Below are 51,248 nucleotides of genomic sequence, written 5' to 3'. Positions count from 1 at the left end.
TGCTCGTCTCACCCACTTGACGACCCCACCCCACCGCAAACTTCACGGCCTTGGCGCTAGCACGGGGGAGCGGTTCGGGGGCCGCCCCGTCGCGGCCTTCGAGCTGTTCACCCGCTGGGACACGGATCGGCCCGTCTGCGCCGACGTGGTTGGCGTGCGCCCGGATCTTCGGTAAGTTAGGTGAGCCTTACCTTATGAGGAGGAGCGGGGATGGGTGACAGCCAAGCCCGGACGGCCGCGCCCGCCGCGGCGGAACAAGCCCGGTCGGTGCTCGTCACCGCGTGGTCGTGCGCGGTGACCGCGGAGGGCGTGCGCGAGGACCTGGTCGGCGCGCACACCGTGACGGAGGACGGCCGGGTCCTGCTGCACGTGCCGGACGACAGCGCCCTGCTCGCGGCCGCCCTCTGCGCCCCCCGCGGCGAACCCTCCGCCGTCCTGGAGTTCGCCGACGTCGCCCCCGTCCCGATGCGCGACCGCATCCGGGTCCGCCTCTGGCTGGCCGGCTGGTTCACCGTCGAGGAGGGCCACCTCGCCCTGCACGCCACCCGCGTCGTGCTGCGCCGCCCGTCCGGTGCCGTGGTGATCGACCCGGACCAGTTCGCCGCCGCCGCGCCCGACCCGCTGGCCACCGCCGAGGCACGGCTGCTGACCCACCTGGCCGAGGCCCATCCCGACGCGGTCGAGCGGCTCACCCGGCTCGTCGAACCGGGCAGCCTGTACGGCGTGGTCCGGGTCCGGCCGCTCGCCGTCGACCGCCACGGACTGACGCTGCGTGTCGAACGCCGCCGCGCCCACGGCGACGTACGACTGCCCTTCCACACGCCCGCCGACGGGGTCGCCCAGCTCACCGAACGCATGCACGCGCTGCTCGCGCAGGCGAACGCCGCCGCCTGCCCCCGAGCCCGGCAGCGGCAGCGCCCAGACCGCGACGGGTGAGGCGAACGCGCGGACCGCCCGCCGAGAGCAAGCGCGGCACCGGGCGGTGCGCCGGACGCGACCCTCGGCTCCGGGCTACCAGTCGCCGTCCGCCACCGGCTGCCCCGGCGCGTCGCCGAGCGGCTTCACCTGGTGCGGCGCGGGCTCCTGCCAGGGCTCGTGGTCGTCGCCGAGCCAGTCGCCGACAGGCTTGACCGCCGAGAGCGTGTCCGGGGCGGCGAGGTCCTCCGCGTCCTGGTCGTAGTAGTCGAACCAGGGCAGTCCCGCGCGGGTGTAGGCCGCGCGGTCCACCGGCGACGGCGGGGGCGCCTCGCCGGTGATCCGGCGCCACTCCGGCGGCGTCACCAGGTGGACGAAGACCCGCCCCGCGGGCCGCCGCGCCCAGTCGCCGAGCGGCCGGTCGTCCCGGTAGACCTCCTGGCGCATCGAGCCGCCGACGCCGAGCCCCATCGCGGCGGCCGCCCGGGGCGGACCCCCGGCCGTCGCCGCGGGCGCCGCCATCGGGGCGGGCGCGGCCGCGTAGCCGCCGGGGGCGGGAGGCACCGCCCGCGCCCGCTCCGCCCTGCGCCGCTGCTCCGCGCGCCAGGCGGCGAGCGCCGCGTCGTCCAGCGGGAACGACTGCAGCTGTACCCCGCCCCACACCTCCTCGCCCGTGACCTGCCCCTCCACGGTCGCGCCGAGGCCCAGCGGCACCGCCACGAACTGCCGGACGGTGCCCTCGCCGGAGTTGATCCCGTCCAGCCAGGGCTGGCGCGGCAGCACCACGTAGTTCTGCGGATCGCGGGCGAGCCGGTCGCTCCACGGCCGGCCGGAGACCGCGCACACCTTGCCCACGCCGACCTGGAGGGCCGCGGGCTCGCTCGACCCGGCGAAGCTGAGCCACATCGCCTCGCGCAGGTACACCGGCAGCATCACGCCGCCGCGCGCCCGCCACCGCGCGGGAACCGTGTCCGGGTAGTCGGCGACGCGGCGCACCGGGAACTCGCCGAGCCCCGGCGGCAGCGCGTGCGTGCCGGTCTCCGGCAGCCGCAGCGTCCGGACGAACCGCACCGCCACCCCGCCCGGCAGTCGCAGTGTGTTCCCGTCGACGCGCACCGTGGTGCCGCTCATCCGCCCGCCCCCTCGCCACCGGTGCCGGTCCGGTCCCGGCGCTCCGTCACCAAGAACGCTCGCCGGCCCCCGTCCGGTTCCGCCACAGCTGCTCCTGGACGCCCAGGCGTTCACGCAGCCGGGTCAGCCGCGGCCTGCGTTCGCGCTGCTCACGCGTGTGGCGGTCCAGCTCCTCCAGCAGCCGGCGGGTGCGGTGCTCGGTGTCCAGCTCGTCGAGGATGCGGTTGACCTCGGTGAGCACGGCGCCGTACAGCTGCCACTCGCGCGCGTTGCGCCGGACCTCGTCCAGCAGGAGCTGGGCCAGCTTGTCGCGGGTGGCCGCGGCCCCGTGCAGCTCGGCGGCCAGCCGGTCCTCGGCCGACTCGGCGCTGGCGCTGACGCTGGTGGTGACCAGCACCGCGAAACTGACCACCGCGTCGCCGATCTGGGACAGCAGCTGCTCCACGACCGATCCGGAATCGCCCGCGAAGAGCGGCTCCGGGTCCCGCTCCTTCGCCAGGTCCGTGAGGGTGCGCGCGAGGACGCGCAGCACCACCGTGCAGATCTCCAGCGTGTCGAGTCCCGTCCGCAGCACCACCCGGTTCAGCAGCCCTTCCCGGACCCGCGGGTTGAACCGCAGACTGTCCTCGGCCTGCCGCAGCGCCGCGTCCACCCGCACGATGTCGTGGTCGAGCCGGCGTGCCTCGTGCAGCCGCTCGGCCGCGTGCTCGACGGGGGTGCGGCCTCCGGCCTCCTCGCCGACCCGCAGCATCAACTGCCGCATCCGGCGGGCCAGCCCCTCGATCGACTCGCCGGCCTCGCCCACCCACACGGGCGGCGCCAGCAGCAGATTGCAGGAGAGCCCGACGACCGCGCCGATCAGCGTCTCCACGATCCGCGCCCAGGCGGTGTCCCCGACGGTGGTGACGCCGAGCACCAGCATCGCGCTGATCGCCACCTCGGGTACGTACTCGTCGACCCGCACCAGATGGCCGACGGCCAGCGCGGCCACGATCAGCAGGGCCAGGCTCCACCAGGTCAGGCCGACCAGCAGGCTGAAGGCGATGGCGACCAGGACGCCGGCCACCACGGAGTTCACCCGGCGGATGCCGTTGGTGAGCGTGGCGAACAGGGTGACCTGGACGACCAGGAGCGCGGTCAGGGGGGCGGTGAGCGGCGCGGCCTCGGGGCTCAGGCGCAGCGCGATGACGTACGCGACGGTTGCCGCGACCGTCGAGCGCAGCGTCTGGACGACCACCGGGTCACGGCGCCACTTCGTCAGCCGGGCACGGTCGGCCGACCAGTCTCGTTGACCTATCATCCCTTGGCCTGTTCCCCGTCACCTGGGCCATCGAACGTCTCGACATCGCCGGGGGGTATCGACCGTCTTGTGGCGGAACATCCCTGGAAGTCTGCCCGAAGGTCCGCGCCGGATCCGGCCAGTGATCGTCGCGGTCCCGCCTGACCTCCGGACCGTCGCCGCCGGCCCGGAGGTCAGGCGGCGTGCGCGAGGCGTTCCGTACCCTTTACCGGGAGCAGCATCCCGGGCGCGGGCGCCGGGCCGCCGCGTGGCTCGACGCGCCGGCCGCGGACGGGCGGCCCGTCGGGGACGCGTACGCCGCCGGCCGGGCGCCGGCGAGGGGCACCCCGAGCCCCGCCCCGCTTAGCTCAGGGCCTGAATTAAGGGTTGGAGTAATATCCCCCTCGGTGCTCCGGCCGACTACGTCGCCGGCCGGGCAGGGTTCGGAAGGAGCCACATGGCGGGGCGGAACGGGCGCACGGTGCGTGACCTCAGGCGGGCCAACCGGACGGCCGTGCTGCAACGGCTCTACTTCGACGGCCCGCTCAGCCGTTTCGAGCTGGGCCCGGCGACCGGCCTCAGCTCGGGGTCGGTCAGCAACGTGGTGGCCGACCTGGTCGCCGACGGGCTGGTGGAGGAGGCGGGCAGCGTCGACTCCGACGGCGGGCGCCCGCGCACGCTGCTGCGGGTGGCCCCCGGCAGCGGCCACATGATCGGCGTCGACGTCGGCGAGACGCGCGTGCGCATCGAGCTGTTCGACCTCGCCCTCACCGAACTCGCCCGCACCGAACGGCCGCTGGAGCAGCAGCGGTACGACGTCGAGGTGATCGTCGGCCACGTCCGCGACGGCGTCGCCGAGGTGCTCGCCGCCGCGGACGTGGCCCCCGGGCAGCTGCTCGGGGTCGGCATCGGTGTCCCCGGCATCGTCGAGCGCACCCCGGACCGGGGCGCCGTCGTGCACGGCCAGACGATCGGCTGGGACGCGGTCCCGCTGGAGGAGCTGCTCCGCTCCACCTCCCGGCTCCCCGAGAGCGCCCCGTACTTCATCGACAACGGCGCCAAGACGCTCGGCCAGGCCGAGATGTGGTTCGGCGGCGGCCGCGGGGCCCGCAACGCGGCGGTCGTCCTGTTCGGCTCCGGCGTCGGCGCCTGCCTGGTCACCCCCGAGGTGGACCACGGGCGCGCCGTCGAGTGGGGGCATCTGACGGTACGGGTCAGGGGCCGCCGCTGCCGGTGCGGGGCGCTCGGCTGCCTGGAGGCCTACGCGGGCGCCGAGTCGCTGCTGGAGCGCTGGCGCGAGGAGGGCGGGCACCTGCCCGAGGGCACCGACGAGGAGACCGCGCTCACCGCCCTGCTGGCCGCCGCCTATCCGTCCGGGGGCGCGGCCGACCCGGCGGCGCTGGCCGTGCTGGAGGAGACCGCGGAGTACCTGGGCGCGGGCCTGTCCGACCTGATCAACCTCTTCCAGCCGGAGCGCATCCTCATCGGCGGCTGGGCCGGACTCCAGCTCGGCGCCGGGTTCCTGCCCGCCGTGCGCCGGCACGCGGTGGCGTACGCCCTGCGGCATCCGGCCGAGAAGGTCACCATCGAGCTGGGCCGGCTCGGGCCCGACGCGGTCACCGTCGGCGCGGCGATCCTGCCGCTGGCCGACTTCTTCGCCCGCGGCGGCCGTCGTCCGGAGCCCGCGCCGCAGGGACCGCCGCCGGCCTGGCGCGCGGCCCTGCGGGAACGCGCGCCGCACTGACCGGGAACGCGCGCCGCACTGACCGGGAACGCGTGCCGTGCCGGCCGGGAACGCGTGCCGTGCCGGCCGGGCGGCTGGCGCGACGTGCGGTTTCGCCGCCGTCCGCGGCGGTACTCGCGTGAGTCCCGGACGCCAGAGAAGGAGTACGTCGTGACCGACCACCGCCATGAGGAACCGGGCCGCAACCCCGACCCCGTACCGCGCGACCTGCCGGACCAGCAGGCCGACCCGGGCGGGGAGGACCCCTGGGAGGTGTCGTCGGCCGGGCCGGACCGCGCCGCCGAGGACGCCGAGGACGCCGGAGACGGCGCGCGGGACGAGACCGCCGACGTCCCCGACGTGGACGAGGCGGGCACCGGCCGGCAGGGTGCCGGGCAGTCGGCCGCGGTCCACCCCGAGCAGCCCGCACCCGACGAATCACCCGACTGACGGACCCCCGGCCGACATACGACCCGGCCGGGGGGGAGGGCGCTCAGCCCACCTTCCGGCCCCGCATCGGCTCCGTCCGCGCCCCCGCACCCTGCTGCATCCCGTGCAGGAACTCCTCGATCACCTCGGGGGCCGTGCGCGTCGGCCGCCAGCCCAGCTCCGTGTGCGCGCGGGTACAGTCCATCAGCGGCAGCCGCAGCACGGCGTCGAAGAGGTGCGGGGAGGCGGGCAGCAGGTGCAGCCCCCACGCGGCGGCGATCGCCGAGCGGGCCGCGCCGCGGGGCAGCCGTACCGGACGGCTGCCGAGCAGTCCGGCCAGCAGCCGCGCGTCGACCGGGGGGTCGGCCGCGAGGTTGAAGGCCCCCCGCACGTCCGAGTCCACCGCCAGCTGGTACGCCCTGGCCGCGTCGTCGGTGTGCAGCGCCTGCACCCGCAGACCCGGGATGTCCGGCAGCACGGGCAGCAGATCGGGACGGGCCAGCGGCCCCGGCAGGAACTTGCCGCCGAAGATGCGCCGCTGCTCGCTCGCCGACTCCCGCTTGAACAGGAAAGCGGGCCGCATCCGCACCACCCGGACGCCGGGGTGGTCGCGCTCGAAGGTGTCGAGGGTGCGCTCCAGATAGGCCTTCTCCCGGCAGTACGCGGCGTCCGGCCAGCCGTGCGTCGGCCAGGACTCGTCGACGGTCCGGTCCTTGGGCCCCGGCGAGTACGCGCCCACCGAGGACGCGTGCACGAGGGTGGGCACGCCCGCGGAGGCGACCGCGTCGAACACCCGGATACCGCCCAGCACGTTGGTGCGCCAGGTCGTGGCCGGGTCGTGCGTCGGCTGGAAGGCCCAGGCCAGATGGATCACGGCGTCCGCGCCGAGGAACTCCTTGACCAGGTCGGACTGTTCGGACGCCACGTCGACCGCCGCCCACTCGGTCTTCGGCGGCGACCACTCGGGCAGCCGGCGCGCCAGGCCCCGGACCATCCCGACCCCCGGATCCTCGGACAGGAGGCGCACCACGCTGGTGCCCACGTTGCCGGTGGCGCCCGTGACCACGATCCTGCTGCCCACTGCGCTGTTCACGTTCGGCTCCTCTCGGGCGGACTCGTCCGGTGAAGGGCACCGAGTACCCGGCCGCGGCCGGGCGCACGCACGAGAAAGCCCCGACCGGACGGGGGAGGCCGGTCGGGGCTTGTACGAAGGCGGGCGCGGATGGCGGTCGCCTCGCGGCGAAAGGCTCCACAGGGCTTCAGCCGAACGATCGTCCCTGTGGGCGGGAAGTGAGGCCCGGGGACACTGTCCCATCCGCACCCGCGGCTGGTCCAACGGGCGACCGTCCTGGCGTGTTCCACCCGGTGCCGCCCCGCCGGCGTGACCTCCGTCACCTCGCGGCGCCGCCCAGTTCGGGCAGGGACGCCAGCAGATGAGCGGGGTCGTCGTAGACGGCGTCCGCCCCGGCGTCCTCCAGGTCGGCCCGCGGGATCCCGCCGCACAGCACGCCCACGCACCGCACCCCGGCCCGGCTTCCGGCCCGCATGTCCCACACGGTGTCGCCGACGAACACCGCCCGCTCGGCGGGCACCCCGGCGCGTTCCAGGGCGTGCTCGACGGGTTCCGGGGCGGGCTTGCCCTCCTCGACGTCGTCGGCGCCGGCCGTCGCCGTGATCACCTCGTCGGCGTCGAGCGCCCGGCGCAGCGCGGTCAGCTCGGCGCCGCCCGCCGAGGTCGCGAGCACCACGCTCCAGCCGTCCCGGTGCAGCCGGCGCAGCAGCCGGCCGGCCTCCGGCAGCGCGCGCAGCCGGTCGAAGTACTGCCCGTAGAGGACCTTGTGGGCGGTGCTCAGCTCGTCGTCCCGCTCCGGGTCCCGGTCGTCGCCGAGCAGGTGCGCGATCAGGTCCGACGACGCCAGGCCCACCGCCCGGTGCACGGCGTGCATCGGGACGTGGTGGCCCGCCTGCCGGAACGCCTCCCACCAGGTCACGACATGCAGGTGGTTGGTGTCGACCAGCGTTCCGTCGACGTCGAACACGGCGGCGCGATCCATGGTGGTCCTTCCACTCCCCTTCGGTCAGTCCCGGCAGTCCCCGGCAGTCCCGGTCCGTCCTGCCGGTTCCCGTCTGTTCTCGTCAGGCCTCGTCCGTTCTCGTCCGTTCTCGTCCGGCCTCGTCCGGCCTCGTCCGGCCTCGTCCGTCGCACGAGTACCACGCGAGCGGCCCGCCAAGCGGGGCCCGTGGCCTCATGCCGCCCCGGCCGGCACCCGCCCCTCCCGGGTCCAGGCCAGCAGTTCGTCGGCCGACCAGGTGGTCACGACCCGCTCCGCCGGTACCCCGCACTCCTCAGCGCGGGCACAGCCGTTGATCTGCCAGTCCAGCTGGCCCGGCGCGTGCGCGTCGGTGTCGATCGAGAACAGCACGCCCGCCGCCACCGCCCGGCGCAGCAGCCGGCGGGGCGGATCGAGCCGCTCGGGGCGGCTGTTGATCTCCACGGCCGTGCCCGACTCGGCGCAGGCGGCGAACACCTCGTCCGCGTCGAACTCCGACTCCGGCCGCCCCCGCCCGGTCACCAGCCGCCCGGTGCAGTGCCCAAGGACGTCGGCGTGCGGATCGCGGACGGCCCGCACCATGCGGCGGGTCATCGAGCGGGCGTCCATGCGCAGCTTGGAGTGCACGGACACCACCACCACGTCCAGCCGGCCGAGCAGTTTCGGGTCCTGGTCCAGCGAGCCGTCCTCCAGGATGTCGCACTCGATGCCGGTGAGCAGGCGGAACGGCGCCCAGGCCGCGTTGAGGGCGGCCACCACGTCCAGTTGCTCGCGCAGCCGCTCGGCCGACAGCCCGCGGGCCACCGTCAGCCTGGGGGAGTGGTCGGTGAGCGCCGTCCACTCGTGGCCGAGCGCCGCGGCGGCCCGGCCCATCTCGTCGATCGGGCTGCCGCCGTCCGACCAGTCGGAGTGCACGTGACAGTCCCCGCGCAGCCGCGCCCGCAGCCGCTCGCCGCCCTGGACCGGCCGCTGCGGCCCGGCCTCGTGCTCCAGCTGGGCGAGGTAGCCCGGCACCCGCCCGGCCAGTGCCTCCCGCACCACCTGCGCGGTCTTCGGGCCGATGCCCTTGAGGGACTCCAGCGACCCCGCGTCCGCCCGCGCCCGCAGCTCGTCGACGGGCAGCGCGGCCACCACGCGGGCGGCGGTGCGGAAGGCGCGGACGCGGTAGGCCGGAGCCAGCGACCGCTCCAGCAGGAACGCGATCCGGTCCAGCGCGTCGACGGGTTCCATCGCCACCTCCTGCGGGTCACCCTCCAGGGTTCCCCGGTCCCCGGGGAGCCGCACGGCCACGCAGGGCCGTTTGTCCGATACGCGCCGGGGTACTGCGATGCCTCGTTCCGTCCGTCGTCCCGCCGGAGGCCTTCATGACCGCCCCCACCGAACCCCACCCCAAGGTCGCCCTGATCACCGGCGCCGACTCGGGCATCGGACGCGCCACCGCCGTCCGGCTGGCCGAGGCCGGGCTCGACGTCGGCATCACCTGGCACAGCGACGAGAAGGGTGCCGAGGAGACCGCCGAGGAGGTGCGGGCCAAGGGGCGGCGGGCGGCCGTCGCCCGGATGGACCTCACCCGGCTGCCCGACGCCGCCGACACGGTCGACGAGCTGTGCGAGCGGCTCGGCCGGCTGGACGTGCTGGTCAACAACGCCGGGACGGGCACGGCCACCCCCTTCCTCGACCTGGAGCTCGCCACGGTGCGCGAGGTCCTCGACGTCGACCTCGTCGGCCCGTTCCTGTGCGGGCAGCGGGCGGCGCGGCGGATGATCCGCCAGGGAGACGGCGGCCGGATCGTCAACGTGACGTCCGTGCACGAGCACCAGCCCCGGGTGGGCGCCGCGCCGTACTGCGCCGCCAAGGGCGGACTCGGCCTGCTCACCCAGGTCATGGCGCTGGAACTGGCCGAGCACGGCATCACCGTCAACGCCGTCGCGCCCGGCGAGATCGCCACGCCCATGACCGGCCAGGAGGACACGGACGTGCGCACCGAGCGCCGCCCCGGCGTGCCGCTGGGGCGGCCGGGCGACGCGCGGGAGGTCGCCGCCGTGATCGCCTTCCTCGCCGGCCCCGACGCCTCGTACGTCACCGGCGCCTCCTGGACCGTCGACGGCGGCATGCTCCGGATGGGTCCGCAGGCCGGCTCCCACCTGACCGCGGACGACTGGCGGCGCCCCTGAGCCCCGGTGAGCTCCTGGGCGCCGCCCCGGCCGCCGCGGGGGCCGTGCCGGCCGGATCCGCTCTACGCTCTATGTCATGACCGAAATCGCGAGCCCCTACATCTCCCATCCGCGGATCATGGTGCTCGGCGTCCAGCCCGGCAGTCCGCCGTTCCGCATCATGGAGATCGACGGCGAGGTGGTCGGTGCGGCGCGGGCCGTGACCGACGTCCTGGAGACCGCCGCCGCCTTCGGCATCACGGTCCACGATCTGGACGACCCGGACGTGGTCCGCTGGGTCGGCGGCGACAAGTTCACCTGGACCCCGCGCCGGCGGTGATCAGCCGACGGTCCACTTCTGGTTGGCGCCGCCGGTGCAGGTCCAGATCTGCAGCCGGGTGCCGTTGGCCGAGGAGTTGCCGGTGACGTCCAGGCACTTGTCGGCCTGGGGGTTGACGATGTCCCGCGCCGACGTGACCACCCATCGCTGGGCGGCGGTGCCGTTGCAGTCCCACAGCTGGACGGCCGTGCCGTCGGCCGTGCCGCCGCCCGCGACGTCCAGGCACTTGCCGAGTGCCCGGATCGTGCCGTCCGCGCCCACGCTCCAGCGCTGGGCGGCGGTCCCGTTGCAGTCGTAGAGCTGGACGGGGGTGCCGTTGGCGGCGTTCGCCCCGGCGACGTCCACGCACTTGCCGGCCAGCCCTCGGATCGCCCCGCCGGTCCCCGTGTCGCTCGTGGTCACCGACACGTGGTCCACCACCAGCTGCTGCGGGAAGACGGTGGAGCCGTCCGGGTCGCCGGGCCAGTAGCCGCCGACCGCGAGGTTCAGGATCAGGAAGAACGGCTTGTTGAACACCCAGGCCCGCCCGCCCAGGTCGGCGGGGGTGCGGCGCTGGTACACGGTGCCGTCCACGGACCAGGTGATCGAGTCCGGTGCCCAGTCGACCGCGAAGGTGTGGAAGCCGTCCGCGAAGGCCTGCCCGTTGGGCAGGGTGTAGCCCGCGCCGATGCCGCCCGAGCCGGAGTAGCCCGGGCCGTGGATCGTGCCGTGCACGGTGGAGGGTTCGAAGCCGACGTTCTCCATGATGTCGATCTCGCCCGAGTTGGGCCAGCCGACCTGTCCCAGGTCGTGGCCGAGCATCCAGAACGCCGGCCACATGCCCTGTCCGCGCGGGATCCTCATCCGGGCCTCGACGTGCCCGTACTGCGCGGTGAACCTCCCGGCGGTGTTCAGCCGCGCCGAGGTGTACTCGCACCGGCCGTACCAGCACTGGTAGTTCGACGGGTTCTCGCGCCGGGCGGTGATCACCAGATGGCCCTGCCCGTCCAGGGCGGCGTTGCGATTGCCGGACGTGTAGTACTGCCGCTCGTGGTTGTTGACGTTGTCGCCGGTCTCGGTCTGCCACTTCGAGGAGTCGACCGCCGCGCCGGCGGGGCCGTCGAAGGTGTCGGAGAACGTCACCGCCTGGACGCCGGCCGGTTCCGCCTGGGCGGGCGCGGCCACGGCGGCCGAGGCGAGCAGCACGGCGGACAGCGCGCCGAGCAGACATCTGCGGAGCATGCGTGGGGAAGCCACGGCCTTCCCTTCCGTACGGCGTCCCGCGCGCACACGGGCGCCGACTGAGGTGGGGGGTGAAGGATTCCCCTTGATTTAAGAGATGAGGTAAGGGCGCGTCAATACCTTGGCCCGGACCAGCGGTTCGCGGTCCTCAGGACCGCGCGTGCACCGCCCGCCCGAGCCGGCGCCCCACCAGCAGGTACCCGGCCAGCGCGCCGGTCGTGTTCAGGATGACGTCGTCGATGTCGAAGGCGCGGCCCGTGACCATCGCCCCCTGCGCCAGCTCCACCGTCAGCATCACGACCGCGGTGAGCAGCAGCACCCTCAGGACCCCCCGGGCCCGGGGCGCGAGCACCGGCACCAGCACCCCGAAGGGCACCCCGAGCAGCAGGTTGCCGCCGATCTGCTTGACGGCGTCGCGCAGTTGCGGCTGGTCCAGATAGGCCCGCAGGGAGTCGCCCGGACGCAGGTTGCTGTGCGTCAGCGGCTCCGAGGCGGGGGAGGGCTCCAGGGTGAGCCGGGCCAGCACCACGGCGAACGCCACCATGACGGCGAAGGCGCACGCCATCGCCACCGCCCGCCCGAGCAGGGGCAGCAGCGGACGCCGCTTCCTCGGCGCGGCCTCGGCGGGCGGCCCGGCGGACCCCTTGGCGAGCCGCGGGCGGGACAGGACGCGGGACAGCAGGGCTGCGCGGGCCACTCGCTCCTCCAAACCTCAACTTGCCTGGACACCAACGCGGTTACCCGCGGGAGCGGCGGAGATGCGGCACCCGGCCCGCCGCACCCCGCCGGGCGTCCCCACCCTCGGATCACGGGCCGTAGGTGACGCGTACCTCCTTGAATCCGAGGGAGCCCAGCAGCCCTTCGAGCATGTCGGTGGTGTTGCCCTCGGCGCGCGCGGTGAGCTCGCTCTCCTTCGCCGCGTCCCGGATGTGCCGCACCGCGAGCTGCTGCACGGCCTGTTCGCCGTTGGGGTTGTCGGAGAACAGGTCGCCGAGCCGGTCGAGCAGGCCGCGCTGCTTGGAGACGGCGTAGGAGCGGTCGGGGTCGAGGGCCGGCTCGCCGAGTGCCGCGTGCGGCAGCCGCAGCGTGGCGGACGTGCGGTCCTCGTCGACCGTGACGTCGTCCTCACCGACCTTGCCGAGGTCGACGTAGGCGTCCACGGTGCCCGCCCCGACGTACAGGGTGCGGGTGCCGCGGACGGCGTCGGGCAGGTACCTGGCGTCCTTCTCCAGGTCCACGACCACCTGGAAGTTGCCGGAGGCGGCGTCGTAACGGCTGATGTCCTGGATCGACTTGAGCAGGGCCGGCCCGGAGCGGTCCTGGGTCTCCGTGCCGAACAGGTCCTTCAGACCCGGCAGCACGCTCAGCCGGATCCCGGCGAACAGCACGACGAGCACCAGCACGACGGCGCTCAGCGCCTTCGCCCAGCCCGGCACTCGCCCGGGGAGGCGCTTGGGGGAAGTCGTCATGGCGACGGTCCTCCTTTCTCCTCTCCCCATGCCCCCCGAATCCGTCGCCAGACCGCGCGGACGACGGATGTACGCCCGACGCCGGTGCGGCGGCGAGACGGAGCGGCGCGCCGGCGGCCGCGGATCAGGGCGCGGGCGTCCCGGACTGCCGCAGGGCCGCGTCCACCGTGGGCAGCGGCGGCAGCAGCCGGTGCAGCCCGGTGACCCGCAGGACGCGCAGGGTCATGGGGTGGGCGCACACCAGGTGCAGCCGCCCGTCGTGGGCGAGCACCCGGCTGCGCGCCCGGTACAGCAGCCGCAGCCCGGAGCAGTCGAAGAACTCGACCGGGCCGAGGTCGAGCACGATCCGGGCGCCGGGCCGCGCGGTCGCCTCGTCCAGGTGCGGCAGGATCTCCGCCGCCGCGGCGATGTCGATCTCGCCGCGGAACTCCAGGACGGTGTGCCCCTGTTCGCGGCGGATCCGCAGATGCCGGGTGAGCGGCGCGGCGTTCTGCTCCACGTCGCCTCATCTCCCATCGGGTACGGGTGGGCCCGCAACTGCGGCCCCTACCCTGCGAGTTACCTCGACGAGGAGCATTCCAGCATGTTCGGTTGACATATGTCTTCGAAATCCGACCGCGTTTCTTCGCGACGTGAGCGAAGTGTTACGGCGAGGACCGCGCGCGCCGGTGGTGTCCGGTCAGTCGTTCAGCAGCACCAGCTTCCCCGTGGTCCGGCCGGCGTCGCCGATCTCGTGCGCCTTGGCGGCCTCGGCCAGCGGGAACGTCCCCGCGATCGTCGCGCGCAGCCGGCCCTCCTCGACCAGCCCGGCGACGGCCCGCATGCCGTGGTGGTCGGCGTCGACCAGCATCCGGATCGCCCGTACCCCGAGCCGTTCGGCCTCCGCGAAGAAGTCGTCCGAGCCGACCGGCAGGATCGACACCACGATGCCGCCCGGACGCAGGACGCGCAGCGACCGCACGGAGTGGTCCCCGCCGAGGGTGTCGAGCACCACGTCCACGTCGCGCACGGCCTCGGTGAAGTCGGTCGTCCGGTAGTCGATCGGCTCGTCCACGCCGATCCCGCGCAGGAAGCCGTGCTTGCCCGCGCTCGCCGTGCCGATCACGTACGCGCCGCGGGCCTTGGCGATCTGCACCGCCACGTGACCGACGCCGCCGGCCGCGGCGTGGATCAGCACCCGCTGCCCCGGCCGCAGGCCGGCCCGCTCCACCAGCGCCTGCCACGCGGTCAGCGAGACCAGCGGCAGCGCGCCCGCCCGGGTGTGGTCGATCCCGGCGGGCTTGAGGACGAGGGCCCGGGCCGGGGCGGTGACGTACTCGGCGTGCGAGCCGTGGCCGAAGGGGTAGGGCAGCATGCCGAAGACCTCGTCGCCGGGCCGGAAGAGGGCCACGCCGATGCCGGTCCGCTCGACCACGCCGGACACGTCCCACCCCAGGGTGAAGGGCGGCTCACCGAGGAAGCCGCCGGTGGCGCGGTGCTTCCAGTCGGTGGGGTTGACGCCGGCGGCCCGGACCCGGACCAGCACCTCGTTCGGCCGCGGGGCCGGCCGCGGGACCCGCACTTCCTCAAGGACCTCGGGGCCGCCGAGGACGTTCTGCCGGATGGCTCGCATGGTGGTCACATCGCTCATGGTGACCCAGCCTGCCCGGGGCCGCCCGCTCGGGAAATGGCAAGATTGCCATGCTTCGATAAGATCGTGCCATGCAGCGTGCGGAACGGGTCGTGGTGCTCGCCCTCGACGGCGTCTACCCCTTCGAACTGGGCATCCCGCGCCGGATCCTCGGCGCGGCCGACGGCCGGTACGAGGTGGTGACGTGCAGCGTCGACGGCGGCCCGGTACGTACCGAGGCCGACTTCTCGATCACCGTCGAGCACGGCCCGCAGGTCCTGGCCACGGCCGGCACGGTGGTGGTCGCGCCGGTCGCGCCGGCCCACCTCACGGCCGGCGTGCCGGACGACGTGCGGGCCGCGCTCGCCCTGATCCGGCCCGGCACCCGGACCGTGTCCATCTGCACCGGCGCCTTCGTGCTGGCCGCCGCCGGACTCCTGGACGGCCGCCGGGCGACCACGCACTGGCAGGCCACCGACCGGTTCCGGCAGCTGTTCCCACAGGTCGACCTCGACCCGGACGTCCTCTTCGTCGACGACGACCCCGTCCTGACCTCCGCCGGAGCCGCCTCCGGCGTCGACGTCTGCCTGCACCTGATCCGCAAGGACCACGGCAGCCGGCTGGCCAACACCGTCGCGCGGCGCTGCGTGGTGCCGCCGTTCCGGGACGGCGGGCAGGCCCAGTACGTCGAGCGGCCCGTGCCGGAGACCGGGGCCGCCGCCACCGCCGCCACCCGCGTCTGGGCCCTCGAACGCCTCGGTGAACCGCTGACCCTGTCCGACCTCGCCGGGCACGCCCGGATGAGCCTGCGCACCTTCGCCCGCCGCTTCCACGACGAGGTGGGCGTCAGCCCCGGCCGCTGGCTGATCCAGCAGCGCGTCGCCCGCGCCCGGCTGCTGCTGGAGTCCAGCGACCTCTCCGTCGACCGCGTCGCCGGCCAGGTCGGCTTCGCCACCGGTGCCTCGCTGCGCCGGCACCTGCAGGCCGCGATCGGCGTCTCACCGCAGGCCTACCGCCGTACGTTCCGGCGGACGCGCTGACCGAACGCTCGGGGGGACCCGCCACCTTGTGGACCGGGGCAGATCCCGGGGGTACTCCCCGAACCCGGCCTCGCTGCGCACCAGCCCCTTCGCCCGCACCCGGCGCAGATGGCGCTCACGCGCGTACTCCAGAGGCCGGCTGACGGGAGTGTCGAGGAGGAGGCCGAAACGGACGTCGTGAGGCATGCGCCTCCCTTCGGGAGACGTGGCGCGGAGCCCCCGCCCTGCCGGCGGCCGGCCGGCCCGGCCGGCCGCGCACTCCCACCGGGCTTCCGCGCCCGGAAGCCGGACCGAGAAGCGGTACGAGGCCGCCCACGGCATAAATGATCTACACGACGGAGCATCCGTGATCCCCGTTACCGCGCACGGCACTTGAGCTGCATACACTCCCACCTCCCCCAGCGGACACCGCAGTTGACAGATTGCCCACGCCGGTGGGAGGCGCCTGAATCCGGCGGGCCGGGATATCCGCAAGGGCAGGGCGGCGGGACGACCGTCCCGTGCCCCTGGACCCTTCGGAGGAGACATGTCAGTGGTGACCGCGGGCGTCATCGTGCTCGACTGCGCCGAGCCCGAGAAGCTCGCCGTGTTCTACAAGGAGCTGATGGCGGCCGAGGAGACCGACGCGACCGCCAACCGCGTGGAGATCAGGAGCCCCGACGGCACCCGCATGGCCTTCCGGCGCGACGTCAACGCCACGCCGCCGAGCTGGCCGCGCCCCGAGAACTCCCTCCAGGCACACCTGGAGTTCGTGGTGCCCGACCTGGACGAGGCCGAACGCCGGATCGTCTCGCTGGGCGGCCGCCCGGTGGACACGAAGGACTCCGCCGGGCCGTTCGAGGAACGGGGCTACGCCGACCCGGCGGGTCACTCCTTCACCCTGCGCCGCGCCCTGCCCACGGCGCCGAAGCAGGGCTGAGCGGGGCCGGTCTCAGTCCCGGCCGCCCTTCTGCCCCGCCGGCCACACGCCGGTCGAGCGCTCGATGGCCTTCGCGCCACCGCGGTCCACCGCGCTGCGCACCGCGGCGAAGATGGCGCCCTGGACCGCGGCGGCCAGCAGGATCTCGCCCCAGCCGCGGTCCGGGTCCAGCGCGTCCGGCGCGTCCTCCTCGTGCCGGATCGCCATCCACGTCTTGCGGAAGGCGAGCCCGGCCAGCCAGCCGCCGGCCCACCCCAGCGCCCAGCCGACGGGCTGGTAGGCGAGGGGGAGCTTCTGCTTCTTCTTCTTGGCCACCTATTTCTCCTTTTCCGTGAGGTACCGGCGGTAGCGGTACCGAATCGTGGGCCCGGCGTCGGCGCCGGTCTCCGGCGGGATCAGGGCCGCCCGGCCGCGGGGACCTCCTCGCCCGGGCGCACCGGCCCCGGCGGAGTGCCCTCCCCGAACGGGCGCCCGCCGAGTTCCTGGCGGTGATGCGGCGTCAGCCACCCCCGCAGATCGGGACCGAGCGGCACGATGCCGGTCGGGTTGATGCCGGTGTGCACCTGGTAGTAGTGCCGCTTGATGTGGTCGAAGTCGACGGTGTCGCCGAACCCGGGGGTCTGGAACAGGTCGCGGGCGTACGCCCAGAGCACCGGGTTCTCCGTCAGCTTCCACCGGTTGCACTTGAAATGGCCGTGGTAGACCGCGTCGAACCGGACCAGCGTGGTGAACAGCCGGATGTCCGCCTCGGTGATCGTGTCGCCGACCAGGTAGCGCTGCCCGGCCAGCCGCGAGGCCAGCAGCTCCAGCCGCCGGAAGACGTCCGAGCAGGCGGCCTCGTACGTCTCCTGGCCGGTGGCGAAACCGGCCCGGTAGACACCGTTGTTGACGTCCGCGTAGATGCCCGCCATCACCTCGTCGATCTCGTCGCGCAGCGGCTCCGGATACAGGTCCGGCGCGCCCTCGCGGTGCAGGGCGGTCCACTCGGTGGCGAGGTCCAGGGTGATCCGCTGGTAGTCGTTGGTGACCAGCCGGCCGCTGGGCACGTCGACGACGGCCGGCACGCTGACCCCGCCCGGGTAGCCGGTCTCCCGCCGGTCGTACGCCTCGCTGAGGAAGCGGATGCCGAGGACGGGGTCGCGGCCGTCCGGTTCGAGGGTGAAGCGCCAGCTGCGGTCGTCCTGGACCGGGTCGGCGACGGCCATCGACACGGCCGCCTCCAGCCCCAGCAGCCGGCGCGAGATCACCGCCCGGCTCGCCCACGGACAGGCACGGCTGACCACCAGACGGTAACGGTGCGCCGCCACCGGCCAGCCGTCCCGGCCGTCCGCCGTGATCCGGTCCGCGAAGTGGCTCTGGGACCGCTGGAACGACTTCCTGCCGTACGCGCTGTTGCCGTCTCCCTTCGCGTGGTCCTGGCCGCTCATGACCTCTCTCCTCCCTGCGGTGGGCAGTGCCCCTGACCGGGTTCCCCGAGTTCCCCGGTTTGTGAACCCGGCACGGTGTGATCCGCTCCACCGGGGGCAACCGGCGGTGGTGAGCGGGACATCCACACCATCAGCGCAGGACGGAGCCGGGCGGCGGGCGCGGACCCGGAAGGCCCCGGACACCGGCACCGACCCCACGACCGGCCGCGGGACGGCCGGCGGGACGGCCGAGGGGACAGCCGGCGCGGCCGGCGGCGGGGCGGCCGACGACGCGGACCGCAAGACCCGCGTGACCGTGCTCGTCGCGCTCGCGGCCAACCTGGTCATCGCGGTCGCCAAGGCGATCGGCGGGGTGCTCGCCGGCTCGCCCGCCCTGCTGTCGGAGGCGGCGCACTCCGTGGCCGACAGCCTCAACGAGGTCTTCCTGCTGGCCGCCCTGCGCCGCAGCCGCCGCCCCGCCGACCGGCGGCATCCCTTCGGCTACGGCAAGGAACGCTTCTTCTGGTCACTGCTCGCGGCGGTCGGGATCTTCGTCATGGGCGGCTGCTTCTCCTTCTTCCAGGGCGTCGAGGCGCTGACCCGGGGCACCGAGGAGAGCTTCGGCGGCTATGCGGCCGGGATGGTCGTCCTCGGTATCGCCCTGCTCGCCGAGGGGGCGTCCCTGCTCCGCGCCCTGCACCAGCTGCGCGCCCAGGGCGTCGCCGAGGGCCTGCGCGACCCGGCCCTGCGCACCGTCGTCGCCGAGGACGGCACCGCGGTGCTCGGCGTGATGCTCGCCCTCGCCGGCATGGCGCTGCACATGGCCACCGGCGAGGTGGTGTGGGAGGCGTCGGCCTCGCTCGCCATCGGCGCGCTGCTGGTATACGTCGCCTACCGCCTGGGCAAGGACGCCCGCGCGCAGCTGATCGGCGAGGCCGCGGAACCGGAGACGACCGGCAGGATCCGTTCGCTGCTGCGGGCGCAGCCCGAGATCGACAGCGTGGAGGCGCTGTTCACCATGAAGACCGGCATCGACTCGGCGCTGGTGGCCGCCCGGGTCGACCTGGTTCCCGGCCTGGACAGCGAGCGGGTCGAGGAGGTCGCCGTACGCATCAAGCGGTCCATCGCGCGCACCGTGCCCCAGGCCGACCAGATCTTCCTCGACATCACCGACCGGCCCGCCCGGGAGGGCAGCTGAAAGCCCCGCCGCGACGGGGGAACGCGGCGGGGCCCGACACGCGGGTGCCCGGCATCCGCGCCCTCTTGCCTCACGAGCCGGAGCGATTCCCGTCGGCGCGCTCCGCGCGCCCCTGGGCGGTGTCGGCGGGCTCCAGCACGAACACCGGGATCTCGCGGTCGGTCTTCTTCTGGTAGTCGGCGTAGGGCGGGTACGCCGCCACGGCGCGCTCCCACCACTCGGCCTTCTCCGCGCCGTCGGCCTCCCGGGCCGTCATGTCCCGCTTGACGGGCCCGTCCTGGAGCTCCACGTGCGGATCGGCCTTGACGTTGTGGTACCAGACCGGGTGCCGGGGCGCCCCGCCCTGGGACGCCACGACGGCGTACCGCCCCTCGTGCTCGATCCGCATCAGCGGCGTTTTGCGGATCTTGCCGCTGCGCGCGCCGCGAGTGGTCAGCAGCACCACCGGCAACCCGGTGTCCAGCAGGGTCGTGCCCTGCGTACCGCCGGAACTCTCGTACAGCTCCACCTGTTCACGCACCCACTGCGTCGGACTGGGTTCGTACTCACCTTCGAGGGGCATGGCATCCGTCCTGTCGTCCTGAGCCGAAGCCGGCCGTCACGGTGTCCCCACACTGGCGCACCCGGGATGCATCCGCCCGGGCCGACACACCGCCGCCCGCCATTACCTGACGGGTCATCGCGGAAACCGCCCGCTCGCGGCAGAGTCGGCAGCGCACGCCGCACCAGCCCGTCAGCCGAAGGAGTGGGCCATGACCCCGACCGCGACCGCCCCCGCCACCCGCGCCGTGATCGAGGAACTGCTGCGCAGGATCGGCGAGGGCGACCCCGAGCGGATCGCCGAGCTGTACGCCGCGCACGCCGACTGGAAGCTGAGCTGGCCGCAGGACGAGCACGGCCGCGCCGACACGCCGTGGATCAGCCAGCGCGGCACCCGCGGCGACGTGGCCGCCCACTACCGGGAGTTGGCCGCCCACCACGTCCCCGGCGCCGCGGACACCCGGATCGAGCGCGTCCTCGTGGACGGTGCCGACGCCGTCGTGCTCGGCGAGATCCGCGGGACGGCCCGCCCCACCGGGCGCGCCTACCGGGCCCGGTTCGCCCTGCACCTCACCGTGGAGGACGGCCTGATCACCCGCCACCACGTGTACGAGGACAGCCTGGCGGTGGCCCGGGCCTTCGCCACCGGCTGAGCCGGTCCGGCCGCACCGCCACCGGCCCCCGCCCGACGACGTACGCTCGCTGCCGGCCCGGCGCCAACGGCAGCAGCAGCCACGACGCAGTACGTGCAGCTCGGTTCGACGGACCTGGACGTCTCCCGCATCTGTCCGGGCTGCATGACCTACGGCCTTCCCGACCGGGGCGTGCACGAGCGGACCCTGGACGAGGAGGCGGCGCGGCCGCTGATCCGCCGGCCGGTGGAGGCCGGGATCACCTTCTTCGACACCGCGAACGTCACCTCGGACGGCACCGGCGAGGAGATCGTCGGCAGGGCGCTGCGGGACTTCGCCTCGCCGGGACGGGAGCGTGCTCGCGACTAAGGCGCACGGCCGGACGCGGCCCGGGCACCGACGCACCCCGTGGCGGGGCCCCGACGCAGCCCGTGGCGGGGCACCGACGGTCAGTGCGGGCCCGGTGGGTCGAACTCCGTGCCGCACGGGCCCGCACCCTCGCTCTCCGGCAGCGGCACCCGGTCGCCGCTCATCGTCAGGGTGCGGTAGTGGCCGCCGATGCGCTCGGTGGAGCGGCCGACGTAGTGGCCGATGAAGGAGCGGCGGAAGCGGTCGGCCGCCCGGTTCGGCCCGGAGCCGTGCACCAGGCTGCCGTTGAAGAACAGGACGTCACCCGGCCGCATGTCGACCGGCACGGGCGTCAGACCGGGCGGCGGCGGGACGTACTCCCGCGCGAAGGACACCGACGCGTCGGCCTCCTCCGGGCAGAAGACGTCCATGCGGTGCGTGCCCGGCACGACCTCCAGACCGCCGTTCTCCCGGTCGATGACGTCGCAGGCCACCCACGCCGCCACGCAGGTGCCGGGCTCGACCCGCAGGTAGAAGTTGTCCTGGTGCAGCGCCTGCCCGCGCGCGCCCGGCGGCTTGAAGTAGAACATGCTCTGCGCGGCCAGCACCTCCTCGCCGAGCAGCACCTCCAGCACCTCGCGCAGCCGCGCGTCCAGCAGGAACCGCCGCGCCAGGTCGTCGATCTCGTGCGGGTGCATCACCCTCGGGTGGGCGGCGAGCGGGTCGCCGCCCTCCCGTGGCTCGAAGTGCCCCGGCACGGGCCCGGCCGCGTGCAGCGCGGTGAACCGCGCGCACAGACGGCCGATCTCGTCGTGCCCGAACAGCCCGCGGACGACCGTGAACCCGTCCCGGTGGAACCGGGCGAGCCCTTCCTGGGTCAGGATGGGACGACCGGTGGCGCCGATATCGGTGGCTGTCATGCGTCCACTCCTCGGTGAGGTGTCCTCCGTGCACCACGGTAGGGCCTGTCCGGCCGTTCCCGTCTGCCCGGCGACGCCCTGAGCGCACGTGGTGGGCGGCCACCCCGCCCGGCCTGCGGGCCCCCTCGCCGGTCGGTCACGCGGCGCGGACGGCCGCCCGTCCACCGGTGAGCCACGGCTGGGCCACTCGGGTGACGCGGGCTTCACTCTCGCGGTCCGCACCGTTGACGCCGCGTCACTCCACCCACAACCATGACGGCGTCCGCTGTGTGGGAGCGCTCCCATCGCCAGGATCCCTACGCGCAGAGCAGACTGCGCGGCTGCGTGGGCCAGCTCTGCTACGTCGACGACATCCAGTGCTGGTCGACCAACGAGACGACCGTCAACTGGAACGCGGCGCTGGCCCGCATGGCGTCCTTCGTGGCGGACCAGGGCCGGCCTCCGCCGACCGGCCCGGCCAACCCGGCCAACCCGGCCGGCCCGGCGGACCGAAGGTGACCCGGGGGCGCTCCACGCTACGGGCCGCTCGCGCATTCTGAGCACCTCCTGTCCGTTCCGGTACCGTCTCCCGGCACCTCTGAGCTGGTTGTATTTACCAGCGAGTACCCTGGCGGTACCGTGAGCGCATGCCAGCCCTCAACGTGGAGTTCAGTGAGCGCGAGCTGGAGGACCTGCGGCAGATCGCCAAGGAGCGCGGTACGTCGATGAAGGCCCTCGTGCGGGAGGCGGCCGCGGCCGACATCGCCCGGCACCGGGCGCTGCAGGAGGGTGCGGAGGCCTTCCGCCGGTTCTTCGCCACCCACGCGGACGAGTTCGCGGCCGCCTTCCCCGACGACGAGCCGCCCGCGGGCGGCGAGGGACGGGTCGCCTGAGTGATGTCCCCCGTCCTGCACATCGACGTGCCCTGGCTGCTCCAGCGGCACGAGGAGGTCCTCCCGGACCAGCCGACGATCAACGACTTCTCCGCCCTGGTCGCCGCCGTCGCCCGGCACCGCGTCGACCCGCCCCGCCTCGGCGTGAACTCCGATCCCGCCTGGCGGGCCGCCGCCCTGCTGCACACCCTCGCCCTGCTCCGGCCGCTGCCCTCGGCCAACGCCCGCTTCGCCTGCGCGACCGCCGTGGCGTACATGTTCGTCAGCGGGGTCGGCATCGATCCGCCCTACGGCGCTCTGGTGGACCTCACCCGCGACCTGATCGACGGCAGGACGGACGTCTACGGCGCGGCGGACCGGCTGCGGTCCTGGCAGATCTGACCGCACGGGCGGCCGGACGCGCGAGCCGACTGCCGGCCGGACTCCCGACCGGAGTCCGGCCGGAACAGTTTCCCGGGCGCCCGAATATCGAATGGCTCACCCGCGCGCGTGAGTTGCGACTGAATTCAACTATCTGTCAGTGGCGCGGTCCGGTGGCGCGGATGTTACTCAAGCGCCTTGTTTGTCCAGAGTGAGCTGTGCAAAGGTGAGCTCTCCGGCGGGGGGTGAATGGCCGGGCGCACGCGCACAATTCACACCCCTCGCGCCCCGTGGAAAAGGTACGCACCAACCGGGCCCGCCTTTTTGACGGCCAGCACTCTTGTGTCACCTTGCGTGGGAAGGAATCCGCTCAGTGCCCACCGCCCACCCCCCTCACCCTCCTTGCCCGCCGCCCGGCGGTGATCCGGGCGAGTCCGACGCCGCCCTCGCCGCCCGGCTGACCGGGGCCCCGGAGGCCGACGTCGCCCGGTCCACGGCGCTGCTGATCGCCCGCCACTGGCAGCCGGCGCACGACTACGCGGTGATCTGCCTCGCCTCCTCCGCGGGCACCGCCGCCATGGTCACCTCGGCGGCCGTCCACCAGGTCCTCGGCCGTCTCACCCTGGGCGAGCCGGGCGAGGCGCTGCGGCCGCGGCTGCTGGTGACCGTGCGCGACGTCGTCCGGCTGTGGTCCGCCGAGGAGCGAATAGCGGGGGCACTGCCGGAGTTGCAGAAACCGGCCGGGGGGCGCGGTATGCGCGCCGCCACGTCGATGACGCCGGAAAACCGCAGGCTGACCCAGCACGCATTCCAGCGCCTTCCCGCGGCGGCCCGCACGCTGCTGTGGCACACCGAGGTCGAGGCGGAACCGGTCACCTTCCCCGCCCGTCTGCTCGGCACCGACACCGGCACCGCGTCGGCCCTGCTGGAACAGGCCCGGGACGCATTCCGCGAGGCGCTGGTACGGGCCCATCACGAACTCGCCCCGTCCAAGGACTGCCGTTACCACAACCGCCTCCTCGACGTCCTGATCCGCCGGGGCGGCGCCCTGCAGCCGGACGTCCGACGGCATCTCGCGGAGTGCCGCCACTGCCGTGACACCGCCGAACAGCTCAGCCACTTCGAGGGCGGGCTGGGCACCCTGCTCGCCGAGGCCGTGCTGGGCTGGGGCAGCCGCCGCTATCTCGACTCCCGTCCCGGCCGCGCCCAGCACCGGCCGCGCACCCGTGCCGGAGCCCGCCGCGCCCGCGCCCGCGGCGCGGCCCGCCACGACGTCCTGGCCCGCCTCCCCGGACTGACCGGGCGCTCCTCCCGGGCGCTGCGCACGGGTGCCGGCATCGCCTCGGCCGCCCTGCTCGGCACCCTCCTGGCCACCAGCCTGTCGTCCTACGACGGCGACACCGACCCCGCGGGCGCCACCGACCCCACCGGGCCGGCCGCCGGCACCGGCACCCAGTCCTGGCCCACGGCCGCGGCGACGCCCCCCGGCCCCGCCCAGCTCCCCGCCGCGCCACGGCAGACCCGACTGCGCAACGCCGCCGGCGGGCTGTGCCTCGGCGTCCGCGACGAGCCCGCGGCCGGGACCGGGGCCGTACTGGCGGTGTGTTCCGCCGAGCCGGAGCAGCAGTGGACGTACGAGAACGACGGGCTGCTGCGCAGTGGGGCCGATCCCGGTCTGTGCCTGGACTCGCGCGCGGACGCCGGGGTCGTCATCCTCGGCACCTGCGCCGGGGAGCAGGACGAGCGCGCCGACGACGTGCGCTACGACCTCACTGTCCGGGGCGAGTTGCTGCCCCGCTGGGACGAGCGGCTCGCGCTCGGCCCCGCCACCGGGGACCCGGGAGCCGACGTGGTGGTCAAGGTCCGCGACGGATCCGACGCCCAGCGGTGGCTGACCGACCCGCGGCCGGCCGGCGCGGGCTCCCTGTCGGTCGCCGAGACGGTCGACCCGTCGGCACGGCAGGCGGGCCTCGGCGGCGGGGCGTAGCGGTCACCGTCAAGGCGGGGCGGTGGCGGGCGGGCCGCCCCGCGCGGTCGTCAGGCGGGCCCCTCCACGAGGTCGGCGGCGCCGGCGGTCGCGGGCGTGGCGTGGCCGGACAGGGCGAGGGTCAGGTCGAGTTCGGCCAGCAGGCAGCGGATGACGTGTTCCACGCCCGCCTGGCCGTCGAGCGCGAGACCGTAGACGTACGGCCGGCCGACCAGGACGGCCCGCGCGCCGAGCGCGAGCGCCTTGAAGACGTCGTCCCCGGTGCGCACCCCGCTGTCGAAGAGCACCGTCAGCCGGTCACCGGCCGCCGCCACCACGCCGGGCAGCGCGTCGGCCGCCGCCACCGCGCCGGCCACCTGGCGCCCGCCGTGGTTGGACACCACCACGCCGTCCATCCCGGCGTCGGCCGCCCGCCGGGCGTCGTCCGGGTGCAGCACGCCCTTCAGCACGATCGGGCCGTCCCAGTTCTCCCGCAGGAACGCCAGATCCGGCCAGGTCCTGGCGGGGTCGGCGAACATCCCGAAGAAGTGCGTCACCGCCGCGTCCGGGTCCTCGTGCACCGGCTTGGCGAGGCCCGCCCGGAACGCCGGGTCGGAGAAGTAGTTGGCGGTGCCCACCCCGTGCAGGAACGGCAGATAGGCCTGGTCGAGGTCGCGCGGCCGCCAGGCGAGCAGCGGGGTGTCCAGCGTGACGACCAGGACGCCGAAGCCGGACGCCTGCGCCCGGTTCAGGAAACTCCGCGTCACCTCGCGGTCCCTGGCCCAGTACAGCTGGAACCACCGCTCGGCGTCGCCCATCGCCTCGGCGACCTGTTCGATCGGTGTGCTGGACGCCGAGGACAGCACATACGGCACGCCCTGGGCGGCGGCGGCCCGGGCGGCGGCGGGCTCCGCGTCCGGATGCATGATCGACAGCACCCCGACCGGCGCCAGCGCCACCGGCGCGGGCAGCGTCCGGCCCAGCACCCGCACCGACAGGTCCCGCTCGTGCACGTCGCGCAGCATCCGCGGCACGATCCGGCGGCGCCGCAGCGCCGCCCGGTTGGCCCGGGCCGTACTGCCGTCGCCCGCGCCGCCCGCGACATAGCCGACGGGCCCGGGGCCGAGCCGCCGCTCGGTGAGCTCCTCGAGCCGGGTCAGGTCGGTGGGCAGCCGCGGCACGGCCCCCGTCATCCCGTTCAGGTAGATCTCGTACTGGAAGTCGGCCCAGTGCTTCGCCACCGCCAGGTCCCCGCCTCTCACCGTCGAGCCGCGCCGTCCCGACGATACTGGCGAGTAGGGGCGGATCCGTCCAGCGGGCCACCGGTGACCGCGGCCGGCCGGCTCGCGCGGGAGTACACGGGTCATGACGGGCGGAGACCGGGGTGCATCCGACATGTTTCCGGCCGATTGCGGAACCGCACACATCCGGCCATCAAGTTGCGTCGGGCGATCAAGGGCCGCGCCGGGAGGCGATTGTAACGTTCGAATCCCGTGACTTCACGCCACTGATTCAATACGCAATGTTACTGAAACACATGGGGTGGAGGTGAGATTCGGCGGCGGACTCGGCAGACTCGCGCTCGCCGGTCGGACACCACCGAGACGCCCGGTCCGGTGACCCGTCCGATCGAGCGGAAGGATGCACACCATGCGGAACCCCGCGCGCTGGGCAGCACGCCTCGGCCTCACGGCCGCCGCCGTCTGCGGGCCCCTGACCGGAGCCGCGCACGCCGACCCGGCCACCGGCCCCGCCGCGCTCCACGCCCCGTCGGCCCTGGTGCTCACCACGGGCCACGGCGAGAGCTCGGCCACGGTCACCCCCGAGCGCGCCGTGACCCTCAGCTGCGCTCCCCGGGCCGCCGGGACGCATCCGAACGCCGTCGCGGCCTGTGCCGAACTGCGCGGCGCCGACGGGAACCTCGACGCCCTGGAGAGCCGGCCCGGCGTGTGGTGCACCCGGGAGTACGACCCCGTGGTCGTCCGGGTCGACGGCGTGTGGCAGGGCCAGTACGTCTCCCATGAGCGCACGTTCGCCAATGAATGCGTGAAGAACTCGTACGGGGCGAGCCTCTTCACGTTCTGAGGACCGGGATCGCATGGCCTGCGCGCGTGCCGCGAACGACCCGCAGTTGGGGAGTGCGGGCCGTCGGCGTGGAGGCCCTGGGATCCCGCCCCAGGGGTCGGCCGGGCGGAGTGGGGCCGCCCGCCGACCCCTGGGATCACTCGTTCCCCCGGGATCACTCGTCCGGCCGTCGCGCCCTATCCCGGTGGCTGGTGTCGCACCAGGGGTACCGGCGGCTGCGCCGGCAGGTGCACAGGGCGACCCGGAAGCGGTCCGAGGAGACGGTCGTACCGTCCTCCAGCTCCACTTCCACCGGTCCCTCCACCAGCAGGGGACCGCGGTGCCGGACGGTGATCCGGCGCGGGGGGTCAGTCGGGGAGTTCGGCACGGACGACCACCAGTTCTTCCTTGTTCTCGGCGGCGGACAGCAGCCCCCGCTGCCGCAGCCAGTCCTGCCGCTCCCGCAGGACGGGACCGAAGGCGATCCGGCTGCGGCGGATCACGCTCGACTTCAGACCGGCCCCGCGCAGCAGCTCCAGCGTCCGCTCCGGCCCGCTGAGGGCCGAGTGGACGATCAGCAGGACCCCGCCCGGGCGCAGCAGGGCGGGCGCCTGCCGGCAGATCCGGTCCAGCACCAGCCGCCCGTCGTGGCCCGCGTCCCACGCCCGGGCCGCACCGCGCGGCCGCGCGTCGCCGTCCGGGGACGGCACGTAGGGCGGATTGGCCAGAATCATGTCGAACTTACGTTCGCGCACGGGGTCGAAGAGGTTGCCGTGCCGGATGCGCAGCTGCAAGCCGGACCGCCAGGCGTTGACCCGGGCCGCGGCCACCGCCCGCCACGAGACGTCGACGGCCGTCACCCGCAGGCCGCGCCGCGCGGCACTCAGCGCCAGCGCACCGGTGCCGGTGCCCACGTCGAGCACCTCGGCGCCCGGTGGGAGCGGCTCCTCGGCCAGGGCCTCGGCCAGCAGGGCGGTGTCTTCCTGGGGCGTGTAGACGCCGGGGGGAACCAGAGGATTCACGGCCATCAAGTACCCCCGCATTCAGGAAATAAGGGAGGTTTCGGACGTCAGTGGAGTGCGCAGTGACGTCCTGCCCTCCCGCCATTCGGTGAGCAGCCGCTCGGCGAGGCGGTCCTCGACGAACCCGGTGGCGTCGATGCCGAAGGCGATGTCGGGCGCGAGCCACGGCTCGTCGGCCAGCAGGCCGCCGATCACGTCCTGCCGTACGACCTGCTCGTGCACCGCGTCGGCCTCCACGTGCTCGTCGTAGAAGTGCTCGGCGGCGGGTCCCGCGCCGGTGCGCCGCATGGCCTCGGCGAGCCGCCGGGAACCCGGCGACGACGTGACCTCCACGGCCGCGAAGTGGCCCACCAGGGCGCCCCGCAGTGACCGGTGCAGGCCGAACAGGGACATGAGGTTCACCGTGGTGAGGGTCTCGGCGCAGGCCGCGTCGAGGTAGCGCCCGTAGGCCGTGTCCAGGTCCAGGTCCGTCATCAGGTCGGCGAACAGACGCGCGTGGACGCGGTCGGGCCGCCCGCCGCCGAACTCGTCGAACTCCACGGCCGCCATCGCCGCCTTCGCCCTGCCCCACAGCCGGGGCAGTACCCAGGCGTGCGGGTCCGCCTCCTTCAGGTGGTACAGGGAGCGCTGGGCCGCGTACTCGCGCAGCTGCCACAGCTCGCCCTTGTCCCGCAGGAAGTGGGTGACGCCGGTGCCGTCGACCGGTTCGACGAGGATCTCCGCCAGGGCGTCCTCGACGCTGTCGTGGACCGGGGTGTCGGCGCGCAGGGCGGACAGGAAGCGGTCCTCCAGCGCGGCGCGGACGCGCAGCAGGCCGGGGTCCCACTCGCGGGCCGCGGGCACGCCGTCGAAACCGCGGTAGTGCAGCTCGTAGCAGAGGTAGAGGGCGAGCTGGAGGTCGTCGCCGTACGGGGCCGCGCTCGCGGCCCCGGCCGGGTCGGGCAGCGGGCCCGCGCCCCGGAGGTACCCCATGACCGCGGCGGACAGGGGTCCGCGGGCGGGGGGCAGCTGTGGTTCATGGTGGTCGTGCGTCATGCGGGACCGAGTACCCGGGTGACGCCGGTTGTCCCACCGGCCGGCACCGGGCCCCCCGGGGTGTCCCCTGAGTCCCGTGAAGGCACTCGTGATCAACCGCACACTCAAGCCGTCCCCCGAGCCTTCCGACACGGACGCCCCGGCCCGGGGCGTGGTCGAGCGGCTGCGGAAGGACGACGTGGAGGTCGGGGGAGTGCGCGCCGTCGACCTGGACATCGCGCCGGGGGGTGACGCGCGGGCCGCCCCGGCCCCGGCTACCTCGACCACGAGCGTGGCCGCGACTGGTCCCACCGCACGGGCCGCGCGATGGCGGCCAGCCCGACCGGGGTGGCCCGGGCCCCGGCGGCGCGGCCGGTGGGGCACCGCCCGGGTGAGGCCGGCGGGGCGCCGCCCCCGGCGCCCCGCCCCTCGGACGACCGTCAGTCCCCCTAGGAGTGCTCCTGGGCTCCGGTGTCGGGCGTGATCGCCTCCCCGGCCTCCCGGTGCCGGCGTTCCTCGGGGGACTCCTCGGTGCGGTGCCCGGCGTCACGGATCTCGCGCAGCACCTCCTCGCCGGCCGTCTCGGCGTGCTCGGCGTGCTCGGGGCGCTTGTCGGAGTGCTTGCCGTCGTCGCCGTGCTCGGTCACGGTGAATCCTTTCTCCGGGTGGGTGACGCAGGCCTCCGGACGGGTGACGCGGGCGACGTGAGTGACGCGGTGGCGTCAGGACGTGGCGGTGGCGATCCGCAGCGGTACCGGGTCCGGCGGCGCGGTCTCCGCGCTGAGCCGGCAGACCTCCGCCCACCAGCCCGCGCCCTCCTCGATGTGCCGCAGCAGGACGCCCTCGCGGATCGCCCACGGGCACACGGTGACCGTCTTGAGCCCGGTCACCTTCATCGCCGTGTGCCCGATCACCGCCCCGGCCAGGCTCTGCGCGGCGCGCGGCGCGGAGATGCCGGGCAGCAGCGCCCGCTCGGCGGCGGGCAGCGCGGCCAGCCGGGTCACCGCCGCCCTGAGGTCCGCGCGCCGCACCTGCCGGTCGACGAAGGGCCCCTCCCGCCCCGGCACCGCGCCGCACAGCCGGCCCAGTTGCTGGAAGGTCCGCGAGGTGACCACCGCCGACCGCGGCCCCTCCCAGCGGATCCGCGCGCCGACGTCCCGCAGCTGGTGCCTGACCTTGCGGCGCAGCGCCCGCACCTGCTCGGGCGACGGCGGGTCCTGCTCCCCGAAGAACTCGTGGGTCAGCCGTCCCGCGCCGAGCGGCAGCGAGGCCACGAAGTCCGGCAGCCGTCCCCGGCCGAAGGCCACTTCGAGGGAGCCGCCGCCGATGTCCAGCAGGGCCAGCGGTCCCGACCGCCACCCCATCCAGCGCCGCGCGCCGAGGAACGTCAGTTCGGCCTCCAGCTCGCCGGGCAGGGTGCACAGCTCCACCCCGGTCCGGGACCGCACGGTGCGCAGCACCTCAAGACGGTTCGGGGCGCCGCGCACGACCGTCGTGGCGAAGGCCAGCGGACCCGCCGCGCCCCACCGCGCCGACGCACGGCTCGCCTCGGCGACCGCCTCCGCCAGCCGTTCGACGGCCGGTTCCGGGATCGCCTCCCCGGGCTTGACGTCCTCGCACAGGCGCAGCCGCCACTTGGCGGTATGGACCGGCAGCGGCACGCCGCCCTCCGCGTCCGCCACCACCAGCCGGACCGTTCTCGATCCCACGTCCACCACGCTGATTCGCATGGCCAGGCGGGTACCCGGTCGGACCGCACTTCAAGTGTCCCGGCCCCCGTGCGCCGCCCGGAGTGCGCCCGTGCGCCGGAAGGCCGCCGGACGCGGCACGGCGGCGGGCTACGCCAACTGCCGCCGCACCAGCTCGTGCAGCCGGCCGCCGGTGTCCGCGAGCAGCTGCGCCGGCGGTCCCTGCTGGGCGACCTTGCCGTCCTCCATCACGATGACCCGGTCGGCGTCCAGCACCGTCGACAGCCGGTGGGCGATGACGATCCGGGTGGCCTGGAGGGCCTTGGTGCTCTCGATGACCTTGCGCTGCGTCTCGTTGTCCAGGGCGCTGGTCGCCTCGTCGAAGAAGAGGATGCGCGGCCGCCGGATCAGCGCCTGGGCGATCATCAGCCGCTGCCGCTGGCCGCCGGAGATCGCCCCGTTGCCCGCGACGATGGTGTGCAGCCCCATCGGCATCCGCCGGATGTCCTCGGCGAGCCCCGCCAGCTCGGCCGCCGCCATCGCCTCCTCCGGCGTGTACGGCTCGGTGCCGCAGATGACGTCCAGGATCGAACCGGTGAACGGCTGCGCGTGCTGGAGCACCACCCCGCACTGCCGGCGCACGGCCGACTGGTCCAGCGCGGCCAGGTCCTGACCGTCGTAGAGCACACTCCCGGAGAGCGGCCTGTCGAAGCCGATCAGCAGCCGCAGCAGGGTCGACTTGCCGCAGCCGGACGGCCCGACCACCGCCACGAACTCGCCCGGCCGCACCTCGAACGACACGTCGTCCAGGACCAGCGGCCCGTCGTCGGAGTACCGGAACGACAACCGCCGCGCCTCCACGGCCCCGGAGAGCGGGCCCGGCCGGGTGCTGGCCGTACGTACCTCCGGCGTCGCCCGGAGCACCGGCTTGATCTCCTCGTACAGCGGCAGCGCCGCCACCAGCGACACGAACGCGCCGGTGATCTGGGTGACGGAGGTGAGCAGCATCGTCACCGAGGTGTTGAAGGCGAGGAAGTCGGCGGCGGACATCGAGCCCCGCGCCGGGCCCGCGAGCAGCATGAACATCAGCAGCGAGCACAGCGGCAGGTAGATCGCGCCGAGCACCGTGGTGAGGTTCTTGATCCGCCCCAGGCGCTGCTGGAGCTCGCGGCTGCGCGCGAACTCGGCCGCCCAGGCGGCGTAGGCGTAGTTCTCGGCCGCCGCCACGCGCAGCTTGGGCAGGCCGCGCAAGGTCTGGAAGGCCTGGTTGTTCAGCTTGTTGGTGAGCACGGTCAGACGCCGCTGCCAGCGCACCTGCCACAGTCCGAGCCCGAGGAAGACGGCGGCGATCACGACGAGCATGCCCATGGCGGCCAGCGCCAACGGGACGCTGTACCAGAGCAGCAGCCCCAGGTTCATCGCGCCGACGGTCACCGACTGGGCGACGGTCGGGCCGACGCCCGCGAGCAGCCTGCGGATCGCGCTGATGCCCATGGCCGCACTGGCCAGTTCCCCCGTGGACCGGCCGGTGAAGAACGTGGTCGGCAGCCGCAGCAGCCGGTCCCACACGGCCGGCTGGAGCGTCGCCTCGATCCGGCCCTCCAGGCGCAGGATGGTCATGTTCTGCAGCAGCATGAACGCCGCCGCGACGACGCTGCTGACCATCACCGCCAGACAGACCTGCGCGATCAGCCCCGCCTGCGCCTTCGGCACGAACTCGCCGAGCACCTTGCCGGTGGCGATCGGCACCAGCGCGCCGATCGCCACCGTGACCAGCCCGCTGAGCAGCAGCCCGGCCACATCGCCGCGGGTGCCCCGCAGGCAGAACCGCAGCAACCCGAGCGGACCCAGCGGGCGTTCGGGCAGCGGCCGGTAGAACATCACCGCGCGCGGCTCGAACTCCGGCGCGTTGGCCTTCTCGACCGGCGTCTCGCGTCCGGTCGCCGGATGCACCGCCACATAGCCGCCGCGCCGCCACAGCAGCGCGACCGGCGCCCCCGACAGGGCCCGCCGGCCCACCAGCGGACCCACGTTCTCCCGCCACCAGCCGCCGTCCAGGCGTACCGCGCGGGTCCGCACGCGCGAGGCCAGCGCGATCCGCTCGACCGGGTCGAGCCGGTCGCTCTCGGCGCCGCCGTGCCCGGGGTCGGCGAGCCGGATCCCGGCCGCGGCGGCGACCAGCCTGCACGCGGCGTACGTGGCGTCCGCGTCGGCGGCGGTGGTGCGCTGGGCGGACGTCCTGCCGATCGCGGCGAGCAGCGTCCGGTCGGCCTGCGCGCGGACCTGCTCACCGGCCCTGATCCCGGCGGCGGTGCGCGTCTCGTGGGTGCGCTCCAGCTGCTCGATCCAGCGGTCCAGGGTGGTCAGCAGGCGGTACTGCTGGTCGACCATGCCCTGCCACAGGGCCGGGTCCATCAGCAGGTCGGCGGCGGCCTCCGCGCCGTACAGCGAGCCGTACTGGACGCTGCCGGGCGGCACCTGCATCCAGAACACGTCGTCGTCGGTCATCTCGGCGGCCCGCTCACCCGCCGTCGGCGCCTGGAAGAGGACCGACAGCCCGCGCCCGACGCCGAGCGCCAGGGCGTACTCCAGCGGGCTCGTCGTGGGCGGGACGTACCGCGGGTCGCCGTACTCGTCGTACGACCACGTCTGCGTCCGCGCCGGCTGGTACAGCTCGCGCAGCCCGATGCGGCGCACCACGCAGTCCCGGACCGGGCGGGCGACCAGCGTGTGCTGCGGGCCCGCGACCGGCCCGAGCAGCAGCGTGCCCGCCTCCAGCCGGCCGAGGTGGTGCCAGTGGCCCTGCTGGGCGGCGTCCACCGCGAACAGGTCGAGGGCGCCCGCCGCGACGAGCCACAGCACCTGCGGCCCCGCCAGGTCCAGCCGGCCGGACCCGGCGCAGTCGACGGGCGTGCCCACCGAGCCGAGCGCACCGAGGACGTAGTCGTCGCCGTGCACGGTCGTCATCTCACCGCTCCCTGACCAGCGCCGCGTAGGCGCCGCCGCGTGCCACCAGCTCGTCGTGCCGGCCCCGTTCCACGATCGCGCCGTGCTGGAGTACGACGATCTCGTCGCTGTCCCGCACGGTGCTGAGCCGGTGCGCGATCACCACACAGGCGCAGCCGCGCCGGCGCAGGTTGTCCATGACGACCAGCTCCGTTTCGGCGTCGAGCGCGCTGGTCACCTCGTCCAGCACGAGGATGCTGGGCCGGCGCACCAGCGCCCGGGCGATCTCCAGACGCTGGCGCTGCCCGCCGGAGAAGTTGCGGCCGTCCTGCTCGACCCGGCTGTGGATGCCGCCGGGCCGGCGCGTCACGACGTCGTGCAGCGCCGCGTCCTTGAGCGCCTCCACCACCGCCTCGTCCGGGACGGACGGGTCCCACAGCGCCACGTTGTCCCGCACCGAGCCCTCGAACAGGAACACGTCCTGGTCGACGAAGGAGACGGAGGCGGCGAGCGCGCCGCGCGGGATGTCCTCCAGCCGCTGCCCGTCGATGCGGATCACGCCCTCCCAGGGCGTGTACAGACCCGAGATCAGCCGGGAGACGGTCGACTTGCCGCTGCCCGAGCCGCCGACGAGCGCCACCTGCCGGCCCGGCCCGACGGTCAGGTCGAAGCCGGTGAGCAGGGGCTTGTCGAGCGGGCTGTAGCCGAAGGTGACGTCCTCCAGCTCGACGTGGCCGTGCAGGCGCCGGGTGGAGTCGCCGCCCGCGCGGTCGTACAGCGGGTCGGTGCGGAAGTTCTCCACGTCCTTCAGCCGGGCCACGTCCGCCGCGAAGTCCTGGATGCGGCCCGCGACGCCGTTCAGCCGGGTCAGCGGGGCGGTGAACCGGGTGACCAGCGCCTGGAAGGCGACCAGCAGGCCGACCGAGATGTGGCCCTCGATCGCCCGCATGCCGCCGATCCACAGGATCAGCGCACTGTTCAGCGTCGCCAGCGTCGGCGCGACCACGCCCAGCCAGGCGCTCGGCACACCGAGCCGCTGCTGCTCCTCCAGCGTGGTGGCGTGCTGTCCGGCCCACTTGCGGAAGTAGCCGTCCTCGCCGCCGGTCGCCTTCATCGTCTCGATCAGCTGCAGACCGGTGTACGCGGTGTTGGTGAGCCGGGCGTGGTCCGCGCGCAGCTTGGCCGTCCGGGTCGCGCGCAGCCGGATCACCACCCGCATGGCGACGATGTTCAGCAGCGCCACGCCGACGCCGACGAAGGTGAGCTGCGGGTCGTAGGTGTAGAGGAGCACGGCGTACAGCACCACGACCACCGCGTCCACCCCCGCCGCCGCCAGGTCGCGGGCGAGCGTCTCGGCCACCGCGTCGTTGGACTGCAGGCGCTGCACCAGGTCGGCCGGGCTGCGCTGGGAGAAGAAGGTGACCGGCAGGCGCAGCAGGTGCCGCAGGAAGCGCGCGCTGGACAGCGTCGAGGAGATGATGCGGCCGTGGTGCAGGTTGGCCTGCTGCAACCAGGTCAGCACCAGCGTCAGCAGCACGCAGGCGCCCATGGAGGCGAACAGCACGTCCAGCAGCGAGGTCTGCCCGCCGATCAGGAACGTGTCGATGTAGGTCCGGCCGAGCGCGGGCACGGCCGCGCCGACCAACACCAGCAGCAGGCTCGCCAGCACGGCGGCGGGCAGGGTGCCGGCGGTGCCGCGCAGCCGGGCGGGCATCGCGCCCCAGACGCCCGGCCTGCGTCCGCCGCGCGTGAAGCCGTCCCCCGGCTCCAGCGTCAGGACGACGCCGGTGAAGCTGCCGTCGAAGTCCTCCATCGGCACGAAACGACGGCCCTTGGCGGGGTCGTTGACGAAGACGCCCCGGCGTCCGAAGCGGCGGCCCACGCCGTCGTAGACGACGTAGTGGTTGAACTCCCAGAACAGGATCGCCGGCGCCTTGACCTCGGCGAGCGCGGCCAGGTCCATCTGCATGCCCTTGGCGGTCAGGCCGTAGCCGCGCGCCGCCTTCAGCAGATTGCTGGCGCGCGAGCCGTCGCGGGAGACGCCGCAGGCGATGCGCAGCTCCTCCAGCGGGACGTGCTTGCCGTAGTGGCCGAGCACCATGGCGAGGGAGGCGGCGCCGCACTCGACGGCCTCCATCTGCAGGACCGTGGGGGTGCGGACGGCGCGGCGGCGGCCCTTGGGGACGGTGCGTCCGGGCGGGGCGGCGCGGCGGCGGCCCCGGGTCTCGGGGGCGGCGGCGGTCACGGCAGCAGCCAATCGACGGGACGTTGGCCGGCCAGCCGGATCGAGCCCGTGGCCATCGTCATGGAGGTGAGGGGGAACGGCGGTCCGCCGGCGGAGGACCACCGGTAGCCGCTCCTCGTGCCGGCGGACTCGTCGAGGCGGACCAGGACGGCGACCGGGCGGCCGTCCTTCGTGAACTGCTCGCCGAGCTGGCTGTCGCCGAGGAACGCGGCGATCTCCCGCGGTGACTGCGGGGAGCGGTCCACCGACTGCACGTGGCCGCGCAGGACGCCGTACTCCTGGGCCGGAACGGTCTGCACGGTCAGGTCCACGGCCGCGTTCGCGGGGATGGAGCCGGCGTTCTCGGCGGGGACGTACACCGTGGCGTACAGCGGGTCGTCCGCGCCGGCGACCTTCTCGACGGCGGCGACGTTCGCGCCGGTCGCGATGATCTGGCCGATCGTGGCGGCGAGCGCGGTGAGGCGGCCGGCCGCGATCGTGCGGACGACGGTCTCGCCCCCGCTCGTGCGCACCCTCAGCAGCGGGGAGTTCGCGGGAAGCCGCTCGCCCTCCTCGGCGAGGATCGCGGTGACCTGGCCCGCGACCGGGCTCTGCAGGACGTAACTGCCCTCGCCGTGGGTGAGGATGGCGGGCGCGCTCACGGTGGAGGTGACCGAACCGGTCACGGCCCACACGGACGCGGCGGCCATCGCGACCACGGTCACCGACAGCACGAGCCAGCCCTGCGGGCGGGCGAGACGTACCGGGAGGTCGAGCTCCTCGGGCGACTGGAGCTTGGCGAGGGCCTGTTGGCGGAACTGCACGGATCTTCCCTCACCGGGTGGACTGGGTGACGGCATCCGAAGAGTCCCGAAGCCGGCGAACGGCTCCGGGACTCAGCGGTACTGGTGTGCGATCAGAGACCGGCGACCAGGTGGGTGACCGGAGCGGTGTTCAGGCCGGTGACACCCTCGACGGTACCGACGACCGTGTTGACCAGGCCGGAGACCGGGGCGACGCCGTCCACCACGCCGACGACGGTGCTCACGGCGTTCACGGAGAGGCCGCCGGAGACGTTGTCGAGCTCGGCGTCGGAGATCTCAACGGTCTCGAACTGGGGGGTGGAGTTCATGATGGAACTTCCCTTCGTATGGCAATTTCACAAGGGGGGAGCGGCCCCCTCTGGGGACAGATGGACGGCCGCGACCACGGGCGCCGGGCGCCCCTGGCCGAGGAGCCCTCCGCGGACCCCGCGGTGCGATGGATCAAAGCACGCGGCGACCGTGGGCTTCCAATCAATCACCGGCCCCACCAGGGCACTTGCGTCACAGGGGCGGTCAACCGTGCAGGTGTGCGCACGGCTTGTCGCCGACTTCTTCACACGCCGCCCGGCATCGCCGCGCGCCCGCCTCTTGCCGCCCGGTCGGCGAATCCGGCACTCCCGCCCCAAAGGCGTGCCCCGGGGCGCGCGCATGTGCAGAACCCCGGGGACCGGTGACCTCGGTGAGTGGTGGATGTGCAGATTCGCTGAAGCGAGGATTCCACTCACTGTCCGAAGCGGAGCGTTGTTGATCAATCACCGGCTGTATCGGCCCAGTCGTGCATAGACGGTGCCCGCGTGGGCCGCCAGGTCGCCCGTCCCTCCCTCCGGCAGGGAAACGTCGGCGAACGCCTGCCCCACGCCGACGCGTCCCGGGACGGCGCGAAGAACACGGCCGCCGCCCCCAGCACCCGGCCGCAGGCCCGCACCCCACCCCCCGCACCCGCGTCCCCGCCCGCGCCGAACCCGCCCCCGGGGGGACCGGCCGCGCCCGGCCGGGCCCGGGGCGACCGCCGCCACCGGCCGCGCCCTGCCGACCCGGACGCTCAGCCCCGTCCGGCTCGGGTACAGCCGGAACGACAGCCAGTCGCCCGGCGGGCGCAGCGCCACGAACGAGGTGCTCTGCTGGCTGAGCAGCGCGGCCCGGTACCGGTCCTCGTACACGGGATCGTTCAGCCACGGCACGGCCGCCCACAGCTGGGTACCGAGCAGCGGGCTGGTGGGGACGCCGATCAGCGTGGCCGCGGCCGGGCCGGCGTAGGTGATCCGGCCGTGCAGATCCAGCGAGCACAGCCCGTACGGCAGCCGCGCCGCCATCCGCGCCGCCTCGACCGAACCCAGCGCGCCGGCCACGCCCCCGGTCGGCGGCGCGGCGAGCAGGTCGGCCTCGGGGAGCACCGGGCGGCTCTCCTGCGCGGCCCGTTCCAGCCGCACGGCGAGCCGTTCGCAGGCCGCGGTCAGGTGCTCCCGTTCCCGGTCGGTCAGCTGGTGCGGATGGGCACCGGGCCAGGTCACGAAGACCGCCCCGTACACCTGGGTGGCGGTCGCCACCGGCAGCGCGGCGAGCGCGAAGGCGTAGGGCAGGACCACGGCGACGCGCGGATAGCGGCGCGCCATGTCCTCCTCGCCGCCCACCCAGACCAGCCGCCGGTCGCGCACCGCCTGGGCGACCGGAATGGGGGCGCCCACCCCGACCCGCTCCCAGGGCGCCGCGAACGCCCGGGGCATCCCCGCCATCACCGCCATCTCCAGGACGGAGCCGTCGGGGTTCATCAGGTAGACCGCACCGGCGTGGGCGTTGACGCCGTCCATCATCGTGGCCAGCGCCAGCGACATCAGGGGGCCGCTCGAGGGCGCCTCGCGCGGCGCCGGCGCCTGACCGTCGGGCACGCCGACCACCTCCTCGCAGCGCCGCGGGACGAGTCCCAGGGCTCAAATCTCCCTCGCTCCGGCCCGCCGCGCGCGGCGAGCGCGGCGAGCGCCCCAACGGCGGGGCACCGGCGGCTACGGGGAAAAACCACTACATACCCCGACCTTCCCGAGCCATGCCCCCGAAGTCGATGCGTGTGGTGGAGCACGGGCGGAGCTCGCGCGCCCCCGCGCATCCCGTTGGCCGGATTTCCGTCCCCCGGTGAGGCGATGTCGGCCAAGAATGGGGCACGCGCTCAAGGCCATGACCGGCGACGGCAAGTGGAAGGAACATCGGTGATCCGGGTACTTCTGGTGCACGAGGCGTGTCTGATGCGATCCATCCTGGCGGACTGGTTGCGCCGCGAACCTGACCTGGGGGTTTACGACACCCCCTGGTCCGGCGCGGCCGGCCGGCTGCGGTCCGTGCAGCCGGACGTCTGCGCGGCGGACCTGGACCGCGAGGACCACGACGGCATGCCGCCGCTCGGCGAGCTGACCACCGGCGGTCCGGGGCGCACGCCGCCCAGGCTGCTGGTACTGGCCAACGGCAACCGCCCCGGCCTGCTCAGACGGGCCATCGAGGCGGGCGCGCTGGGCTACGTCGACAAGGCGGGCTCGCCCGAGCGGCTGGTCCGCGCGATCCGCAGGGTGGCGAAGGGGGATCGTTTCATCGACGACTCGCTGGGGTTCGGGTTCCTCAAGGCGGCGCAGATGCCGCTGACCCGAAGAGAGCTGAGCGTCTTAGCCCTGGCCGCCGAGGGCGCCTCCGTCGCGGAGATCGCGGGGAGCCTGCACCTGTCCCACGGGACGGTGCGCAACTACATGGCGGCCATCACCCGCAAGACCGGGGCCCGCAACCGGGTCGACGCGATCCGCATCTCCCGCGGCGAGGGCTGGCTGTGACGGCGGCCGGCCGCCGGCGAGCGCGCGGTACGCCGGTGAGCGCCGCACCAGCTCGTCGTGGCTGCCGCAGGCGGTCCGCGGCCCGTCCATGAGCAGCACCCGGTCGGCGCGGCGGGCCGAGCCGAGGCGGTGGGCGACCACCACCAGGGTCCCGCCCGGCCGGGCCGCGAACGCCCGCTCCGCGCGCTCCTCCGCCTCCGGGTCCAGATGGCAGGTCGCCTCGTCCAGCAGGGCGAGCGGCGCGTACGACAGGTAGGCCCGGGTGAGCGCGATCAGCTGGCGCTCACCCGCCGACAGCGCGGCCGGATCCACCACGGCGTCCGGCCCGCCGAGCGCGTCGAGCAGGGGCGCGAGCCCTACCGCCTCGGCCGCGGCGAGCAGTTCCTCCTCCGGGACCGGCTCGGGCCGGAGGTGGCCCAGGTTCTCGGCGAGGGTGCCGCCGTGCACGTAGGCCTCCTGCGGGATCAGGACCCGCCGGGCGGCCGCCGCCGGTCCGGGAACGGGGTGCCCGCAGACGTGGATCGAGCCGTGCCGCGGCGTGAGCAGGCCGGCGACCAGGGCGGTGAGCGTCGACTTGCCGATGCCGCTGGGGCCGACGACGGCCAGCCGGGAACCGGCGGGCAGCGTGAGGTCGAGGCCGTCGATCACCGGGGTGCCGGCGGGGCCGTAGGCGAACGTCAGGGAGGAGACGGCGAGGGCGGGGGACGGCCGGGTGCCGCCCCGCCGGGCCGGGGGCGGCACGGGCGTGCCCGTCCCGCTCGCGGGCCGTGCCGGCGCGGTGAGGCGGCGCAGGACGACGACCAGGCGGGAGCCGCTGGTGCCCAGGCCGTGGACCAGGTCGCGCAGGGCGGGCAGCAGGGACTGGGTGACGTAGGCGAGCGCGCCGACCAGGGCGCCGGCGGTGACGCCGCGGTCGAGCAGCAGCGGCGCCGCGGCGAGCAGCAGCACGGCCGGCAGCTGGCCGCCGACCGCGAGGGCCGCCACCCGCAGCACGGACCAGCGGGCCAGCGAGCGGGCGGCGCGCAGCTCGGCGTCGACGCGCTCCCCGACGTCCGCGGCGATCCGCGCCTCCGCGCCGGCCGCCGTGACGTCCCGCAGCCCCGGGCAGACGGCGCCCAGGTGCCCGGCGAGAGCCTCGTCGGCGGTGAGGAACGCCTCCTGCCGGCGGGCCAGTGGCCGCAGCGAGGCGAGGAACAGGCCGAGCCCGGCCGCCAGGGGCACCGCCACCACCGGCAGCAGGGCCGGCGCGAGCGAGAACAGGCCGATCAGGGCGCCCACGGTGGTGAACACGAACGAGCGCGAGACCATCACCAGGCCGGCGAAGGTGTCCCGGGCGATCTCCACCTGCTGGGTGAGCCGGGACAGCGCCCCGCCGTCCGCCTCCCGCACTCCGCGCGCGACCACCCGCTCGACGAGCCGGTCCCGGAGCGGTTCGACCAGGTCGGCGACCGCCCGGTACACCCGGCCGGTCCCGTAGGCCCCGGCCACGACCCCCACGGCCGCCACCGCGAGCCACGCCAGCCCGGTACCGGTACGTCCCGCCAGGAAGCCTGCGTCCAGCGCCCGCGCCGGCGCGTACCCCACGAGGAACGTCTGCGCCGTCTCCAGCACCGACCACGCCCCGAGCCGCACCAGCACCCGCCACCGGGCCGCCAGGAACCGCAGCCCCCGCCGGACCGGCCCGCCGGAGCGCTCGTGCCCGCTCACGCCCGCCCCCCGTCGCCGAAGACCGCCCGGTACTCCGGGTCCCGCCACAGCTCCGCGTGGCCGGCCACCGCCCGCAGCCGGCCGCCGTCCAGCCACGCCACCGCGTCGGCGCGGGCCGCCGTGGCGGCGCGGTGCGCGACGACGAGCCGGGTGGTGCGGCGCCGGGCCGTCAGGGCCCGCGTGATCTGCTGCTCCGTGACCGTGTCGAGGCTGGACAGGGCGTCGTCGAGGATCAGCAGCCGGCCGCCGTGGGCGAACGCGCGGGCCAGGCCCAGGCGCTGGGCCTCGCCGCCGGAGAGGGGGGCGTCGGCGACCGGCGTGGCGTAGCCCCGCGGCAGCCGGCGCACGAAGCCGTCGGCGCGGGCGGTGCGGGCGGCCTCGCGGATCCGGTCGGGGCCGGGGGAGGAGAGGCCGAGCGCGAGGGTGTCCTCGACCGTCGTCCCGAGCAGCGCGGGGCGTTCGAAGGCGTAGGCGACGGCGCTGCGCAGCTCCGGGTGGGTGAGGTCGCGCAGTGGCACGCCGTCGAGCAGCACCTCGCCGGCGTCCGGGTCGGCGAGGCGCCCGGCGAGCGCGGCGAGCAGGGACTTGCCGGTGCCGGACCGGCCGACCACGGCGAGGGTGGTGCCGCCGGGCACGTCGAGGTCGACGCCGTCGAGGACGGTGCGGTCGCCGAGGCGGGCGGTGACGCCGCGCATCCGCAGGCGGCCGGGGCCGGGCGGGAGCGGGCGCGTGCCGTGGGCGGGGGCGGGCCGTGCGAGCACCTCGGCGAGGCGGCCGGCGGCGGCACGGGCGCGGACCAGGCCGGACAGCCGGCCGACGAGCACGCCGACGCCCGAGGCGAGGACCGCGTACCGCGCGGCGGCCAGCACCTCGCCGACCGACAGCCGGTGCCGGGCGAGCAGGACGCCCGCGACGGCGACCACGCCCAGCTGGAGCAGCGGCGCCACGGCGACGGCCCGGCCGGCGGCCCGCCCCTGCACCCGCCACATGCGGTGGCCCGCGCGGGCCAGCTCGGGCAGCGGCCGCAGCACGCGTGCCGCCTCCCGGTCCGCGGTACCGGCCGCGGCGATGGTGCGGTGGCCGGCGACCGCCTCGGCGAGCGCGGACGCGATCCGCCCCTGCGCGCGCTGGTAGTCGGTGGCGCACTCGGCGGTGTCACGGGCCAGGGAGCGCAGCAGGAGCGCCAGCACCGGTGCCCCGACGAGCAGCACCGCCGTCAGCCGGAAGTCGATCAGCGCCAGCGCCACCACGCCGCCCAGCGGCCCGGCGCACGCCGCCAGCAGGGCGGCGCGGGCGCCCGGCGCGGTCCCGGCCTCGGCCGCGTTGCCGACGATCCGCGCGACGAGTTCGCCGGACCCGAACCGGGTCGCGGCCCGGGGCCCCAGTGCCAGCATCCGCTCGCTCACCCGGCGTCGCAGCCAGGCGGTGGTGCGCGCGTCCACGGTCCCGGTGAGCACCGTCTCGGCGGCGTCCAGCACGGCGGTCAGCAGGACCAGCGCGGCGCAGCACAGCACCCAGCCGGTGGCGGGGCCGCCCGCCAGCAGGGTGTCCAGGGCCCGGCCCAGCGCGGCGGGCAGCAGCAGGCCCGCCCCGGTGGCGGCCGTGCCCGCCAGGCCCAGCGCCACGCACCGCGCCCCGCTGTGCCGTCCGGCCGGGCGCAGCAGGTCCGGGGCGCCTGCGTCCGGCCGCGTCGTCAGTCCTGCCATGGGAGCGACCGCCTCGTGGACGGACCCCGGGCGGCCCCTCCCTCGCGGGAGTGGCCGCCCGGAGCCGCGGGGTGCCGGAGATCAGAGGCAGAGCGCGATGCTCGCCGCACTCACACAGGAGAGCAGGCTCAGGGTGCTCTGGGCGCCGGTGTACTCCTCGGACTCCATCGTCTGCAGGTCGAGCAGTGCCATCTTCGTGTCCTTTCATCCATGGGGACGGGGTGGTGTCACGACTCCGACGGATCGCGGAGCCGCGTCTGTGAGGGCCGCCGGCCCGGCGGCGGCAGGAACGGCAGGTGCGCCGCGGCCGGGTCGCCGAGGGCGGCGCCGAGCGCGAGCAGGCAGCCCGCCGTTCCGGTGGCGAGGTCCATGGACAGCCGCATCATCTGGTGGCCGGGGAAGGCGAGCTGGCCCTGGTACGCCATCGCGTACCAGCCGAGCCCGGCGACCTGTGCGTCCAGCCGTTCGCGGGCGGCGCCCGGCGCGGTGGTGCGGCTGAGGTGCAGGACCATCCCGGCGCGGCCCTGGAACAGTCCGGGCTGCGCGTAGAAGCGGGAGGCGGCCGCGGTGAGGATGCCGGCCCGGGCACGCTCGAACTCGCCGGTCTCGTCGGCGGCGTGGGCGAGGTAGTCGTCGAGGACCATGCCCAGGCCCACACTGCCGTCGCCGAGGTACGGCATGGTCCGCCAGCCCTCGTCGACCTCCAGGGAGCCGCCCTTCTGCACGACGCAGCAGTCCAGGTCCCGGCGCAGCGCCGTCCCGGCCGCGGCCAGCAGCCCCGGCTCGCCGGTCCGCTCGTGGCGGCGCAGCAGGAACAGCGCCGGCCCGCTCATGCCGCGCAGCAGCCCGGCCCGCCGGCGCGGGGTGTCCGGCACCGGCTCGGCGAGCCGTTCCACGAGGATCCGGGCGGCCTCGTCGGCCCGCTCGGCCAGCCGCCGCTCGCCGGTGGTCTCCGCGAGATGGCCCAGGACCAGGCCCAGGCCGGCCAGCCCGCCGTGCAGGTCGGAGGCGAGCTTCTGCCACCGCTCGCGCAGCACCACGTCGATCAGGTCCACGGCCCGCTCACGGTGCCCGAGCCGGTCCAGGGCCAGGGCGACACCCGCCAGCCCGTCGTACAGGCCGAGCGGCGTGCCCAGCGGCGGCGGGTCGGTGCGGGCCAGCAGCCAGCGCTCGCCCTCCTCGTAGCGTTCGGCGCCGGTCTGCGCCAGCGCGTACAGCACACCGGCGGCACCGTGGGCGAGGCCGAGGCCGCCGCCGTCGGAGAACTGGGTGATGTCGCCGGGGAAGAGCCGGTCGGTGCGGTCGGGGGTGGCGGAGGCGAGGATCGCCTTCACCATCGAGTCGCGGCTGTGCGGCCAGTCCCCGGGCCGGACGAGCGGCGTGGACGCCGCGGGCCGGGCGGCCCCCCGGGTGATCTCCGCGACCGCCTCGTCCAGGAAGGCCCTGGGCACGTCGGGGAACTGCTCCGCGATGACGTCCGCCAGGTGGGCGGCCTTGCCCCGGTCGACCACGAACAGCGTGGTGATCGGCAGGAACAGGGCCAGCCGCAGACAGGCCAGCGCGTAGCGGTCGACGTCCGCGCCCCGGCGGTCCGGCGGCGCGAAGAAACCCGGGTGGGCGACGACCTGGCGGCCGTTCTCGCTGACGGGCGCCGCGGCCTCGAAGTCGATCAGGTGGACGGTCTCCTCGTCCGGCCCCACCATGATGTTGAAGACGTGCAGGTCGTTGAAGACGATCCCGCGCGCGTGCACCGCCTGCACCGCCCGCTCGACCGCCCCGTGGACGCGCAGCGCCCACGCCGTGTAGTCGGCGACGGCCCGCGGGTCCGGGTCGGGGCCGAGCAACGGGTGCCGCTCGGCGAAGAAGGAGTTCAGCGGGCGGCCCTCGACGAAGTCCATGACCAGGAACCGGTGGTCGCCGAGCGTGAACCAGTCGCGCACCTCGGGCACCACCCCGGTGCCCGCCACCCGCTCCAGGGCGTCCTTCTCCCGCTCCAGCCGCGCGATGGCGTCCGCGCCGTCGGCGGCCAGCCCGGCGTGCGGCCGGCCCTCCTTGAGCACCACCTTGCGCCCGTCGCGGGTGTCGGTGCCGACGTACACCCCGCCCCCGTTGGAGAAGTGCAGCGCCTTCTCGATCCGGTACGGCAGGTCCGCGACCGTGGTGGTGTTGCGGGCCGCCAGCTGCGGCTCCAGGAAGGCGGGCAGCGTCACCCAGTCGGGGACCTGGAAGGACGGCGCCCGCCGGTCCGGGACCAGCCGGCCCTCCCCGTCGCGCACCGCCGGCACCAATGAGCCGCGCTCGTCGACGACGAAGGACCGCGCGAAGGCGCCGTAGCGCACGTACAGCGGACCGTCGTTCCAGCGCAGGTCGGTGAGGATGTACGGCCCTTCGAAGCCGCGCAGCAGGTCGCCCAGCTCGCGCAGGACCAGGTGCAGCTGCTCCTCGTCGGCCGGGTAGAGGGTGACGAACTTGCCGCTGCCGTCGCGCGGGGCGTACTTGGTGTTGCGCAGGTGCAGCAGGTGGGGGCCCGGGACGAACTTGAACGGGATGCGGCGGGGCACGCAGTAGTCCCACACGATCGCCGCGATCCGGTCCGCGTCCGCCCGGGTGGCGGAGGCGTGGATCTTCCAGCCCTGGGCGGGCCCGGCCGCGGGACGGCCGTCCGGGCCGGACGGCGTCAGCACCAGCCAGTCGCCGACGCGCGCCGTCGTCCAGCCCTCCGGCGCCGGGCGGCGGGCCGTCTCGAACAGGGGCTCACTGCCGCCGCCGAGCCGGTCCGGTGTGTCGTAGAAGTGGCTGTCCGCCAGCGCGTACACCTCGTACCGCTTGTCCATGCCCTCCCCCTCCGTGACCGGCAACGAGCCTTCCAGCCGGCGGACGGTCCCGGACAGTCACGGCTGTCACGAGACGGCCGTGCGGTACGCATACGTAAAAACCTGTTCGACCTGTTTCGAGCGTCCCCTCCCCGCCGCTCGGCCGTTCGGCGGTCACCGCGCGTTCACAGGGCTGCGCGCGGCAGTCATCAGCGCTGTAATACGGACGTGGTCAGTGAGGGCGTTGCCGGGCGCAGGGCGAGGGTGCCGCGTGCCGAGGAGGCCCTCGCGGCGCTCCTGGCCGAGCCGGACTCCCCGGACCGCGGGCGCCGCCTGCTCGAACAGGCGCTCGTCTTCGCCCGGGCGACGTTCGCCGCCGTCTACACGCCCGGCGAGGACGGCGAACTGCTGTGCCTGGCCGACTCGGCCGGCGTGCCCAGAAGCCTGTACGGACTGCGCGACGGCTACCGGCGGGCCGGGAACTCCCCGGTGGCCGACGCCCACCACAGCGGACGCCCCGTGTGGCTCGGCCCGGGGGAGCCGGCCGGCCGCGTGGAGACCCGCCGCACCGCCGCGACGGACTTCTCGCTGGCCGCGCTGCCCACCCGGCACGACGGCGGCGCCGGCTGCCTGCTCGCCGTGAGCGAGCGGCGGGACGGCTTCGACTCCGAGGACCGCAGGTGCCTGGAACTGGTCGCCGACGCCGTCGCCGCCCCCGCGCCCGCCGCGCCCGCCACGGGCGGCGCGCTGACGCCGGGCGCGTTCAGCCTGGCCATGGACACCGGCCGGGTGGAGGTCGGCGACGGCGTCCTGGAACTGTTCGGGCTCGCCCGGGACGCGTTCGACGGCAAGGTCGAGACGCTGCTCGGCCGCACCGTGCCGGAGGACGTGCCGTCACTGATGTCCGTCGTGGAGGCCGGCCACATGACGATCGGCGAGCGCGAACTGGAGTTCCGGGTGCTCCGGCCCACCGGGCCACCCAGGTGGCTCCGGCTGCGCGGCCGGCTGCTGCCCGCCGGCGAGGGCGCACGGGCCCGGCTGTCGGGCACCGTCGACGACGCCTCCACGCTGCGCTCGGACGTCACCGACGTGGCCCGCGTGCAGCGGCTGGCCGCCGCCCTGGCCACCGCGGGCACCGTCCGCGACGTCAGCCAGGCCGTGGTCGCCGCGCTGCGCCGGCCGCTGCAGGCCGACCGGATCGCCCTCGCCGAACTGGAGCACGACCGGCTCGTCGTCACCGTGCTCGACCCGCCCCAGCCGGAGGCCTGGCCCGAGCTGTGGCGCCTGGAGTGGCGCTCCGAATGGCCCGACGCGCCCGTGCGCGCCATGCCCACCCTCGCCGCCGCCCTGCGCGACGGCCGCGCCCAGATCTGGCCCGCCGGCACCGCCCTGGAACCCGCGCTCGCCGAGGTCGGCCCCGGCGGCCTCGCGGTGCTGCCGCTGCCCGCCGGGGGCCGGATGGCCGGCGCCTGCCTGATCGGCTGGGACCACCCGCACGACTTCGGCCCCGACGAACGCGCCCTGCTCACCGCCTCCGCCGGCCTGGCGGGACAGGCCCTGATGCGTGCCCGCGCCTTCGACGCCGAGCACGAACTGGTCGGCATGCTCCAGCGCCAGCTCCTCCCGCGCCGCCTGCCCGAACTGCCCGGCGCGGTCGCCGTCGCCCGCTACCTGCCCGCGACGGCCGGCCTGGAGGTCGGCGGCGACTGGTACGACGTCATCCCGCTGCCCGACCACCACGTGGCCCTCGTGATCGGCGACGTCCAGGGCCACAGCGCGGGCGCCGCCACCCTGATGGGGCAGATGCGCACCGCCCTGCGCGCCTACGCGGTCGAGGGCCACCCGCCCGACGTCGTGGTCTCGCACGCCAACCGGCTGCTCGTCGACATGGAGACCGACCTCTTCGCCACCTGCGTCTACGTCGACGTCGACATGGAGGAGGGCTCCGCCTGGTGCGTGCGCGCCGGGCACCCGCCCCCGGTGCTGCGCCACCCCGACGGCACCACCCGCATCGCCGAGATCGAGGGCGGCCCGCCGCTCGGCGTGATGACCCAGGCCGACTACCCGATGAGCCCGCTGCGGCTCCAGCCCGGCACCCTGCTCGCCCTGACCACCGACGGCCTGGTCGAGAGCGCGGAGACCGACATCGACGAGGGCATGGCGGACTTCGCCGGCCGGCTCGCCGCCTCCGACCCCGCGCACCTCGGCCCGGTCGCCGACGGCCTGCTCGACGACGCCCACCGCGGTGACGACGTGGCGCTGCTGCTGATGCGCTACGACGGCATGGCGGTGCGCCCGCGGCGCGAGACCTGGACGGTGTGGCGGGTTCCGGAGGCGGTCCGGCACGCCCGCCGCTTCACCCGCCGCACCCTGCGGGTCTGGGGCGTGCACGCGCCCGCCGACGCCGTCCTGCTGGTCGTCTCGGAACTGGTCACCAACGCCCTGGTGCACACCGACGGACCGGTCCGCCTCGACCTCACGCTCGTCGGCGACCGGCTGCGCGTCGCCGTGGCCGACACCTCGCCGCGCACCCCCGTCAAGCCCACCAGCATCGGCTGGGAGGCCACCGGCGGCCGCGGCCTGCTGCTCGTCGAGGCCATGTCGGCGCTCTGGGGCACGGTGCCGGTCAGCGGCGGCAAACAGGTGTGGAGCGAACTCCTCCTGGACCGCTGACCCGCGTGCCGACCCGCCCGCACCGGGTACCCGGGGGCCGAGGAACAGCAGATGAGGAGAAACGTCATGGCCCAGTACGTGCGCGACATCATGACCGGCGACCCGGTGACCGTCGAACCGCAGACCTCCGTCGCGGCGGTCGCCCGGATCATGCGCGACCAGGACCTCGGCGCCGTCCTGGTCACGGACGGCGACCACCTGCGCGGCCTGGTCACCGACCGCGACCTGGTGGTGCGGTCGCTCGCCGACGGCGGCGACCCCGACGAGATCACCGTGGCCGCCGCGTGCAGCGGCGACCTGATCACCGTACGGCCCGACGAGGAGCTGGACCACGCGGTGGAGCTCATGCGCGAGCACGCCGTGCGCCGCATCCCGGTCGTCGAGGAGGACCACCCGGTGGGCATCGTCTCCCTGGGCGACCTGGCGATGGAGCGTGACCCGGAGTCGGCGCTGGGGGACATCAGCGTGGCCAAGCCCAACATCTAGCCGGCGTCCGGCGTGCCGGACGCCGCCGCTCGACGGGAGTCATTCACCGGCCGTGACCGGGTACTCGCAAGCGCATGAACCTCACCGCTTACGAAGTAGCCGCAGCCGGTTCCGCCGCCGGGTTCGTCGCCGTGCTCCTCGGTGGCGTCGTCGTCACCGCGGTGCTGATCTGGGCCGTGCTGCTCGGCATCAAGGTCCGCAAGCGCGAGCCCCGGCGCCCCCGGCCCGACGAGCAGCCCACGCTGCCGGCCTCCGGCGCGGTCCACGAGACCCGGGAGCAGCGCACCCCGCAGGAGGTGGCCGGGGACGAACGGCTCACCCCGCACACCCTCCGGCCCTCCGGCGGCACGCGCAGCGGGGACCAGCGCCGGCCCCGCTGGGACAGCGGGTCGAGCGGTTCGTTCGGCAGCGGCGGTCCCGGCGGCGCCTGACCGGCACGCCGTTTGCCGGTGGCGGACACGGGGACTCGGTCACCAGTTCGACACAGCCGTACGGGCCGCGCGAGCGCCGTACAGACGTCACGAGCCGTGCGAGCCCCGCGGCTGTGCGACGAACCGTACGCACCCCGAGGAGACACAGAAGGAAGAGGTCGCGTCGTGACCACGTCCACCAGTGACGAACCCGTCGTCCGCCGCCCGGAGACCGGCTGGTCCACAGCCCGGCGGCTGCGCCTGAGGAGCGAACTGCGCACCTGGCTCCCGGCCGTGGAGAGCCCGGACGGACCACGGGCCCCGCACTCCGCCCCGGAGGGGAACATCGTGCGGGGTGAGGACTGAGCACCCGCGTGGCCCGGCCTCCGCCGCGCCCCCGCCCTACGCTGGGTGCGTGCGCCTGCTGCTGATGTCCGACACCCACCTGCCCAAGCGCGCCAAGGTGCTGCCGGACCCCCTGCTCGCCCTGCTCCCGCACGCCGACGTGGTCTTCCACGCCGGCGACTGGGTCGACACGGCCACCCTCGACCTGCTGGAGAGCCGCTGCCGCCGGCTCATCGGCGTGTACGGCAACAACGACGGCCCGGACCTGCGCGCCCGGCTCCCCGAGGTGGCCTACGCCGAGCTCGGCGGCCTGCGCTTCGGCGCCGTCCACGAGACGGGCCCCGCCCAGGGCCGCGAGGCCCGCTGCGCCGCCCGCTTCCCCGACCTGGACGTGCTGGTCTTCGGCCACAGCCACATCCCCTGGGACACCACGGCCGCCACCGGGCTGCGGCTGCTCAACCCCGGTTCCCCGACCGACCGCCGGCGCCAGCCCCACTGCACCTGCATGACCGCCACCGTCACCGGCGGCCGGCTCACGGACGTGACCCTGCACCGGCTGCCACGGCGCTGATCCGGCCGACGCCGGGCGCCCCCGGCACGGTGCCCTTCACCGCGGTGGCGGATGGACGGCGCCCTCCGTCACCGTCAGCGGCGCCCCGCTGCCGCCCCAGCGCAGGGCCACGATCTCCGCGGCGACCGACACGGCCACCTCCTCCGGGGTCCTGGCACCGAGGTCGAGCCCGATCGGCGAGCGCAGCCGGGACAGCTCCCGGGCGCCGAGCCCGGCCTCGGCGAGGTACTCGGCGCGCTCCCGGTGGGTACGGCGGCTGCCCATCGCCCCGACGTACGCGGCGGGCCGGCGCAGGGCCTCCTCCAGCAGCGGCACGTCGAACTGCGGATCGTGCGTCAGCACGCAGATCACCGTGCGCTCGTCCGTCGCGGTGCCGCGCAGATAGCGGTGCGGCCAGTCGGCGACCACCTCCACGCCGGGCGGGAAGCGCTGCGGCGAGGCGAAGACCGGGCGGGCGTCGCAGACGGTGACCCGGTAGCCGAGGAAGTCACCGATCCGGGCCACCGCCGCCGCGTAGTCGATCGCGCCGAAGACCAGCATCCGCGGCGGCGGCGCGAAGGAGTGCAGGAACACCGCAACGTCGTCCTCGCGCCGCTCCCCGTGCGGCCCGTAGTGCCGCAGACCGGTGGCGCCGAGGGCGAGTTCGCCGCGCGCGTCGGCGGTGACCGCCGCGTCCAGGCCGCTCGCGCCGAGCGTGCCGGCCACCCGGTCGGGCCAGACGGCGAGCGCGGCCCCGCGCGGCGCCGGCCCGCCGGTCACCGTCGCCACCGTCACCGGGCGGCCCGCCAGGACGGACTTCGCGACCGCCCCGAACGAGGGGTCGGACTCGGGGGTGACCGGCCGGACCAGCACGGTGATCTCGCCGCCGCAGGTGAGTCCCACCGCGAACGCGTCCGCGTCACCGTACCCGAACGTCTCCAGCCGTGCCGCGCCGCTCGCCACCACGTCCTGGGCGAGTTCGAACACCGCCCCCTCGACGCAGCCCCCCGACACACTGCCGACCACCTCGTCGTCCGGGCCCACCGCCATGGCCGTCCCCGGCTCGCGGGGCGCGCTGCGGCTCACCTCCACCACGGTGGCCAGGCCGAACGGGACCCCGGCCGTGTACCAGCGGTGCAGCGCCGGAAGGATGTCACGCATGCCTCGACCCTCCCACGGTCGGGCGTTTCTCCAGGGCCGCGCCGCCCCGCCCTTCGCCGCACGGCACCCGACCGGCCGTCACATCGGGAGAGGCCACCCGTGCGCGCCGCGTCCCGCTCCCGTCGAACGTCCCGCCGAACCGGCCGGAGCACCCGTCGTGCAGGGGCGGCCGCGGCTCGGCGCCGCAGCCCCCGCCCCGCCACCACCCGGCCCCACCCGTCCTCCCCGCGGATCCGCGCGCCCAGCGCCCCGCCCGCCGCCGGTGGCCGCCTCCCGCGTGGCCC

General features: G+C 74.9%; 47 protein-coding genes and 4 pseudogenes. 21 read left to right on the top strand and 30 right to left on the bottom strand.

Annotated elements, in window-relative coordinates:
* The first annotated feature begins 210 nt into the window (after positions 1-210).
* Positions 211-936 carry a DUF2470 domain-containing protein gene (locus ACFF45_RS25365; RefSeq protein ID WP_381348762.1) on the top strand — a complete coding sequence of 242 codons (726 nt, stop codon included), beginning with the start codon at positions 211-213 and terminating at the stop codon, positions 934-936.
* Between the two features lie 75 nt (positions 937-1,011).
* Here the strand turns inward: ACFF45_RS25365 and ACFF45_RS25360 are convergent, their stop codons facing one another.
* Together ACFF45_RS25360 and ACFF45_RS25355 are read right to left on the bottom strand one after the other, a co-directional pair.
* Entirely contained in the window at positions 1,012-2,046 is a 1,035-nt protein-coding gene (locus ACFF45_RS25360) for a hypothetical protein (protein ID WP_381348761.1), read from the bottom strand.
* A gap of 46 nt (positions 2,047-2,092) precedes the next feature.
* Positions 2,093-3,346, bottom strand: coding sequence for an FUSC family protein (locus tag ACFF45_RS25355; RefSeq protein ID WP_381348760.1), 1,254 nt, complete (start codon positions 3,344-3,346; stop codon positions 2,093-2,095).
* A 436-nt stretch (positions 3,347-3,782) separates the two neighbouring features.
* Here ACFF45_RS25355 and ACFF45_RS25350 point away from each other — a divergent pair, with 436 nt between their 5' ends.
* Positions 3,783-5,069, top strand: a complete 1,287-nt coding sequence (locus tag ACFF45_RS25350) for an ROK family transcriptional regulator (protein WP_381348759.1) — start codon at positions 3,783-3,785, stop codon at positions 5,067-5,069.
* A 150-nt stretch (positions 5,070-5,219) separates the two neighbouring features.
* Entirely contained in the window at positions 5,220-5,498 is a 279-nt protein-coding gene (locus ACFF45_RS25345; RefSeq protein WP_381348758.1) for a hypothetical protein, read from the top strand.
* Between the two features lie 43 nt (positions 5,499-5,541).
* On the opposite strand, the gene ACFF45_RS25340 is transcribed toward ACFF45_RS25345, so the two are convergent.
* From ACFF45_RS25340 to ACFF45_RS25330, 3 genes are all read right to left on the bottom strand, one after another.
* Positions 5,542-6,570: an SDR family oxidoreductase gene (locus ACFF45_RS25340; protein WP_381348757.1), complete on the bottom strand. Its 1,029-nt coding sequence runs from the start codon at positions 6,568-6,570 to the stop codon at positions 5,542-5,544.
* A gap of 298 nt (positions 6,571-6,868) precedes the next feature.
* Entirely contained in the window at positions 6,869-7,531 is a 663-nt protein-coding gene (locus ACFF45_RS25335; protein ID WP_381348756.1) for an HAD family hydrolase, read from the bottom strand.
* A gap of 192 nt (positions 7,532-7,723) precedes the next feature.
* Positions 7,724-8,758: a PHP domain-containing protein gene (locus ACFF45_RS25330; RefSeq protein ID WP_381348755.1), complete on the bottom strand. Its 1,035-nt coding sequence runs from the start codon at positions 8,756-8,758 to the stop codon at positions 7,724-7,726.
* A 134-nt stretch (positions 8,759-8,892) separates the two neighbouring features.
* Between ACFF45_RS25330 and ACFF45_RS25325 the strand changes: the two genes are divergently transcribed.
* Complete coding sequence (locus ACFF45_RS25325) at positions 8,893-9,702, top strand: SDR family oxidoreductase (RefSeq protein WP_381348754.1); 810 nt, start codon at positions 8,893-8,895, stop codon at positions 9,700-9,702.
* Positions 9,703-9,778: 76 nt separating this feature from the next.
* Positions 9,779-10,021: a hypothetical protein gene (locus tag ACFF45_RS25320; RefSeq protein ID WP_381348753.1), complete on the top strand. Its 243-nt coding sequence runs from the start codon at positions 9,779-9,781 to the stop codon at positions 10,019-10,021.
* Here ACFF45_RS25320 and ACFF45_RS25315 read toward each other — a convergent pair whose 3' ends face one another.
* The 5 genes from ACFF45_RS25315 to ACFF45_RS25295 all read right to left on the bottom strand — a co-directional run bounded on the left by ACFF45_RS25315 (position 10,022) and on the right by ACFF45_RS25295 (position 14,341).
* Complete coding sequence (locus ACFF45_RS25315) at positions 10,022-11,257, bottom strand: lectin (RefSeq protein ID WP_381348752.1); 1,236 nt, start codon at positions 11,255-11,257, stop codon at positions 10,022-10,024.
* 133 nt (positions 11,258-11,390) lie between these two features.
* On the bottom strand, positions 11,391-11,939 hold the full coding sequence (locus tag ACFF45_RS25310) for a VanZ family protein (RefSeq protein WP_381348751.1): 549 nt from the start codon (positions 11,937-11,939) through the stop codon (positions 11,391-11,393).
* Positions 11,940-12,048: 109 nt separating this feature from the next.
* Positions 12,049-12,711 (bottom strand): DUF4230 domain-containing protein, encoded by a 663-nt coding sequence (locus ACFF45_RS25305; protein ID WP_381348750.1) that lies wholly within the window; start codon positions 12,709-12,711, stop codon positions 12,049-12,051.
* Between the two features lie 124 nt (positions 12,712-12,835).
* Positions 12,836-13,210 (bottom strand): anti-sigma factor antagonist, encoded by a 375-nt coding sequence (locus ACFF45_RS25300; RefSeq protein WP_381348749.1) that lies wholly within the window; start codon positions 13,208-13,210, stop codon positions 12,836-12,838.
* 180 nt (positions 13,211-13,390) lie between these two features.
* On the bottom strand, positions 13,391-14,341 hold the full coding sequence (locus ACFF45_RS25295) for an NADP-dependent oxidoreductase (protein WP_381348748.1): 951 nt from the start codon (positions 14,339-14,341) through the stop codon (positions 13,391-13,393).
* Positions 14,342-14,412: 71 nt separating this feature from the next.
* Here ACFF45_RS25295 and ACFF45_RS25290 point away from each other — a divergent pair, with 71 nt between their 5' ends.
* Entirely contained in the window at positions 14,413-15,360 is a 948-nt protein-coding gene (locus ACFF45_RS25290; protein WP_381348747.1) for a GlxA family transcriptional regulator, read from the top strand.
* 526 nt (positions 15,361-15,886) lie between these two features.
* Entirely contained in the window at positions 15,887-16,279 is a 393-nt protein-coding gene (locus ACFF45_RS25285) for a VOC family protein (RefSeq protein ID WP_381348746.1), read from the top strand.
* A 12-nt stretch (positions 16,280-16,291) separates the two neighbouring features.
* Here the strand turns inward: ACFF45_RS25285 and ACFF45_RS25280 are convergent, their stop codons facing one another.
* Positions 16,292-16,594, bottom strand: coding sequence for a DUF4235 domain-containing protein (locus tag ACFF45_RS25280; RefSeq protein WP_381348745.1), 303 nt, complete (start codon positions 16,592-16,594; stop codon positions 16,292-16,294).
* Between the two features lie 80 nt (positions 16,595-16,674).
* Complete coding sequence (locus ACFF45_RS25275; protein WP_381348744.1) at positions 16,675-17,706, bottom strand: glutathione S-transferase family protein; 1,032 nt, start codon at positions 17,704-17,706, stop codon at positions 16,675-16,677.
* 289 nt (positions 17,707-17,995) lie between these two features.
* On the opposite strand from ACFF45_RS25275, the pseudogene ACFF45_RS25270 reads away from it, so the two are divergent.
* Positions 17,996-18,917, top strand: a pseudogene (locus tag ACFF45_RS25270) (cation diffusion facilitator family transporter); the annotation flags it as partial.
* A gap of 36 nt (positions 18,918-18,953) precedes the next feature.
* Here the strand turns inward: ACFF45_RS25270 and ACFF45_RS25265 are convergent.
* Positions 18,954-19,445 carry a nitroreductase family deazaflavin-dependent oxidoreductase gene (locus ACFF45_RS25265; RefSeq protein ID WP_381348743.1) on the bottom strand — a complete coding sequence of 164 codons (492 nt, stop codon included), beginning with the start codon at positions 19,443-19,445 and terminating at the stop codon, positions 18,954-18,956.
* A gap of 190 nt (positions 19,446-19,635) precedes the next feature.
* Here ACFF45_RS25265 and ACFF45_RS25260 point away from each other — a divergent pair, with 190 nt between their 5' ends.
* A complete protein-coding gene (locus tag ACFF45_RS25260; RefSeq protein ID WP_381348742.1) occupies positions 19,636-20,076 on the top strand; it encodes a nuclear transport factor 2 family protein in 441 nt (146 codons plus the stop codon).
* A gap of 144 nt (positions 20,077-20,220) precedes the next feature.
* Positions 20,221-20,449: pseudogene (locus ACFF45_RS25255) on the top strand (aldo/keto reductase); the annotation flags it as partial.
* 55 nt (positions 20,450-20,504) lie between these two features.
* On the opposite strand, the gene ACFF45_RS25250 reads toward ACFF45_RS25255, so the two are convergent.
* Entirely contained in the window at positions 20,505-21,323 is an 819-nt protein-coding gene (locus ACFF45_RS25250; RefSeq protein WP_381348741.1) for a phytanoyl-CoA dioxygenase family protein, read from the bottom strand.
* A 252-nt stretch (positions 21,324-21,575) separates the two neighbouring features.
* Here ACFF45_RS25250 and ACFF45_RS25245 point away from each other — a divergent pair, with 252 nt between their 5' ends.
* The 4 genes from ACFF45_RS25245 to ACFF45_RS25230 all read left to right on the top strand — a co-directional run bounded on the left by ACFF45_RS25245 (position 21,576) and on the right by ACFF45_RS25230 (position 24,542).
* Entirely contained in the window at positions 21,576-21,821 is a 246-nt protein-coding gene (locus ACFF45_RS25245) for a hypothetical protein (protein ID WP_381348765.1), read from the top strand.
* Positions 21,822-21,949: 128 nt separating this feature from the next.
* Positions 21,950-22,195 carry a hypothetical protein gene (locus tag ACFF45_RS25240; RefSeq protein ID WP_381348740.1) on the top strand — a complete coding sequence of 82 codons (246 nt, stop codon included), beginning with the start codon at positions 21,950-21,952 and terminating at the stop codon, positions 22,193-22,195.
* 3 nt (positions 22,196-22,198) lie between these two features.
* Complete coding sequence (locus ACFF45_RS25235) at positions 22,199-22,576, top strand: toxin Doc (RefSeq protein ID WP_381348739.1); 378 nt, start codon at positions 22,199-22,201, stop codon at positions 22,574-22,576.
* 352 nt (positions 22,577-22,928) lie between these two features.
* Positions 22,929-24,542: an RICIN domain-containing protein gene (locus ACFF45_RS25230; RefSeq protein ID WP_381348738.1), complete on the top strand. Its 1,614-nt coding sequence runs from the start codon at positions 22,929-22,931 to the stop codon at positions 24,540-24,542.
* A 50-nt stretch (positions 24,543-24,592) separates the two neighbouring features.
* Here the strand turns inward: ACFF45_RS25230 and ACFF45_RS25225 are convergent, their stop codons facing one another.
* On the bottom strand, positions 24,593-25,762 hold the full coding sequence (locus ACFF45_RS25225; RefSeq protein WP_381348737.1) for a lactate 2-monooxygenase: 1,170 nt from the start codon (positions 25,760-25,762) through the stop codon (positions 24,593-24,595).
* 409 nt (positions 25,763-26,171) lie between these two features.
* Between ACFF45_RS25225 and ACFF45_RS25220 the strand changes: the two genes are divergently transcribed.
* Positions 26,172-26,606, top strand: coding sequence for a subtilase-type protease inhibitor (locus ACFF45_RS25220; protein WP_381348736.1), 435 nt, complete (start codon positions 26,172-26,174; stop codon positions 26,604-26,606).
* Between the two features lie 154 nt (positions 26,607-26,760).
* On the opposite strand, the gene ACFF45_RS25215 is transcribed toward ACFF45_RS25220, so the two are convergent.
* The 10 genes and pseudogenes from ACFF45_RS25215 to ACFF45_RS25170 form a co-directional block, all read right to left on the bottom strand.
* Positions 26,761-26,973: a CDGSH iron-sulfur domain-containing protein gene (locus ACFF45_RS25215; RefSeq protein WP_381348735.1), complete on the bottom strand. Its 213-nt coding sequence runs from the start codon at positions 26,971-26,973 to the stop codon at positions 26,761-26,763.
* The gene (locus ACFF45_RS25210) at positions 26,954-27,613 is read right to left on the bottom strand and encodes a HemK2/MTQ2 family protein methyltransferase (protein WP_381348734.1); all 660 of its coding nucleotides are present in this window, start codon (positions 27,611-27,613) and stop codon (positions 26,954-26,956) included. Before ACFF45_RS25210 ends, ACFF45_RS25215 begins: the two co-directional genes overlap by 20 nt.
* 15 nt (positions 27,614-27,628) lie before the next feature.
* The gene (locus ACFF45_RS25205; protein ID WP_381348733.1) at positions 27,629-28,642 is read right to left on the bottom strand and encodes an iron-containing redox enzyme family protein; all 1,014 of its coding nucleotides are present in this window, start codon (positions 28,640-28,642) and stop codon (positions 27,629-27,631) included.
* 428 nt (positions 28,643-29,070) lie between these two features.
* Positions 29,071-29,268, bottom strand: a complete 198-nt coding sequence (locus tag ACFF45_RS25200) for a hypothetical protein (RefSeq protein WP_381348732.1) — start codon at positions 29,266-29,268, stop codon at positions 29,071-29,073.
* A 75-nt stretch (positions 29,269-29,343) separates the two neighbouring features.
* A complete protein-coding gene (locus ACFF45_RS25195; protein WP_381348731.1) occupies positions 29,344-30,351 on the bottom strand; it encodes a Ppx/GppA family phosphatase in 1,008 nt (335 codons plus the stop codon).
* 108 nt (positions 30,352-30,459) lie between these two features.
* On the bottom strand, positions 30,460-33,276 hold the full coding sequence (locus tag ACFF45_RS25190; RefSeq protein ID WP_381348730.1) for an NHLP bacteriocin export ABC transporter permease/ATPase subunit: 2,817 nt from the start codon (positions 33,274-33,276) through the stop codon (positions 30,460-30,462).
* Between the two features lies 1 nt (position 33,277).
* On the bottom strand, positions 33,278-35,500 hold the full coding sequence (locus tag ACFF45_RS25185) for an NHLP family bacteriocin export ABC transporter peptidase/permease/ATPase subunit (RefSeq protein ID WP_381348764.1): 2,223 nt from the start codon (positions 35,498-35,500) through the stop codon (positions 33,278-33,280).
* A complete protein-coding gene (locus tag ACFF45_RS25180; protein WP_381348729.1) occupies positions 35,497-36,303 on the bottom strand; it encodes an HlyD family efflux transporter periplasmic adaptor subunit in 807 nt (268 codons plus the stop codon). Before ACFF45_RS25180 ends, ACFF45_RS25185 begins: the two co-directional genes overlap by 4 nt.
* Before the next feature lie 92 nt (positions 36,304-36,395).
* Positions 36,396-36,611, bottom strand: coding sequence for a type A2 lantipeptide (locus ACFF45_RS25175; RefSeq protein ID WP_381348728.1), 216 nt, complete (start codon positions 36,609-36,611; stop codon positions 36,396-36,398).
* 663 nt (positions 36,612-37,274) lie between these two features.
* Positions 37,275-38,198 (bottom strand): annotated as a pseudogene (locus ACFF45_RS25170) (PAS domain-containing protein); the annotation flags it as partial.
* Positions 38,199-38,438: 240 nt separating this feature from the next.
* Between ACFF45_RS25170 and ACFF45_RS25165 the strand changes: the two are divergent.
* Positions 38,439-39,029, top strand: a pseudogene (locus ACFF45_RS25165) (LuxR C-terminal-related transcriptional regulator); the annotation flags it as partial.
* Here the strand turns inward: ACFF45_RS25165 and ACFF45_RS25160 are convergent.
* From ACFF45_RS25160 to lanKC, 4 genes are all read right to left on the bottom strand, one after another.
* Positions 38,952-40,820: an ATP-binding cassette domain-containing protein gene (locus ACFF45_RS25160; protein WP_381348727.1), complete on the bottom strand. Its 1,869-nt coding sequence runs from the start codon at positions 40,818-40,820 to the stop codon at positions 38,952-38,954. The pseudogene ACFF45_RS25165 and the gene ACFF45_RS25160 sit on opposite strands and share 78 nt — an antisense overlap.
* Entirely contained in the window at positions 40,817-42,526 is a 1,710-nt protein-coding gene (locus ACFF45_RS25155; RefSeq protein ID WP_381348726.1) for an ABC transporter ATP-binding protein, read from the bottom strand. The genes ACFF45_RS25160 and ACFF45_RS25155 overlap by 4 nt, the downstream gene beginning before the upstream one ends.
* 81 nt (positions 42,527-42,607) lie before the next feature.
* Positions 42,608-42,718, bottom strand: coding sequence for a SapB/AmfS family lanthipeptide (locus ACFF45_RS25150; RefSeq protein WP_381348725.1), 111 nt, complete (start codon positions 42,716-42,718; stop codon positions 42,608-42,610).
* A 35-nt stretch (positions 42,719-42,753) separates the two neighbouring features.
* A complete protein-coding gene (lanKC, locus tag ACFF45_RS25145; RefSeq protein ID WP_381348724.1) occupies positions 42,754-45,360 on the bottom strand; it encodes a class III lanthionine synthetase LanKC in 2,607 nt (868 codons plus the stop codon).
* A 207-nt stretch (positions 45,361-45,567) separates the two neighbouring features.
* Here lanKC and ACFF45_RS25140 point away from each other — a divergent pair, with 207 nt between their 5' ends.
* The 5 genes from ACFF45_RS25140 to ACFF45_RS25120 all read left to right on the top strand — a co-directional run bounded on the left by ACFF45_RS25140 (position 45,568) and on the right by ACFF45_RS25120 (position 49,824).
* Positions 45,568-48,012, top strand: a complete 2,445-nt coding sequence (locus tag ACFF45_RS25140; protein WP_381348723.1) for a SpoIIE family protein phosphatase — start codon at positions 45,568-45,570, stop codon at positions 48,010-48,012.
* A gap of 66 nt (positions 48,013-48,078) precedes the next feature.
* Positions 48,079-48,498: a CBS domain-containing protein gene (locus ACFF45_RS25135; RefSeq protein WP_381348763.1), complete on the top strand. Its 420-nt coding sequence runs from the start codon at positions 48,079-48,081 to the stop codon at positions 48,496-48,498.
* 74 nt (positions 48,499-48,572) lie between these two features.
* On the top strand, positions 48,573-48,929 hold the full coding sequence (locus tag ACFF45_RS25130; RefSeq protein ID WP_381348722.1) for a DUF6479 family protein: 357 nt from the start codon (positions 48,573-48,575) through the stop codon (positions 48,927-48,929).
* A gap of 165 nt (positions 48,930-49,094) precedes the next feature.
* Positions 49,095-49,274 (top strand): hypothetical protein, encoded by a 180-nt coding sequence (locus tag ACFF45_RS25125; RefSeq protein WP_381348721.1) that lies wholly within the window; start codon positions 49,095-49,097, stop codon positions 49,272-49,274.
* A 49-nt stretch (positions 49,275-49,323) separates the two neighbouring features.
* Positions 49,324-49,824, top strand: coding sequence for a metallophosphoesterase family protein (locus ACFF45_RS25120; RefSeq protein WP_381348720.1), 501 nt, complete (start codon positions 49,324-49,326; stop codon positions 49,822-49,824).
* Positions 49,825-49,860: 36 nt separating this feature from the next.
* Here ACFF45_RS25120 and ACFF45_RS25115 read toward each other — a convergent pair whose 3' ends face one another.
* The gene (locus ACFF45_RS25115; RefSeq protein WP_381348719.1) at positions 49,861-50,964 is read right to left on the bottom strand and encodes an XdhC family protein; all 1,104 of its coding nucleotides are present in this window, start codon (positions 50,962-50,964) and stop codon (positions 49,861-49,863) included.
* Positions 50,965-51,248: the final 284 nt, after the last annotated feature.

It is taken from the genome of Streptomyces cinereospinus, assembly GCF_042430725.1.
Lineage (GTDB): Bacteria > Actinomycetota > Actinomycetes > Streptomycetales > Streptomycetaceae > Streptomyces > Streptomyces cinereospinus.
This window is presented reverse-complemented; position numbering and strand designations above follow the sequence as displayed.

What these genes read in the sequence shown, in the direction of transcription:
- ACFF45_RS25365 (WP_381348762.1), top strand. Translation starts at nt 211, where the DNA reads ATGGGTGACAGCCAAGCCCGGACGGCCGCGCCCGCCGCGGCGGAACAA.
- ACFF45_RS25360 (WP_381348761.1), bottom strand. Translation starts at nt 2,046, where the DNA reads ATGAGCGGCACCACGGTGCGCGTCGACGGGAACACACTGCGACTGCCG.
- ACFF45_RS25355 (WP_381348760.1), bottom strand. Translation starts at nt 3,346, where the DNA reads ATGATAGGTCAACGAGACTGGTCGGCCGACCGTGCCCGGCTGACGAAG.
- ACFF45_RS25350 (WP_381348759.1), top strand. Translation starts at nt 3,783, where the DNA reads ATGGCGGGGCGGAACGGGCGCACGGTGCGTGACCTCAGGCGGGCCAAC.
- ACFF45_RS25335 (WP_381348756.1), bottom strand. Translation starts at nt 7,531, where the DNA reads ATGGATCGCGCCGCCGTGTTCGACGTCGACGGAACGCTGGTCGACACC.
- ACFF45_RS25330 (WP_381348755.1), bottom strand. Translation starts at nt 8,758, where the DNA reads ATGGAACCCGTCGACGCGCTGGACCGGATCGCGTTCCTGCTGGAGCGG.
- ACFF45_RS25325 (WP_381348754.1), top strand. Translation starts at nt 8,893, where the DNA reads ATGACCGCCCCCACCGAACCCCACCCCAAGGTCGCCCTGATCACCGGC.
- ACFF45_RS25320 (WP_381348753.1), top strand. Translation starts at nt 9,779, where the DNA reads ATGACCGAAATCGCGAGCCCCTACATCTCCCATCCGCGGATCATGGTG.
- ACFF45_RS25305 (WP_381348750.1), bottom strand. Translation starts at nt 12,711, where the DNA reads ATGACGACTTCCCCCAAGCGCCTCCCCGGGCGAGTGCCGGGCTGGGCG.
- ACFF45_RS25295 (WP_381348748.1), bottom strand. Translation starts at nt 14,341, where the DNA reads ATGAGCGATGTGACCACCATGCGAGCCATCCGGCAGAACGTCCTCGGC.
- ACFF45_RS25290 (WP_381348747.1), top strand. Translation starts at nt 14,413, where the DNA reads ATGCAGCGTGCGGAACGGGTCGTGGTGCTCGCCCTCGACGGCGTCTAC.
- ACFF45_RS25285 (WP_381348746.1), top strand. Translation starts at nt 15,887, where the DNA reads ATGTCAGTGGTGACCGCGGGCGTCATCGTGCTCGACTGCGCCGAGCCC.
- ACFF45_RS25275 (WP_381348744.1), bottom strand. Translation starts at nt 17,706, where the DNA reads ATGAGCGGCCAGGACCACGCGAAGGGAGACGGCAACAGCGCGTACGGC.
- ACFF45_RS25265 (WP_381348743.1), bottom strand. Translation starts at nt 19,445, where the DNA reads ATGCCCCTCGAAGGTGAGTACGAACCCAGTCCGACGCAGTGGGTGCGT.
- ACFF45_RS25260 (WP_381348742.1), top strand. Translation starts at nt 19,636, where the DNA reads ATGACCCCGACCGCGACCGCCCCCGCCACCCGCGCCGTGATCGAGGAA.
- ACFF45_RS25250 (WP_381348741.1), bottom strand. Translation starts at nt 21,323, where the DNA reads ATGACAGCCACCGATATCGGCGCCACCGGTCGTCCCATCCTGACCCAG.
- ACFF45_RS25245 (WP_381348765.1), top strand. Translation starts at nt 21,576, where the DNA reads ATGACGGCGTCCGCTGTGTGGGAGCGCTCCCATCGCCAGGATCCCTAC.
- ACFF45_RS25240 (WP_381348740.1), top strand. Translation starts at nt 21,950, where the DNA reads ATGCCAGCCCTCAACGTGGAGTTCAGTGAGCGCGAGCTGGAGGACCTG.
- ACFF45_RS25235 (WP_381348739.1), top strand. Translation starts at nt 22,199, where the DNA reads ATGTCCCCCGTCCTGCACATCGACGTGCCCTGGCTGCTCCAGCGGCAC.
- ACFF45_RS25220 (WP_381348736.1), top strand. Translation starts at nt 26,172, where the DNA reads ATGCGGAACCCCGCGCGCTGGGCAGCACGCCTCGGCCTCACGGCCGCC.
- ACFF45_RS25210 (WP_381348734.1), bottom strand. Translation starts at nt 27,613, where the DNA reads ATGGCCGTGAATCCTCTGGTTCCCCCCGGCGTCTACACGCCCCAGGAA.
- ACFF45_RS25205 (WP_381348733.1), bottom strand. Translation starts at nt 28,642, where the DNA reads ATGACGCACGACCACCATGAACCACAGCTGCCCCCCGCCCGCGGACCC.
- ACFF45_RS25195 (WP_381348731.1), bottom strand. Translation starts at nt 30,351, where the DNA reads ATGCGAATCAGCGTGGTGGACGTGGGATCGAGAACGGTCCGGCTGGTG.
- ACFF45_RS25190 (WP_381348730.1), bottom strand. Translation starts at nt 33,276, where the DNA reads ATGACGACCGTGCACGGCGACGACTACGTCCTCGGTGCGCTCGGCTCG.
- ACFF45_RS25175 (WP_381348728.1), bottom strand. Translation starts at nt 36,611, where the DNA reads ATGAACTCCACCCCCCAGTTCGAGACCGTTGAGATCTCCGACGCCGAG.
- ACFF45_RS25155 (WP_381348726.1), bottom strand. Translation starts at nt 42,526, where the DNA reads ATGGCAGGACTGACGACGCGGCCGGACGCAGGCGCCCCGGACCTGCTG.
- ACFF45_RS25150 (WP_381348725.1), bottom strand. Translation starts at nt 42,718, where the DNA reads ATGGCACTGCTCGACCTGCAGACGATGGAGTCCGAGGAGTACACCGGC.
- lanKC (WP_381348724.1), bottom strand. Translation starts at nt 45,360, where the DNA reads ATGGACAAGCGGTACGAGGTGTACGCGCTGGCGGACAGCCACTTCTAC.
- ACFF45_RS25135 (WP_381348763.1), top strand. Translation starts at nt 48,079, where the DNA reads ATGGCCCAGTACGTGCGCGACATCATGACCGGCGACCCGGTGACCGTC.
- ACFF45_RS25130 (WP_381348722.1), top strand. Translation starts at nt 48,573, where the DNA reads ATGAACCTCACCGCTTACGAAGTAGCCGCAGCCGGTTCCGCCGCCGGG.
- ACFF45_RS25115 (WP_381348719.1), bottom strand. Translation starts at nt 50,964, where the DNA reads ATGCGTGACATCCTTCCGGCGCTGCACCGCTGGTACACGGCCGGGGTC.